This window comes from Thermus sp., from assembly GCF_040290245.1.
Lineage (GTDB): Bacteria > Deinococcota > Deinococci > Deinococcales > Thermaceae > Thermus_A.
In genome coordinates this window covers 1-49,059 of record NZ_PSMQ01000004.1, presented here as the reverse complement: position 1 = coordinate 49,059, position 49,059 = coordinate 1, and the positions used below count along the sequence as shown (strand labels likewise).

Below are 49,059 nucleotides of genomic sequence, written 5' to 3'. Positions count from 1 at the left end.
CAAAACCCCCCCCAGGACTAAAGCCAAAAGCCCCAGGACGACCCCGTCCACTGCACCGCCTTTGGTCCGGCTTAAGGCCGAGGCCATGCTGAGGCCGATGAATAGGGTGATGAGCCCGACCCCCTGGACCAGGATCCGGCCCATCTTTTCCGGAAGCCTTCCTCTTAAAGCCAGACCGAGGAGGGTGCCAAGAAGCACGGTGAGGGTGTTGATCAGGGTTCCGGAAAGTTTATTCAAGAGCCCGGGCTCCATGCGCCCTATTCTAAAGGGGTGGAGTGGCGCCAGACGGAGGACGGTAGCCCCACCCTCTACCACCCCTTCTACCGGGAGGCCTACCATCCCCGGGAGGGGGCGGTGCGCCAGGCCAGGCTTTTGTACCTGGAGGGCACCTGGACCCACCTTCACCCCTTTCCCCAAGTCCTGGAGGTGGGCTTTGGCCTAGGGGTGAACTTCCGCGTGACGCTGGAAAACGTCCTTTTAAGGGGGGTTCGGCTTGTCTACGTGGCGGTGGAGAAGGAGCCTTTGCCCATAGAGGCCCTGGCCTTCCCTTTGGGCCTGGCCTCGGATGAGGCCTTTTTGGAGCTGCTTAAGAGGCTGCCGGGTCCGGTGGAGGCCCCCTGGGGACAGTTTTTTCTTTTGATTGGGGACATACGGGAGGTGGATCTTCCCGAGGCCTTTGCCACCGCGATCTACCTGGACCCCTTTAGCCCCCGCGTCAACCCCGGGGCCTGGGGCCTCGAGGTGATGCAAAAGCTCAGGCGGGCCGCCCTTCCGGGTGCGAGGCTCGCCACCTACTCCGCGGCGGGCTGGGTCAGGCGGAACCTGGAGGCGGCGGGGTTTCGGGTGGAGCGACTCCCTTCCCCCTGGAAGCGGGAGTGGACGGTGGGAACCGCCTTAGAAACTCCTCCCGGCTGATGTAGCCCACCTGGGCAAGAGGGCGTCTGGGCAACTCACCCCGGTAAAGCCAGGCGAACCAGGCCCCGGCCAGGCTGGCAAGGAGGGCCTCCTTGGGGGGAAGGGAATGGGTGTGGAAGCCGAAAAGACGGCCGCCTTCCGCCAGGTAGCTTGCGCCGAAGACCACCCTCACTTCTGGGTCTTGCTCGAGGTACTGCGCCACCTTTTGAAAGCTTTCCCGAGTGTACCGGATGGCCTCGAGGGGGGAAAGCTCCATGGCCCGGTGGCTTTCCAGGTGGAGCTCAACCGCCACGCTCCCCTTGGGAAAGCCGGGAAGGTCCCAGGGAAGAGGCCTTTTCTCCAGGCGGAAGAGGTCGAAGGGTCCAAGCCCTGCCCGGACGACCCCGTGGGCCCGGTTGTACCGCTCCTCAAACCCCTGGAGCCCCCTGAGGAGGGCGAGCCTGGGGGAGAGAGGCCTGGGCCCTAGCTCGTCCAGGGTCACGGGCTGGTAGCCGAGGCGGAGGAGGTCAGGGAGGACCCGGTTTAAAAGCTCGAGCGTCCTTTCCGGCCCGTCATGCAAAAGGACTACGCTTCCGGGCCTTAGGTAGTAGAGGAGCCGCTCGGAAAGCGCCTCCACGGGAAGGTCCAGCCAGTCCTTGCTCTCCGTATCCCAAAGCGCCACCCTTTTCCCCGACAAGCGGGCAAAAAGCCGAGTGAACGGGGTGTGGAGGCCGTGGGGAGGGCGGTAGTAGGTCCCCGGGCTTTTTTGGATATGGAGCCACTCGTGGTAGGGGGAGAGGAGGAGCCAGGGGGTGTGCCAGAACCCATGGGCCTCCACCTGATGCCCCTCCTCCCGGATTCGCTGGACCAGGGCGGGGTGGGCTTCAGCCCTTTGACCGGTGAGAAAAAAGGTCCCCCGGACCCCGTGCGCCTTCAAGAGCTCGAGGATCGCCACCGTTTTTTCCGACGGGCCATCGTCAAAGGTAAGGGCGATCTTGGGGCTTTTCCGGCTCCCTTGGGCGTACGCGCCTAGGCCCAAGAAGCGGAAAAGGAGGTCCGAAAGCAGGTAGAGGAGGAGGACGCCGCCCATCACCTCCATATCGGCCTCCGCGCCAGGCTGAGGTAAAACAGGGCCAGGGCCATAAAGACCAGGCTGCCCGCGTAGAAGGGGGCCTGGATGCCGAAGGCCTCCCACAGGAGGCCGCCCGCCATGGGCCCCAAAGCCGTGCCCAGGCCCTCGAGGCTCATCAGGCTTCCCCAGATGGCCGCCCGGTTTTCCTGGGGCAGGGTGCGGGCCAGAAGGCCGTTCCATCCGGGGAGGAAGAGGGCGAACCCAAGCCCTCCTAAGGCGGCCAGACCCAGCAAAGCCCAGAAGGGGGGATGCTGAACCAAGGCCGCCATAACGAGGCTGAGGACAAGAAGGCCTGCTGTCAAGGGGTAGAAAGCCCCCTTTCGATCCGCCCACCGGCCGGTGAGGGGAAGGCTCAGAAACGCCACCCCACCCCCCAGGGCCAGCACCAGGCCCAAGGCGATGGGCTCGAGGCCCAGCTCCTCCTTGGCGAAGCGGAGGATGAAGAGGGAGATCAAACCGGGTGCGAAGGTCTGGCCGAAGGCCGCGGGGAGGAAGAGGAGGAGGTCCTTCCAAGGGTAGGAGGCCCCCTTGGCCCGGGGGGGTAAGGGGATGCGGTACTTAAAAAGGGAGAGGCCAAGGAGAAAGGCCAGTCCTTGGGCCAGTAGGAGGAGGTGCAAGGCGGTTTCTGGGGCCTTCTGGGCCGCCTGTCCTACCCCGATCAGGCCAACACCCACCCAGGGCATGACCAGGGTGAGGGTGAAGGAAAGGGCCCGCGCCTCCCGTCCGGGGCGGGCCAGGCGGCTACTGGTGGTCATAACCCCTGGGTAGAGGCTGGCAAACCCTAGGCCCCAGAGGCCGCTCAAAGCCCAAAGCAGAAGGCCCGACTTGGACCAAGGGGTGAGGAGGAGGGCCAAAAGCCCTAGACCCCCCGCCAGGGCCACCATACGGCCGAAGCCCAGCCGTTCCGCCAGAAGCCCCCCGGGGGTTTTGAAGAAGATGTCCGCCATCTGGTTCAGGGTGAAGGCCAGCGTAAAGGTGGCCGGGCCCAGCCCTAGGTGCTCGGGGGCGTAAAAGGGGAGGAGGCCCGCGTAAAACCCGCTCCGCACCCCTTCCATCAACCCCATGGCCAAAAGAAGGCGGGATAGGACGGAAAGGTCGCCGGGTTTCCAGGGAAGGAGTTTGGCGAAACGGGCGCCCAAGAAGCGAGACACGGTAGAGTATATCCCGTGCGGCTAAGTGTGGTGATTCCTGCCTACAACGAGGAAACCCATCTCCCTAAAGCCCTGGGTGCCTTGGCCCGCCAGACCCTCCTTCCCGATGAGGTGGTGGTGGTGGACAACGCCTCCACCGACCGGACCGCCGAGGTGGCCAGGGCGTTTGGGGCCCGGGTGGTCTACTGTGCCCGGAAGGGTGTGGCCTTTGCCCGGCAGGCGGGGCTTTTGGCTGCCCGGGGGGAGTGGGTGGCCATGACGGACGCGGATAGCCTTCCCACCCCCGTCTGGCTCGAGCGCCTCATGGCGAAAAGGGAGGGGGCAGTGGCTCTGTATGGCCCCTTGCGCTTTTACGGGGTAAGCCCCCTCGAGGCCGCCTTTTCCGAGTGGGGCTACCGGGCCTTTCTGCATTTGATGGTCCTTCTTGGCCGGCCCAATCTCGCGGGGGCCAATATGGCCTTTGTGCGGGAGGCCGCCCTCCGGGCAGGGGGGTTCCCGGAGGTGGAGGCCCGGGAGGATGTCCTCTTGGGATACGCCCTGGCCCGGCTTGGCCCGGTGCGGTACGTTCCGGATGCCCTCGTCCTCACCTCCGCCCGCAGGGTAAAGGGGGGCTGGGCCCCCTTTCTCCTCCGGCAGGTCAGGAACCTTCTCGGTCGCCCAGAGGGGTATTTTGAAGACGGGGAAAGGGGAAGATGAGCCTTCGGGGTTCCACCCGCAGGATCTCGCTTGCCTCGTCGTAGGTCTCCGCCACCCGCTCGGCGATCCGCTCCGCGGAGCGCTCCATGGCCCAGGCGCGGGCGTTTTGGGAGAAGCGGCAACGCCTTTCCTCGTCCTTAAGGAGCTCTAAGGCTCGCTCAGCTAAGGCCTTTGCGTCCTTGGGGGGAACAAGAAAACCCGTCTTCCCTTCCTCCACCCCCTCGAGGGTTCCCTCTGCCCCTACCGCCACCACGGGCACCCCCATGGCCTGGGCCTCCCAGATGACCAGCCCCTGGGTCTCCGTTTCCGAAGCGAAGAGAAAGAGCTCGGCCAGCCGGTAATATCCCCCGATCAACCGGTAGGGCACCGGGCCTACCCAGGTGATCTGGTCCGCGATGCCCAGCTTCTTCGCTAGCTCCTTCAGCCGGGGCGCGTCTGGCCCCTCGGGGCCGATATGCACCAGGTGGGCTTCCACCTCGTTCTGGAGGAGGTGGAAAGCCTTGAGGACCACGTCAAAACTCTTCTCCGGTCCTAACCGGCCCACGGTGATGAGCCGCTGCTTGCCCTCGGGCCAGGGAGAGGGGTTGGGTAGGGGGGCTTCTTCTAAAAGCCGGGTGTCGATCCCGGTGGGGATGACCCGGATGGGCCGCTCTATCCCGTAGCCTTCCGCCAGCCTTCTCACCGGCTCGGTGGGGGTTATGACCACCTCCACCCGGTTGTAGAAGGCCTTGGCGAGCCGGGGAATAATGCCCGTGTACCGGTCTAAAAACGCCAGGCCCGGCACGTAGTGGGCGTATTTCTCATAGTGGGTGTGGAAGGTGGAGACATGGGGAAGGCCCTCGTTTCGGGCGATCCGCAGACCCCAGACCCCAAGGGTGAGGGGGGTATGGGTGTGGATGAGTTCGAACTCCGTAGGGAGATGCCGTCGGCTTGGAAGGGCCACCTGGTATCCCTCGAAAAAGGGGTATGGGAGGCTGGGAACCCGGACCACGCCTTCCTCGTTCTCAGGGGCCTCCGGATGACGGGGGGCGATGACCCAGGCTTCGTGCCCCATCCGCCGGAGCTCCCGCAGAAGGAGGTAAACGCTGGTGGAAACCCCGTTGGGATCGGGAAGGTAAACGTCGGTAAACAGGCCTACACGGTAGAGGCGCATGCGCGTTCTTCCCCCTTAAGCGCAGCTGACAAGCAAAGGGCACTCCGGTCCAAGGTATGAGCTGAAAGAATCTTAGCACGTGCAGCCTGACCAAGCCGCTGGGCAAGGGTAGGGTGGTGGAATAGGCACCGAAGGGCTTTTGCTAGGCGAAGGGGTTGGGGAGGTACCAGGAGGCCCTCTACTCTGTCTTGGATGAGTTCCGCTTGGGCGGGAATGGGCGTAGTGATTACAGGGAGTCCTGAAGCCATCGCTTCTAGGGTCACAAGGCTCTGATTTTCCGCAAGGGTGGGCTGCAAGACTGCATCGGAGGCTCTATACAATTCGGGCATATCTGAGCGAGGCCCCATAAAGCGGATGTTGGTTAAATTGTATATTTTCGCGATTGTGCGAGCAGTCCAGCCGATGGAGGAGTCGTCGTCACCTACAAAAACAAAATCTATCTCTGGAACTTCCTTGGCCACGAGCACACTAGTGATTTGGTTCTTTTCCATGGCAAACCGGCCCGGCACCAGCACAGTAAAGCGATGGAAGTTGAAGCGCGACCGCAACTCCCGTCGCTCGCCTTCCTTTGCCGGGTAAAAGCGGTTTACATCGACCCCGTTGGGGGCCCCAACCACATTGCGAAGCCCTAGTTTTTTTAAGTGCTTGGCACCCCACTTGGAAACTGTGATGAGTAGATCAGCTTTATGAAGAGGAAGTGCTTTTTCCAGCATATATAATACTTGATACAATCGCTTCAAACCCATAGGGTAATGATACTCCAGCTGGTCGTGTATAAGAGCAATACGAGGACGAGATAGCCGCGGTAGTAAAGTGTAATAAGTCCACCCTTTCCATGCCTGAACCACCCAAAGGTCAAAAGTTTGATGAAAAACTGCGTCAGTAAAGCGCCGATATGGGATGACTTCGATGCCTTTTTCCGATAAGTCATGGGCTAGAGACAATAGGGATGGACGGTTTGGTACGAGAAGCGTGGGTTGAATCCCATAGGGGATCAGAAGGGGTAGTATTTGCTTAAGCCAATGTTCGCTTCCGGCAATCCGAGGAGCATCGGTAACAAAAGCAGCTTTAAGCATAGAGCACCTCTTTCAGAATATCGCGGAGCTTTCTGGAAGCCTCCTCGAGGGTGTGGTGAGCCAGCACATGCTCTCTAGCCCGAAGCCCCATCTCCGGGTTCAGCGTTGCAAGCGCCCTCGCCAGCAGGCGGGGTTTAGGGGGGAGAAGGCGACCGGACCACTGGTCTTGGATGAGTTCCCGCTGGGCAGGAATGTCCGTGGTGACCACGGGAAGCCCCGAGGCCATGGCCTCTAAGGTGGCCAAGGACTGGTTTTCGCCCAAGGTGGGAAGGAGCACAGCGTCGGCCACCCGGTAAAGCTCGGGCATATCCTCCCTGCGACCCAAGAAGCGGACGTTTTTGAGCCCAAGAAGCTTTGTAGACTTCTTCCATATTCCCCAGAGCTCTCCTGTCCCTACTAAGAGAAAGGTGATTTCAGGAAGGAGGCGTGCGGTGAGGAGAACGGCCAGATGGTTTTTCTCTGGGCTCATCCGAGCGGGGACGAGGACCACAAAACCCTCCAGGCCGTAGTGAGACCTCAAGGCCTCCTTTTCCCCGGGGAGGGGTGGACGGAAGCGTTCCACGTCTACTCCATTGGGAATGGAAAAGACCCGGGGCACCAGGTGGACCTTTTGAAGCCAACTGGCTGCCCAGCGGGAAACGGTTATTACTGCGCGTGCCCTTCGAAGATTGGGGGCCTGGAGGAGGCGGTAGCCTAAACGGTATACGTACCTTCCCCCTAGAGGATAGAAGACCTCGATCTGGTCGTGCACCAAGGGAACAAGGTTGGGAAAGTATCGGTAAAAGGTTCGGAAGCTTTGGGGATACCAGGCGGAGGCCACCGCTAGGTCGAATCCCCGAGGTAGGTCCTCGAGGTGGCGATAGGCGTGGACGGTGACCCCCTGCTCCTCTAGGCTTTGCCTCACGGGAAGGTTGCCCGGGTCCTCGGGAAGGGCGGCTGCAGGATAGATGCCCAGGGCCTTCAGACGGGGAAGCACCTCCTTAAGGTAGACCTCGCTTCCCCCTATGGCCCTTGCGTCGCTTAAGAAGAGCACCTTCATAGCATCTCCAAAAGAACCCTGACCGCCCGGACCTGTTCCTTAAGGGGCACGTAGGGCCCCCCCCTCAGGGCCAGGGTCTCGTCCGGCGGAAGGTGAACGAAGGCCACCGGAACCTCCTGGGGAAGGTGGTAAAGGGAGAGGTAGAAGACCTGGTTACAGAGATAACTTCCAGCGGAGAGGCTCAGCCTTCCGGGAATCCCGGCCCTTTGCAGCCGGGCTAGGGCCTCCTTCACGGGGAAACGGGCGGGAAGGGCCAGGGGACCCCCTTCCACCACCGGCCGGTCGGTGATCCTTTGGCCCCGGTTGTCTGGCCTTTCGAAGTCCAAAAGGTTTAGGGCGATGCGCTCGAGGCTCAGGACCGGTCTTTGTTCCGCCAGGCCTAGGTGGAGGACAGCCTTGGGCCTCTCTGCCCAGAGCCGGGCCAGAAGGCGCGGAGCCTCCTCCACGTCCACGGGTAAGAGGGCGGTTCGCACCCCCTTTAGATGGCTGAGGACTGCTTGCGAGGGGTTATGCTCGAGTCCCCCAAAGGCTTCAAACCCGGTCACCAGCACCACCCGAGCATTATAGCGGAAACAGTTTAGACCCAGTAAAATACTAAGGTATGGATCTAGGTCTGGTTACGGACACCGCCAGCGACCTTTCGCCTCAGGTGGCCCAAGAGATGGGCGTTGGCCTCGTGCCCACCTATGTCAAGATGGCCGGAGGTCGCTATAAGGACTGGAAGGAGCTTGCCCCCGATGCCCTTTACCGGGCGATCCGCCAGGGCGCGGAGCCGGTCACCGAGCCCCCATCGGTGGAGGACTTTCTGGAGATCTATGAGCGGTACCTCCAGGTCTACGACCGCCTTCTTTCCATCCACGTTTCTGGGGAGCTTTCCAAGACGGTGGAGCGGGCCCGGGAGGCGGCCCAGCGTCTGGCTCCCAACCGCGTTCGGGTCTTGGACTCCCGCATGGTTTCCGCAGGCCTGGGGGCCATGGTGATTAGGGCGGCGGAGATGCTAAAGGAGGGTAGGGAAGAGGGGGAGATCGTGGCGGAACTGGATCGCCTGAGCCGGTCCAGCCTCTATTTCAGCGTGGCCGATCTTTCGCATCTGGCCCGAAACGGGCGCCTTCCCCGGTTTGGGGAGGTGGTGGGCAACCTCCTGGGTCTAAGGCCGCTTTTGCGCATTGAAAACGGGCATATCCGCTTTCTAAGGGTGGTGCGGGAGGGGAGTGTGCCCGAGGCGCTGGCGGCCCTTGTGGCCCGAGAGTTCGGGCGGAGAGCGGTGCGCATTACCATAGCGCATAGCGATGCCAGCCCTGACTGGGTAAACGGCCTTAAGGCGGCCTTGGAGCGGGAGGTGCGTCTAAACCGGGGTCGGATCACCCGCTCCGGCGCCACCATCACCGCCAACGTGGGCCTAGGGGCCTTAGCCGTTCACGCCTACGCAGTAGAATAGGGTTTTGGTGGCGGCGGTTGCGAAGACCCCTTATGGCCACCGAGTGGAGCTTCCCCAGGTGGCCCGTGCGCTTCTCTTCAGCCGAGAGGAGCCTCCGGCCCTGCTTTTGACCACGGAGGACCGGCTGGGGCTTTGGGACCTTTCTGCTTTTAAGAGGGGTGCGTACGTAAACCCCGGCCTCGAGGCCTTTGGAGAGCGGGCTCTTTTCGTCATGAGCTACGAGGAGGCCCTTTCCCCCTTCCCCGAGGACCCCGAGGCCTGGCGGCTGGTCCTCGAGGTGGGCCGCACATACCCCAGGGGGGGCCTCTTGGAACGGCTGTCTCGGATGGGTTACGCCCGGGACGAGGACTTCGTCGTCCGGGGGGAGGTTTTGGAATTTTCCGATCTGGGGCTTAGGTTGGAGTTTTTCGGGGAGGAACTGGAGCGTATCCGCTACAAAGAAGACCGAAGGCGGTATGTTCTCTTGCCCAAGGTGGGGAAGAAGGAGGCTTGGACTTCCAAAAAGCTCCTCCACTTCCCGGGCCCCGTCTACCTAGACCTCCCCGCCCTTGCGCCGAAGGAGGTTTGGCCCCTTCTGGAGGGCCGGGCAGTGGTGGCCTTCGGAGCGGGGGTGGAGCTTCCCCTTTTCCCTCTTCCCGTGGAGACCCTGCCCCCTTTTAGGGGCCGGCTTTCCGAGGCGGAAGGGTTCATCCGTAAGGCCCTTGAGGAGGGGAAGAGGGTTCACCTTTTCGTCCGCCACCCCCGGAGCCTGGAGTATTTCCGCCGCCGCTTCCAGGGCCTGCCCCTTTCCTTTCAGGGCTACCCTGGGCCGAAAGGGGCCCTGACCCTCCTTTTGGGCTCCCTTGAAGGGGGAGTGGTCCTGGGGGAGGAGGTCCTCCTCACCGAGGCCCACCTGTACAGCTTCTCGGGGGTGCGGCCCAGGCTCAGGCGGGGCCAGGGGGTGGAGGACGTGGGGGCGCTTCGCCCGGGGGACTACCTCATCCACCCGGAGCATGGCATCGGCCAGTACCTGGGCCTCGAGGCCCGGGAGGTGCTGGGGGCAAAGCGGGACTATCTGGTCTTAAAGTACCGGGGGGAAGGCCGGCTCTACCTTCCCGTGGAGGACCTGGCCCTTCTCAAGCGCCACCCCGGGACCACGGACGACCCTCCCGAGCTTTCCAGCCTGGGAAAGAACGAGTGGCAAAGGGCTAAGGAGAAGGCGAGGAGGGCGGCTGAGGAACTTGCGGGCAGGCTTTTGGTCCTCTACGCCAAGCGCAAGGCCGCCCAGGGGCGCGCTTTTCCCCCTCTGCCCGACTGGGACCCTCTGATTGAAAGCGGGTTTCCCTTTGAGCTCACCCCTGACCAGACGAAGGCCCTGGAGGAGGTGATGAGGGACCTCGAGGCCCCCCACCCCATGGACCGGCTGATCTCGGGGGATGTGGGGTTTGGCAAGACGGAGGTGGCCCTAAGGGCCGCCCACCGGGTGGTGGGGCATGGGGCGCAGGTGGCCCTCCTCGTCCCCACCACGCTTTTGGCCGAGCAGCACGGAAAGACCTTTCGGGAGCGGTTTTGTGGCCTTCCTGTACGGGTGGGGGTCCTTTCCCGCTTCACTTCGGAAAAGGAGGAGCGGGCCATTCTGGAGGGCCTGAGGACCGGGGCGGTAGACATCGTCATCGGCACCCACCGGATCCTTCAGCCGGACGTGGCGTTTAAGGACCTGGGCCTTCTTATTGTGGACGAGGAGCACCGCTTTGGCGTGGCGCAGAAGGAAAGGATCCGGGAGCTGAAGGAGGGGGTGGACACCCTTTACCTTTCCGCCACCCCAATTCCTCGGACCCTTTACAGCGCCTTTGTGGGGCTTAAGGACCTTTCCAGCATCCAGACCCCCCCGCCGGGTAGGAAGCCCATCCAGACCTTCCTCGCCCCCTTCGACCCCCTGGTCGTGCGGGAGGCCATCCTGGACGAGCTGGAGCGGGGAGGGAAGGTCTTTTACATCCACGACCGGGTGGCCTCCATCGAGGCCCGGCGGCGTTACCTCGAGCGCCTGGTCCCCGAGGCCCGCTTCGGCGTGGTGCACGGCCAGATGCCTGAGGCCGTGGTGGAGGAAACCATGCTGGCCTTCCAAGAGGGGGCCTTTGATGTCCTGGTGGGGACGACCATCTTGGAGTCGGGCTTGGACATCCCCGAGGCCAACACCATCCTGATTGAACGGGCCGACCGGTTGGGCCTGGCCACCCTTTACCAGCTCAGGGGCCGGGTGGGGCGGCGGGACCGGGAGGCGTACGCCTACCTCTTCCACCCCCCCAGGCTGACCGAGGCGGCCGAGAAGCGGCTTACGGCCATCGCCGACCTTTCCGACCTGGGCTCTGGGCATCTTCTGGCCCAGAAGGACATGGAGATCCGGGGCATCGGGAACCTCCTGGGTCCGGAACAGCACGGCCACATCCGCGCGGTGAGCCTCGAGGTCTACACGGAGCTTCTAGAGGAGGCGATCCTTAGGCTCAAAGGCCAGGCGGTTCCGGAAACGCGGCGGGTGGTGGTGGACCTGGCCGTCTCCGCCCGCATTCCCGAGACGTATATCCCCAGCCTGGAGAAGCGGAGCCTCTGGTACGGGCGCATTTCGGAGGCCAAGGGCCTGGGGGAGCTTTCCCGCTTGGAGCGCCGCCTTAGGGCGGAGTACGGCCCCTTGCCCGAGGAGGCCCAGCGGTTTTTCGCTCTAGAAAGGCTGAAGCGCCTGGCCCAGGCCAAGGGGGTCTTGTCCATCACGGAGGAGCTCCTCTACATCCAGCTGGTCTTTTCCCACTGGCCGCTGGACTACGACGCCCAGGCGTTCAAGGCCTTTCCTCACCGCCTGGAGCTTACCCAGTACCCGCCGGGCCTTCGCCTGGTGAAAAAAGGGCTTTCCCCGGACCAGTATCCGGAGGTTCTGGCTGAGCTCCTCTACCTGTTCAAGGACCGGTGAGGGCAGTGCTAGACAGGAGGGAGGGTTTGGGTATAAACTTTGACTCAGTATAAGGAGGGTCAGATGAAGAAAGTCGGAGTGGTGGGTGCAGGGACGATGGGGAGCGGGATTGCGGCCCTTCTGGTGAGCGCCGGGGTTCCGGTGGTCCTTTTGGACATCCCTGGGCAGGAGGATCGGAACGGGCCCGCCAAAAGGGGGCTGGAGCGGGCGCTCAAAGCCCGGCCCGCCGCCTTCATGGACAAGGACCTGGCCCGGTACGTGGAGATCGGAAACACGGAGGACGACCTAGAGAAGCTGAAGGACTGCGACTGGGTGGTGGAGGCCATCATTGAGAGGCCCGAGCCCAAGCGGGCCCTCTACGCTCGTCTCGAGGCCCTCCTGAAGCCCGAGGCCATCGTGAGCTCCAACACCTCCGGGATCCCCATGAAGATCCTTTTGGAGGGGCGCTCCGAGTCCTTCCGGCGGCGCTTTCTGGGCACCCATTTCTTCAACCCGCCCCGCTACCTCCACCTCTTAGAGCTCATCCCCACCCCCGAGACCGATTCCCAGGTCCTGGCGAGGATGCGCCGCTTTGCCGAGCGCATCCTGGGCAAGGGGGTGGTCATCGCCAAGGACACCCCGGGCTTTATCGCCAACCGCCTGGGGGTCTACGGGATGGTCCAGGCCATCCGGCTCATGGAGAAGCACGGCCTCACCATAGACGAGGTGGACGCCCTCACCGGGCCCCTTCTGGGCCGGCCCAACTCGGCCACCTTCCGCACCGCGGACCTCACGGGGCTAGACGTTTTGAAGCTGGTCACCGAGGAGCTGGGCCAGGCCACGGGGGAGGACTTCGCCCTGCCCGACTGGGTCCTGCGCCTGGTGGCCGAAGGGCGGCTTGGGGAGAAGACGGGGGCGGGGTTTTACACCCGAAAGAACGGCGAGATCCTGACCCTGGACCCCTCCACCTTCGAGTACCGGCCCCGCAGGAAGCTGGACCTGCCGGAGGTGAGAGCCCTTATGGACAAGCCCCTTCCGGAGCGGCTTAAGGGGGCCTTGACCCTACCCGGAAAGTACGGGGCCTTCCTGAAGGAGCTCTTCCTATTGACTGCCCACTACACCCTGGAGAAGACCCCCCAGATCGCCTACGACCTCCTCTCCGTGGACCAGGCCCTGGAATGGGGCTTCGGCTGGGAGGAGGGGCCCTACAAAAACATGGACGCGGTGGGCTTGGGGGCCCTTAGGGCGGGCTTTTTGGAGCTCGGCCTTCCCGAGCCCGACCTCCTGGCCAAGGCCCGGGGGGGTTTCTACGGAGGCGGCACCTACCTGGCCTTCGATGGCACCTACCAGCCCCTTCCCGACCGGCCCGAGGTGGTGAGCCTCAAGAAGGTGCGCTCCGAGGGAAAGGTTCTTCTGGAGAACAAGGACGCGGCCCTTCTGGACCTGGGGGACGGGGTGGCCCTTTTGGAGTTCCGCACCAAGATGAACGCCATTGGGGAGGGGATCCTGAGCCTTCTCCAGAAATCCTTGGACTTCATTGAGAAAAACGGGTACGCGGGCCTGGTCATCGGGAACGAGGAGCCTCGAGCCTTCTCCGCCGGGGCCAACCTGGCCCTTATCCTCTCCCAGGCCCAGGAGGGGGACTGGGATGAGCTCGCGTTCGCGGTGCGGGCCTTCCAGAAGGCCACCATGAGCCTCCGCTATAGCCCCTTTCCCGTGGTGGTGGCCCCCTTTGGCCTCACCCTGGGGGGCGGGGCGGAGATGGTTTTGCACGCGGACCGGGTCCAGGCCCACGCGGAGCTTTACATGGGGCTGGTAGAGGTGGGGGTGGGGCTGATCCCGGCCGGGGGTGGGACCAAGGAGATGCTCTTTCGCTTCACCCAAGCCCTCGCCCCCTATGAGGAGGCGGACCCCTTTGAGGGGGTCAAGCGCGCCTTCCAGCTCATCGCCCTGGCCCAGACCTCCACGAGCGCCCTCGAGGCCCGAAGGATGGGCTTCCTCCGGGATGGGGATGGCATCAGCATGAACCGGGACTTCCTGATCGCCGACGCTAAGCGAAAGGTCCTGGAGCTGGCCCCCGACTACCGTCCACCCCTTCCGCCCCGCATCCGGACCCTGGGGGACGAGGCCTTAGGCAACCTTCGCTATGCGGTCTGGAGCTTCCGCGAGGCAGGCCAGATCTCGGACCACGATGTCCGGATCGGCCTCGAGCTGGCCTACATCCTGGCCGGGGGCGAGGGGCCGGGCCGGGAGGTCTCGGAATGGGAGATCCTGGACCTGGAGCGGGAGGCCTTCTTGAAGCTTTTGGGCACCCGGAAGACCCAGGAACGGATCGCCCACATGCTGAAAACGGGCAAACCCTTGAGGAACTAAGGGGCTTTACAGGAGGGAGTCATGCGGGAAGCGGTCATCGTAAGCGCGGTGCGCACCCCGGTGGGCCGGGGGAAGAAGGACGGGGCTTTGGCCTCCCTTCATCCGGTGGACCTTTCGGCCTTGGTCATGCGGGAGGCCTTGCGCCGGGCTGGGGTGGAGGGAAAGGAGCTGGAGGATGTGCTTTGGGGCTGCGCCATGCCCGAGGCCTCCCAGGGGCTTAACATCGCCCGGCTGGCCCTCCTGAGGGCGGGGCTTCCGGTGGAGGTGGCGGGGGCCACGGTCAACCGGTTCTGCTCCAGTGGGCTACAGACGGTGGCTATGGCGGCCCAGGCCGTCATGACCGGTATGGCGGATGCGGTGCTGGCGGGCGGGGTGGAGATGATGAGCCAGGTGCCCATGTCGGGCTACCACACCCGCCTGCACAAGGACCTCACCCCGGAGTGGTCCCCTGAGGCCTACTCCGCCTACATCGGTATGGGCTTTACTGCCGAGCGGGTGGCGGAGCGCTACGGCATCAGCCGGGAGGAGCAGGACCGCTGGGCCTTTAGAAGCCACCAGCGGGCCGCCCAGGCCTGGGCCGAGGGGCGGTTTACCGAGGTGGTTCCGGTCCCTGTCCGGAAGGTGGTCTGGAAGGACGGGAAAAAGACCACGGAGGAATACCTCTTTGAGCGGGACGAGACCGTCCGGCCCGACACCAGCCTCGAGAAGCTCGCCCAGCTCAAGCCCGCCTTCAAGCAGGGCGGGACGGTCACCGCAGGAAACAGCAGCCCTTACTCCGACGGGGCGGCGGCGGTTTTGGTGATGGACAAGGAGAAGGCCCTGGCCCTGGGGCTCAAGCCCCTGGCCCGGCTCATGGCCTTCGCCGTGGCGGGGGTGGAGCCGGACATCATGGGGGTGGGGCCGGCCAAGGCCATTCCCAAGGCGCTTAAGCGGGCGGGCCTGAGCCTGGACCAGATCGACCTCATCGAGTTCAACGAGGCCTTCGCCGCCCAGGTCCTGGCGGTGATGAAGGAGGTGGGCCTGCCCGAGGAGCGGACCAACGTCAACGGCGGGGCCATCGCCTTGGGCCACCCCTTAGGGGCCACGGGGGCCAAGCTCACCGCACAGCTCATCGCCGAGCTCTCCAGGCGAGGCGGTGGGATTGGAATGGTGACCATGTGCATCGGTGGGGGTATGGGGGCCGCAGGGATTTTTGAGGTGTACGCGTAAAGGAGGAGGCCATGACGGAGGAGAAAAAGCTTTGGAAAAAGGGCGGCGGCTGGCTTTTGGAGGCGCCCGAGACGGTTTACGCCCCGGAGGACTTTGATGAGACGGTCCGGGAGATCGCCCGCACCACCCGCACCTTCGCGGAAAGGGAGGTCCTGCCCCTTCTGGACAGGATGGAGCACGGGGAGCTCGAGCTCAACCTGGACCTGATGAGAAAGGCCGGGGCGCTGGGGCTTTTGGCGGTGGAGATCCCGGAGGAGTACGGGGGGCTGGACCTGCCCAAGGTGGTTTCTACGGTGATCGCGGAGGAGCTCGCCGGCACCGGGGGCTTTTCCGTGACGTACGGGGCCCACTCCTCCATCGGCACCTTGCCCCTGGTGTACTTCGGCACCGAGGAACAGAAGCGGAAATACCTCCCTAGGCTCGCGAGCGGGGAGTGGGTGGCCGCCTACTGCCTTACCGAGCCGGGCTCGGGTTCGGATGCCCTTGCCGCTAGGACACGGGCCACCCTTTCTGAGGACGGGAAGCATTACGTCCTGAACGGGGTCAAGCAGTGGATCTCCAACGCGGGCTTCGCCCAGCTCTTTACCGTCTTCGCCAAGGTGGACGGGGAACACTTCACCGCCTTCTTGGTGGAGCGGAACACGCCCGGGCTTTCCTTCGGCCCGGAGGAAAAGAAGATGGGCATCAAGGCGAGCTCCACCCGGCAGGTGATCCTCCAAGACGTCCGGGTTCCGGTGGAGAACGTCCTAGGGGAGATCGGCAAGGGGCACAAGATCGCCTTCAACGTCCTCAACGTGGGCCGGTACAAGCTGGGGGCGGGGGCCATTGGCGGGAGCAAGCGGGCTTTGGAACTCTCCGCCAAGTACGCCAAGGAGCGCCATCAGTTTGGCCGCCCCATCGCCAGCTTTGGCCTGATTCAGGAGAAGCTCGCGGAGATGGCTACCCGCATCTACGCAGGGGAGAGCGCCGTCTACCGCACCGTGGGCCTGATCGATGAGGCTTTGGAGGGGAAGAAGGGCGCCGAGGCGGTCCTTGCGGGGATCGAGGAGTACGCGGTGGAGGCCAGCATCATCAAGGTGCTGGGCTCCGAGGTCCTAGACTACGCGGTGGACGAGGGGGTGCAGATCCACGGGGGCTACGGGTACTCCCAGGAGTACCCCATAGAGCGCGCCTACCGGGATGCCCGGATCAACCGCATCTTTGAGGGGACGAACGAGATCAACCGCCTCCTCATCCCCGGAATGCTCCTAAGGCGGGCGATGAAGGGACACCTGCCCTTGTTCCAGGCGGCCCAAAGGCTTCAGAAGGAGCTTCTCGAGCCCTCCTTCGAGGAGCCCGAGGACCGGGAGGCCGCTTACGTCCAAAACCTCAAGAAGCTGGCCCTCATGGTGATGGGGCTTGCCGCTTTAAGGTTTGGGGAGAAGGTGGAAGAGGAGCAGGAGGTCCTGGCCGCGGCCGCGGACATCCTCATCGAGACCTACGCGGCAGAAAGCGGCCTCCTCCGGGCGCGCCGCCTGGGCGGGGTGGCCCAGGCCATGGCCCGGTTCTACCTCCTCCAGGCCCTGGACCGGGCCCAGGTGCGGGCGCTTGGGGTCCTGCCCCGGCTTGCCGAAGGGGATGAGCTCCGCCTGGCCCTCTCCGCGGCCCGTCGCCTGACCAAGCGGGAGGCCTTGGACCTGGTGGCCATAAGGCGGGAGGTGGCCCAGGCGGTTTTGGAAAGGGAGGGGTATCCCCTTGCTGTGCTAAAATAAGGCTTAGCCCCAGGTCAGGGGGGTGGTCGCGCCTGGAAGGCCGAACCCTTCCGGGTGAGGAAAGTCCGGGCACCGTAGGGCAGGGTGCCAGCTAACGGCTGGGCGGGGTAACCCGACGGAAAGTGCCACAGAGAAGAGACCGCCAGCGGCCCTTGGGGGTGCGGGCAAGGGTGAAACGGTGGGGTAAGAGCCCACCGCCTGGCCTGGCAACAGGCTGGGGCACGGCAAACCCCACCCGGTGCAAGGTCCGGTAGGCAGGGAGGGCTTGCCCGGCCCGTCAGAACCTGCGGGATGGACCGCTCGAGGCCAGGGGCGACCCTGGTCCTAGAGAGATGACCACCGAAACAGAACCCGGCTTACGCCCTGGCCTGGGGCCTTATATCAGCCGCCACTTAGGCCCCTCCTTGGTGTCCTCCACCGCGACGCCCAGCTCCAAGAGCTGGGCCCGGATCTGGTCGCTTTTTTGGTAATCCCGGGCCCGGCGCGCCTCTTCTCTAAGTTCCAGAAGCAGGCGGATAAGGCCTTCCAGAAGGGGGCCAGAGACCCTTTCTTCCAGCGCCGCTTTCGGGAAAAGGCCCAGGATACCCTCGCCCAGGCGGTGAAAGGTCTGGGCGGTCCTTTCCAGGCTTTCCCTTTTGGCCTCGGGGAGAAGCTTGTTAAGCTCAGGCAGGAAGTCAAAGAAAGCGGCCAGGGCCTGAGGGGTAGAGAGGTCGTCCTCTAGGGACGAGAGGACCCGGGCCTCCAGATCGTCCAGGGCCTCTTCCAAAGGGTGGGTGGTGCCCGAAGGGGCCTCCTGGGCCCTTCTTTGCACCTCCCGGTAGGCCTGGAGGAGACGGGTGTAGCCCTTTTTCGCCGCCTCGAGGCCCTCCCAGGTGAAGTCCAAGACGCTCCGGTAATGGGTTTGGAGAAGGTAAAAGCGGAGGGCCATGGGCTCATGGGCGGTGAGGAGGTCGTGGAGGAGGATCAGGTTGCCCGTGCTTTTGGCCATCTTTTCCCCTTCTAGAAGCACGTGGTTATGATGCATCCAGTACCGGGCAAACCGGTACCCCGCGGCCTCCGCCTGGGCGATCTCGCACTCGTGGTGGGGGAACTGCAGGTCTATGCCCCCCGCGTGGAGGTCAAACCCCTCCCCCAGGTACTTAAGGCTCATGGCTGTGCACTCGATGTGCCAGCCCGGATACCCCTCCCCCCAGGGGCTTTTCCAGCGCATGATGTGCCCGGGTTCGGCCCGCTTCCATAGGGCGAAGTCCAGGGGGTCTTCCTTCTCCTCCCGTACCTCCACCCTGGCCCCAGCCCGGAGCTCCTCTGGTTTTTTTCCGGACAGCTTCCCGTACTCCGGGAAGCTTCTTACCCGGAAGTAGACGCTGCCGTTTCGTTCGTAGGCGTACCCTTTTTGCAGGAGAATCTCGGTCAACTCGAGCTGCTCCGGGATATGGCCGCTGGCCCGGGGGGTGATGGAGGGTCTGAGGACGTTGAGGGCGGTGATGGCGTCAAAGTAGCTCCACATGTACTTGTCCGCCACTTCCATGGGCTCTAGGCGCTCCAGCTTGGCCCTTTTCTCAACCTTGTCCTCCCCCTCGTCCGCGTCGTCCGTGAGGTGGCCCACGTCGGTGATGTTGGATACGAAGCGGACCTTGTACCCCTGGTCCAACAGATACCGCCTCAGGACGTCGTAAACGATCGGCCCACGGGCATGGCCCAGGTGGGGGTCGGAGTAGACCGTGGGCCCACAGACGTAGATTCCTACGTGACCGGGGGTGGAGGGGAGGAAAGCCTCCTTTTTCCGGGTCAGGGTGTTGTAGAGGACGAGCGGCATATGAGGCATTATAGAGGGCATGGGCCGGATCATCCGAGGGCTTGCGGCAGGAGGAGGTCTGCGCGTCATTGCGGCGGAAACCACGGACGTGGTGGAGGAGGCCCGGCTTCGCCACGGGCTTTCCCCCACGGCCACCGCCGCCTTGGGCCGGGCGCTTACGGGGGCGCTCCTTTTGGCTCAGCTATTGCTCAAGACACCCAGGGAGCGCATCGCCCTAAGGTTTGAGGGGGATGGCCCCTTGGGGGGGATGATCGTGGAGGCCGCTTTGGACGGGACGGTCCGGGGGTATGCGAAGAACCCCCGGGTGGACCTGCCCCTCCGGGGGGATGGGAAGCTGGACGTGGGGGCTTTGGTGGGCCGGGGGACGCTCCAGGTGGATCGGACGCTGCCCAACGGCGAGGTGTACACGAGCCGGGTGGAGCTCCGCTCGGGGGAGGTGGCGGAGGACCTGGCCTACTACCTGTTCCAGTCCGAACAGACGCCGGCGGCCGTCCTCCTGGGGGTGCGCTTACAGGCCAGCGGGGCGGTGGACCGGGCGGGGGGGATGGCCATCCAGGTGCTGCCCGGGGCAAAAGAGGATGAGATTGCCCGTCTGGAGCGCAACCTGGCCGGTGTGAGTTTTTCCGCACTCCTTAAAGAGAAGGGGTTGGAGGGAGCGGTGGGCACCCTTTTGGAGGGCCTGGGGTTTGAGCGGACCGACCTCAGGGCGCTGGGGTATTCGGGCAACGAGATCCCCGCCCGGTTCCAGTGCCGCTGCAACCGGGAGAAAGCCCTCGAGGCCCTGGTTTTTTTCACCCCGGGGGAGAGGGAAGAGATGATCGTAAAAGACGGGGGTGCGGAGGTGGTCTGCCACTGGTGCAACGAGCACTACCGCTTTAGTCCGGAGGAGATCCGTTCTTTGGTCTCGGAGGTGCGCTGTCCGGACTGTGGGGCGCTTTGGCTTTACCCCAAGGAAGACGGAACGGTCGTGCGGATGGAAGGGGAGACCTGCCGGTGTGGCCGAAAGGTCGAACTGAAGGGGGCGGACGGAGCTTGAAGGCACGCCCCCCAAAGGAGGGTGGCCCGGGGCTTCAGAACAGGCGGGTCACCCTTTTTGCCAGCGGAGGAGAGAGGCCTCGAGGCGACCAAAAAAGGCGAAGAGAAAGAGGACAAAGCCCACGATCAAGGTGAGGATGGCCAGGCTTAACGCGGCGTTAAAGGTGCTCTGCGCAAAGGAGAGGAGGTACCCAAGCCCCCGGCTTGCCGCCACGAACTCCCCTTCCCCCACCTCGAGGTCCACCCCTTCCAAGACCCGGATGGGGCCATAGGAGAGGCTTAGACCCTGGACCCTAAGCACCCACACCTCCAAGTCGAGAAGGGATTCCGCCTTAAAGCCCGGGGGAAGGAGGCCCGCTTCCACCTGGCTTTCCGCCACCCGGCGGGCGGCCTCCAGGTCGATCTGGACGCTTTTGGGGTAAAGTTCCTTTCGGTAGGCCTCGATCACTTCCTCCAGTTCCTTCCGGTCCCCTCCCGCGATGAGCTCTTTGGGTAGGGTGTCGGCGATGAGCCGGCTCGAGGCGGCGTGGATGAAGCGGAGCGCCTTTTCCAAGGCCCGGGCCATGCGGCGCATCTCCTCCAACCGGGCCTGCCTCTCCTCCAGCCGGATCGCCACCCCCATGAACTCATAGGGGCCCCCCAGATACGTCTGGGTGTCCTTGAGGCGCATAAAGTTTACCAGCTCCCTCCCTCCCGCCGCTTTAAGGAGGGAGAGGGCGGGTTCCTGGACCATGCCCGCATCCACCTGCCCTGTCCGAAGGGCTTCGTACAGATTCGGGCCCAGGGTGGCGTACTGGACCCTTTTGGGGTCCACCCCGGCCTTTTTAAGAAGGTAGACCAAAAGGACGTGGTCGGCGTTGGCCAGGGCCGAGACCCCCACGGTCTTTCCCTCCAGGTCCTGGACGGTTTTGATGGCTCGGGCGGTCTTGGGGGCGGTGGCCAAGGCGAACAGGGGGAGGCGGCCCGTGGAGGCGAAGCGGAGGATTCGCGCCCCCCGGGCATAGGCCTAGAGGGCGGCATCCAGGCTGGTGGCCGCATACTCCACCGCACCCCCCACCAACGCCTGCAGGGCTTGGCTGCCCCCACGGGTGTAGACCAGTTCCACCTCGAGGCCTCCTCGCGGAAATACTCCCTTCGCTGGGCTATCTCATCGGGGATGATGCAGAGAAGCTGGGAGCAGAAGGCCAGTCTGATCCGCTTCCGCTGGCCTAGGGCCAGCCCCCCAGGGCGGCCATCCCTGTGAGCCGGAGCACCTCCCGGCGGCTTGTGCAGCAGTCCAACCGCGCCCTCATACCCGGTAGTATACCGGTATCCTGGCCCCGGGGCGTGCCAGAATGAAACCAGGCGGCCCGACCCGGGGGCTGCCCGTACAGGAGGGGGGAGATGGAGTACGAGACCTTAGCCGTCCTGGCCGGCCTTCCCGAGGAGGACCCCTACCGGGCGGTGGGGCTTCCCATCTACGGGGTGGCGGCCTATGGATTCAGGGGCCTCGAGGAGGGCAAGCGGCGGTTTGAGGAGGGGGACTACACCTATAGCCGTCTGAAAAACCCCACGAACCGCGCCCTGGAAGAGCGGATCGCCGCTTTGGAGGGGGCCTTGGATGCGGCGGTCTTCGCCTCGGGCCAGGCGGCCACCCTCGCTGCCCTTTTGGCCCTGGTCCGCTCGGGGGACGAGGTGGTGGCCTCCGAGGGGCTTTTCGGCCAGACGGTGGGGCTATTCAACCAGGTCTTCGGCCTCATGGGGGTGAGGGTGCGCTACGCCCCGCCCGAACGGGGGGCTTTTGAGGCCCTCCTTTCCGAGAGGACCCGGGCCCTTTTCGTGGAGACGGTGGCCAACCCTGCCCTGACCGTTCCGGACTTTGCGGGGCTTGCGGCCCTGGCCGAGGAGCGCAAGGTGGCCCTGGTCGTGGACAACACCTTTGGGGCGGCGGGCGCCTACGCCCAGCCCCTGGCCCTGGGGGCGCATGTGGTGGTGGAGAGCCTCACCAAATGGGCTTCCGGGCACGGATCCGTTCTAGGGGGGGCGGTGCTTGCCCGGGGAGCAGGGCTTTGGAAGGCCTATCCCCAGTTCACTGAACCGGACGCCCAGGGCCGGGTGCCCTGGGCGGTTTTTGGGGAAGGGTGTTATCTGGAAAGGGTCCGCCAGCTTGGGCTCTCCCTCATGGGGATGACCCTTTCCCCCTTCCACGCCTACCTCCTCTTCCAAGGCCTGGAGACCGTGGCCCTGAGGGCCAAGGCCATGGAGAGGACGGCCCTCGAGCTCGCCCGGTTCCTAAGGGCCCATCCTAAGGTGAAGGGGGTGCGTTACCCCGGCCTTCCGGAGGACCCCGCCCACGAGCGGGCGGTGCGCTACCTGAAGGGGTTTGGCTCCATCCTGACCTTGGAGCTGGGAAGCCTCGAGGCGGCAAGCCGCTTCCTTTCCCGAGTCCCCTTGCTCCAGGCCCCCAATGTGGGCGATGCCCGGACCCTCCTCGTTCACCCCTGGACCACCACGCACGGCCGCTTGCCGGAGGAGGCGCGCCTAAAGGCCGGGGTAACCCCGGGGCTTATCCGGGTCTCCGTGGGGCTTGAGCACCCCAAGGACCTCCTAGAAGCCTTCCAAAAGGGCCTCGAGGCCCTCTAGACCACCCACTCCCCCTGCCGCATCAGGGCCACCCGCGTTTCGTCCTCGTACAGGCCGTCCACGTCCATCCCCGGGCCTCCGATCATCCAGTCGATGTGGATCTTGCTCTGGTTCCCGCCCTTTTTGAGCCGTTCCTCCGCCTCGCCCGGTACGTTTTCCGCGTAGCTCTGGCCGAAGGCCAGGTGGCTGGCTGCATTTTCATCCAGGAGAGTTTCCAGGAAAAGCAGGCCCGTTTTGGCCACGGGGCTGCTCGCGGCCACCAAGGCCACCTCGCCAAGTCGCCTCGCCCCCTCATCGGTTTCTAGAGCTTTCAAAAAGGCCTCGCCGTTTTTGGCCCGGACCTCCACCGCCACACCCCCCTCAAACCGGGCGAAGATCTCCTCCACCACCTGCCCACCGTAGGCGAGGGGCCTAGAGGAGGTCACATACCCCTCCACCCGGGCCCGATGGGGGGCGGTGAAGACCTCTTCCGTGGGCAGGTTGGGGGTGCAGACCACGCCGTTTTGGGCCTGAGCGGCCCCACCCTGCCAGAGGTGGCCCTCGGCCAGCCCCACGGTGAGATCGGTCCCGGGGCCGCGGAAGTGAAGGGCGTGGAAGCGGCGGGTGTTCAGGTAGTCCACGAGCTGTGCAAGCCTCTGGTTGTGGGCCCGCCAGGCGGCGATGGGGTCTTCCTGGTCCACCCGAGTCACCTGGAAAAGCACCTCCCATAGCCGGTTCACACCCTCCTCCTCGGGCAGGTCGGGGAACAGCCTTCTAGCCCAGGCGGGATGAGCGAAGGGGACCAGGCTCCAGTTGGTGGCGAACTGGCTGATGGCCTCGAGGGCGGGCCGGTAAGCCTCCGCCTGGGCCCGCTGGGCGGCGGCCACCTTCTCGGGAGGAATCCCCTCGAGAAGCCTCGGGTCTCCGCCCAGAATCCCGAGCCGGGCCCATCCTTCCCGGTAGGCCCGGGCCAGGCCCTCGTAGAGCCAGGCGGGGGCCCGTTTCAGGCCCTCGAGGTCCACCATCTGGTAGCGCAAAAGGGTCAGCGCGTCATCCGAAAACAGCGGCAGGACCAGGCTTCCTCCCCTTCGGTACGCGGCCTCGGCGATTTTGCGCACCAAGGGGAGGGCCTCTATGGGGGCGGTGAGGACCAGTTCCTGGCCGGGCTGGAGGTTAAGCCCCACCTGGACCACCACCTCGGCCAGAAGGGTTAGGCGTTCGTCCAGCGTCTTCACAGCCCAAGTCTACCCCCGAAGGCGGCGTGTAGAATAGCCGAACGGTGTACCACTCTTTGAAATACACGATTTCCATGCTTCCATTCCGACCTTAAGCTTGGAGCATGAACCGGTTCGTATACCTACTGGAGGAGGCCCAGGGCCTAGACCGGGATACCCTGGGGGGGAAAGGGTTCGGCCTGGTGGAGATGCGGCGGGCGGGCCTGCCCGTCCCCCCAGCCCTGGTCGTCACCACCGAGGCCTGCCGGGCTTACCTTAGGGAGGGCCACCTTCCCGAGGGGCTCTGGGAGGAGGTAAAGACCAAGGTACGCGCCCTAGAGGCGCTCTCGGGCAAGGCCTTTGGTGGGGGGGCGGGTGGAAGGCCCCCCCTTCTGGTCTCCGTTCGGTCGGGTGCACCGGTCTCCATGCCGGGGATGATGGACACGATCCTGAACCTCGGCCTGAACCTGGAGGGGGTGGAGGCCTTGGCCCGGGCCACCGGCAACCCCCGGTTTGCCTGGGACACCTTTCGCCGCCTGATCCAGATGTATGGCGAGGTGGTCCTGGGGGTGGAGGGCCAGGCCTTTGAGGCCCTCTTGGAGGAGGTCAAGGCCAGAAGGGGGGTCTCGGACGCGGGGCTTGCCCCAGAGGAGCTGGAGGAGGTGGCCTTCCGGTCTTTGCGGCTTTTGGAGGAGAGGGGCCTGGTCTTCCCCATGGACCCTTGGGCCCAGCTCAGGGGGGCGGTGGAGGCGGTCTTCAGGAGCTGGAACAATCCCCGCGCCCGGGTTTACCGTCGGATCTACGGTATCCCGGAGGACCTGGGTACGGCGGTGGTGATCCAGGCCATGGTCTTCGGGAACCTGGGAGAGGATTCGGGCACCGGCGTGGGCTTCACCCGCAATCCAGCCACGGGGGAGAAGGGGCTATACGGGGAGTACCTGCAAAACGCCCAGGGGGAGGACGTGGTGGCAGGCCTGCGTACCCCCGAGCCTTTGGAGCGGCTTCGGGGGTTTGCCCCCAGGCTGTACCAGGAGCTCGAGGCCACCGCCGCGCTTTTAGAACGCCATTTCCGGGAGATGCAGGACTTTGAGTTCACCGTGGAGAGGGGGAGGCTTTACCTCCTCCAGACCCGTTCGGGAAAGCGCACCGCCCAAGCCGCGGTCCGCATCGCGGTGGAGATGGCGGAGGAGGGGCTGATCACCAAGGAGGAAGCGGTGCTCCGGGTGGACCCTAATGCCCTTCCCGCCCTCCTCAGGCCCGCCGTGAACCCTGATGCGGCTCCCAGGCCCCTCATCCGAGGGCTTCCCGCAAGCCCGGGTGCGGCGGTGGGCCGGGCGGTCTTCTCCAACGAAATGGCGGAGCGCTACGCCTCCCAAGGGGTTCCGGTCATCCTGGTCCGGCCCGAGACCACGCCCGAGGACATCACGGGGATGTACCTTTCCCAAGGCATCCTCACCGCCCGGGGCGGCCTTACCTCGCATGCGGCGGTGGTGGCCCGGGGCCTGGGGGTGCCGGCGGTGGTGGGGGCGGAAGGCCTTAGGGTGGAGAAGGACCGCGCCTGGATAGGGGAAAAGGAGATCCAGGAGGGGGAGCTCCTCACGATAGATGGAAGCACCGGGGCGGTCTACCTGGGGGAGGTGCCCCTTTTAGAGGGGGCGGGGATGGAGATTCTGGACCGCCTTTTGGCCTGGGCTGAACCCTACCGCACGCTTGGTGTAAGGGCCAATGCGGACACGCCCGAGGAGGCCCAAAGAGCACGGGCCTTCGGGGCAGAAGGAATCGGCCTTTGCCGTACGGAGCATATGTTCTTCAAGGAGGAGCGCCTTCCTTGGGTGCGCAAGCTCCTTTTCGGTACCCCCGAGGAGGAGGATGAGGCCCTTGAGCGGCTTTTCCAATACCAGAAGGAGGACTTCAAGGGCATCCTTCGGGCCATGGACGGCCTGCCCGTGACGGTGAGGCTTCTGGATGCCCCCCTGCACGAGTTCCTCCCGCCGGTTGCTTCCCCGGCAGGGGAAGACCAGGAGGCCATGGCCGAGGAGGGAAGAGGCCGGGATCTGAAGGAGGTGAACCCAATGCTGGGCTTCCGGGGCATCCGGCTCCTTCTCCTGAGGCCAAAGGTTTTTCAGATGCAGCTTAGGGCCCTTCTCGAGGCGGCCCAGGCGCTTAAGGGGGAGGGGCTGGACCCCAGGCCTGAGGTCATGCTGCCCTTGGTCTCCGACCCCAAGGAGGTGGAGCGGGCCAAGGACATGGCCCAGGCCCTCTTTGCCGAGTTTTTTCCCATCCCCTTTGGCACGATGATCGAAACCCCCAGGGCAGCCCTTCTGGCGGAAAAGATCGCGCCCTTGGTGGACTTTTTCAGCTTTGGCACCAACGACCTCACCCAGATGACCTTCGGTCTCTCCCGGGACGATGCGGGGAAGTTCCTGCCCCGCTACTTGGAGGAGCGGCTTCTTTCCTCCGACCCCACGGAGACCCTGGACCTCGAGGGGGTGGGCCGGCTGGTCCGCCTGGCGGCGGAGGAGGGGAGGCGGGCCAACCCCGGCCTCAAGCTGGGCCTTTGCGGCGAGCACGGGGGGGAAGCGAGGAGCGTCCTATTCGGGTCGGCGTTTTTGGACTACACTTCCGCCTCCTTATACCGGCTCCTCACCGCCCGGTTGGCCGCAGCCCAGGCGGGGCTCAGGCGGGTTCGGGCTTAAGGGCCTTTGTGGGCACGGCGGGGTTGACCCGTGGAGGGTGGGAAAGCGTAAGGCCTTTCTAAGGGGCTTGGCTCGGGCTGTCCACCCACTTCCGGAGGCCGTAGAATCCCTTGCCCAGGTTGACCACCGGGCTGAGGTGCCAGCGGCTTAAGGCGGCGAGGCGGCTTAGGGCGATCCGCTCCGGGTTTTGGATATGCGCCCAGTGCCCCCGTTCCTTGAGGAGCCTCCCCACCTCTCGGTAGTGGAGGGGGCGGCCCTCCTCCTCGAGAAGGGCCAAAACGAGCTCCCTAAACCCCATGCATGGACTTTAATCCTTCCGGAAAGGGGCGCGCAAGGCGTAGCATGGGGGTGTGAAGAACCAGGAACTGGCCCGGATCTTTGAAGAGATTGGCCTCATGAGCGAATTCCTCGGGGACAATCCCTTTAGGGTGCGAGCCTACCACCAGGCGGCCCGGACGCTTTACGACCTGGATACCCCCATCGAGGACCTGGCCGAAGGGGGGAAGGAGGCCTTGATGGCCCTACCGGGCATCGGCCCGGACCTCGCGGACAAGATCCTGGAGTATCTGAACACGGGACGCATCGCTAAGCACGAGGAGCTCTCCCAAAAGGTCCCCCCGGGGGTCATCCAGGTGATGGAGGTGCCTGGGGTGGGTCCGAAGACGGCCAGGCAGCTCTTCGAGGCCCTGGGGATAGACTCTTTGGAAAAGCTAAGAAGGGCCCTGGAGGAGGGGAGGCTTCTTTCCCTGCGGGGGTTTGGGGCAAAGAAGGTGGAGCGCATCCGGGAGGGGCTGGCTTTGATGGAAGGGGCCTCTAAGCGGCGGCCGCTTGGGGCAGTCCTTTCCTTGGCTCGAAGCCTTCTGGAGGCCATCCGGGCCTTGCCGGGCGTAAAGGAGGCGGAGCTTTGCGGCTCGGCCCGGCGCTACAAGGAGACGGTGGGTGACCTGGACTTTCTGGTGGCGAGCCGGGAAGGGGAGAGGGTGGTGGAGGGGTTTGTGCGCCTTCCCAAAGTCCAGGAGGTCTACGCCAAGGGGGAGAACCGGGCCACGGTTTTTTTGAAGGATGGCCTCCAGGTGGACCTGAAGATCGTCCTTCCAGAAAGCTTCGGGGCCGGGCTTCAGTACCTCACCGGGAGCAAGGAGCACTCCATCCGCTTAAGGGCCTTGGCCCAGGAAAAGGGGCTCAAGCTCAACGAGTACGGGGTCTGGCGGGGGGAGGAGCGCATCGCAGGCCTCACGGAGGAGGAGGTCTACGCCGCCTTGGGCCTGCCCTTCATCCCCCCTCCTTTGCGGGAGAACCGGGGGGAGATCGAGGCCGCCTTGAAGGGGCGGCTTCCCAGGCTGGTCCAGCTTTCTGAGGTGCGGGGGGACCTCCAGGTCCACTCCACCTGGTCGGATGGGAAGAATACCGTGGAGGAGCTCTACCAGGCGGCCAGGGCTTTGGGGTACGAGTACCTGGCGGTGACGGACCATTCCCCCGCGGTCCGGGTGGCGGGGGGTGTGGGACCGGAGGAGGCCTTGGAGCGCATCCGGGCCATCCGGGCTTGGAATGAGCAAACGGGGGGAAAGCCGTACCTGCTTGTGGGGGCGGAGGTGGACATTCACCCCGACGGGAGTCTGGACTACCCGGACTGGGTTTTGAAGGAACTGGACCTCGTCCTGGTCTCGATCCACTCCCAGTTCCGCCTGGACAAGGAGGCGCAGACCAGGAGGATCCTCAGGGCTTTGCAAAACCCCTACGTCCACATCCTGGCCCATCCCACCGCCCGCCTTCTCGGGCGTCGGGCCCCGGTGGCCGCAGACTGGGAAGAGGTCTTCGCCGCTGCCAAGGACCTCGGGGTGTATGTGGAAATCGACGGTTACTACGACCGCATGGACCTGCCCGATGACCTGGCCCGGATGGCCCTGGAGATGGGGCTTTCCTTCTCCCTCTCGACCGATGCCCACCAGGTGGACCACCTCCGCTTTATGGAGCTGGCGGTGGGAAACGCCCAGCGGGCCTGGATCCCCCCGGAAAGGGTGCTCAACACCCTGCCCCTCGAGGACCTCCTTTCCGCTTTGAAAAGCCGCTCTAGGCCCCAACGCTGATATACTGGCCCCGTGTACGGCGTCTTGGTCTGGCCGCCGGGGCCCCTCCGGAGCTTTTTAGAAGAACTACAAAGACTCCATGGGGTCAGGGGGTTTGGCCCCCCCCACCTTAACCTCCGCCAGCCCTTTGACTGGCCGTATGAAGAGGAGGCGCTCTACAGGGGCCTCGAGGGCATCCTCCGGGGGCATCCCCCTTTCCGCCTCCGCCTGGGCCGATGGGGGGTTTTCCCGCACGGGGTGGTCTACTTGAGGGCCTACGGAGGGGGTGCGTTTCGCCGGCTCCACCATGCCCTTGAGCCTCTCGCCCCCCCCTTGAAGGAGCTCGAGGGCCCGAGCTTCATTCCCCACTTCACCCTGGCTTTGGGCCTTCCCGAGGAAGAAGCCCAGGCCCTGGCAGACCGCCTCCCTCCTCCTCCGGTTGCCTCCTTCACGGTGCGGGAGGTGGCCTTGGTGAAGGACGATGGGGAGGGGCTTTGGGAGGTGGCCCGGTTCAGTCTAGGAAATCCCTGAGCTTCCGGGTGCGGCTCTCGTGGTACTTGAGCTTGCGCAGGGCTTTGTTTTCAATCTGCCGGATGCGCTCCCGGGTGACGCCGAAGAAGGCCCCCACCTCCTCCAGGGTGTGCTCCCGACCATCGATGAGTCCCTTGCGCAGCTTGAGCACCATGGCCTCCCGTTCCGAGAGCTTGGAGAGGGCCTTTTCCAATTCCTCGGAAAGGAGGCTTTGCGCCGCGGCGTCCACGGGGGAGGGTAGGTGCTCGTCGGGGATGAAATCCCCGTAGAAGCTGTCCTTCTCGTCCCCGATGGGGGTTTCTAAGGAGACGGGTTCCTGGGCGATCTTGAACGTCTCCTCCACCCGCTTGGCGTCCCACCCTGGCCCCATGGCCTCGGCGATCTCCTCGTAGCTGGGCTCCCGGCCCAGTTCCTGCTGGAGCTGCCTTGCGGTCCGGGAAAGCTTGTTGATGGTCTCCACCATGTGGACGGGGATGCGGATGGTCCGGGCCTGGTCGGCGATGGCCCGGTTGATGGCCTGCCGGATCCACCAGGTGGCGTAGGTGGAGAACTTGTACCGCCTTTTGTACTCAAACTTCTCCACCGCCCGGATGAGGCCTTGGTTACCTTCCTGGATAAGGTCTAGGAAAGATAGGCCTCTCCCGGTGAATTTTTTGGCGATGGAGACCACCAGCCGCAGGTTGGCCTCGATAAGGTGCTGGCGGGCGGCCTCGCCCTCCCGGGCGATGTGGAGGTAGCGTTTGAGCTCCTTGGGGAGGGCCTTAAGCCTCTGGTCGATCTCCTCCACCTTCTCGGGGGAGAGGGTTTCCTTGAGGCCAGGGATCTGGCTCACCCGGGCCGAGCCCAGGATCTTGGCCCGCACCACCTCCCGGATGAGGTCTGCCTCCAGGCCGGTGGCCTCGGAGAGCTTTTTGATCGCCTCCATCCCCTCCTCTACCTTCCGGGCCAGATCGATCTCCTCCTCCAGGGTGAGGAGGGGAACCTGGCCGATCTCATGGAGGTACTGCCGCACCGGGTCGGAGGTGGAGACCCGTGGGGAAGCGAGTTCTTCCTCCTCCACCTCCTCTTCAAAAAGCTCGGGCTCCAGAAGCAGGCTCTCCGGGTCCTGGAGCACCTCGGGGTCCAGGGCCTCGGGGTCGTCCAAGACCTCAGGGAGGTCCGTAGGCTCGAGGTCGGGGGGGGTCTCCTCCTGCTCGACCTCGGCCGCCTCTAAGGGGGTCAGCGGCTCATTCCCCTCGAGGGGGACCTCCTGTTGCTTCCCGAAGGGAACACTGAGAGGCTGGCCGTAGGCCTGGACTTCCTTCTCCTTGGTCTTGTTCTTCTTTTTGCTCAAGCCTTACCTCCTTACCGCGAAGAGGACCTTGTATCTATCCTGACGCAGGACTTCCCAGTGGCCGAAAAGGGCTTCCAGAAGGGGTTCGTACTTGAGAAAGGGGTTGGCCACCAAGTAAAACCGCCCCCCCGGCCTTAACCGGGCGTGGGCTGCATGGACAAACGCTTGGGCCACATCCAAAAGGACGCTTCCCCCCACGTGAAAGGGGGGGTTCGTCACCACGATATCATACCGGGCTTCCTTTGGCAAGCCCTCGTCCACGTCGGAGTGGAACACCTCTGCCACGAGGCCGTTTTCCTCCAGGCTTCGCTGTAGGGAGAGCAGGCTGGCCCAGTCGTCCTCCACCGCCGCCACCCGGGCCCCTCTGTGGGCGAGGGGGAGGGTGAGGCCCCCATAGCCGGCCCCTAGGTCCAAAACCTCGAGGCCCCGGACTTCTTCCAGGGACTCTAGAAGGAGAAGGGTTGCGGGGTCCAGGTGCCCCGCGGAGAAGACCCCGGGCAGGTGGTGGAAGCGGAAGGCCGTGCCCTGGACCCCTTCGGTGAAGACCGACCAGACCTCGCCGAGGGGCGGGGCCTTCTTTTCCTTCTCCAAAAGGGCCACCCGCACCGGCCCCTCCCGCTTCAGAAGAAGGCCGTATCCCAAAAGCGCCTGGGCCTCTTTGAAGTAGCGTTCAAACCCCTTGTTCTTATCCCCGGCCAGGTACAACCGGCCCCCCATCCGGAGGGCCCGGGCCGCCGCCAGGAGGGAGAGGTGGGTGTACCGGCTTCCCCGGCCCGCGGGAAGGGCTAAAAGGGCCAGGTCGTAGGCCTCCTCCTCCGCTTCCCAGGGCAGGGCCCTCCTGGCCTTGAGGCCGCTTTTTTTAAGGGCGAGGAGGGCGGCTTTTGAGGTCTCGAGCCGCTCCACCTCCATCCGCCCTTCCAGCGGAAGGCTGCCCCAGCCCACCCCGGGGTTGAGGTCCAAAGCCCTTCGCCCAAAGGGCTCCACCGCGCGGGCCAGAAGGTCGTACACGGGGTCCGGATACCCCCGGGCTCCCGGCTTGACGTAGACCACCCCTTGAGGATGGGGGAGGGGGGTCAGGCGGTGGTACTCCTCAAGTGTCACAAGGAAAAAGTATACCGCCCACCTTGCCCAAAAAAGCCTGGGTGGATTACCATGCGCAAAACCCCTCTCTGGGGGGAGGAGGCGGGAATGGCCCTGGTCGTACAGAAATACGGCGGAACCAGCGTGGGGGACCTGGAGCGCATCCACAAGGTGGCCCAGCGCATCGCCCACTATCGGGAGAAGGGGCATACGCTTGCGGTGGTGGTCTCGGCCATGGGGCACACCACCGACGAGCTCATCGCCTTGGCCAAGCGGGTGAACCCCAGACCGCCCTTTAGGGAACTGGACCTTTTGACCACCACGGGGGAGCAGGTTTCGGTGGCGCTTCTTTCCCTGCAGCTTCAGGCCATGGGGATCCCGGCCAAGGGGTTTGTCCAGCACCAGATCGGCATCGTGACCGATGGCCGCTACGGCAATGCCCGCATCCTAAAAGTGGAGCCGGCCCGGGTGCAAAGGGCCCTGGAGGAGGGGTACGTGGCGGTTATCGCGGGCTTCATGGGCACCACGGAGGAGGGGGAGATCACCACCTTGGGCCGGGGAGGGTCCGATACCACCGCGGTGGCCATCGCCGCGGCCCTTGGGGCCAAGGAGTGCGAGATCTATACCGACACCGAGGGGGTTTACACCACCGATCCCCACCTCATCCCGGAGGCCCGCAGGCTTTCCGTGATCGGCTACGACCAGATGCTGGAGATGGCCGCCCTGGGGGCCAGGGTTCTCCACCCCCGGGCGGTGTACTACGCCAAGCAGTACGGGGTGGTTTTACACGTGCGAAGCAGCTTCTCCTACAATCCAGGCACGATGGTCAAGGAGGTGGATGCGATGGAGATGGGTAGGGTGGTCACCGGGGTGGCCCTGGATCTGGACCATGCCCAGATCGGCCTGATTGGCATACCGGACCAACCGGGGATTGCGGCCAAGGTCTTCCAGGCCCTGGCCGAGAAGGGCATTGCCGTGGACATGATCATCCAGGGGGTGCCGGGGCACGATCCCTCGAGGCAGCAGATGGCCTTTACGGTGAACAAGGACTTCGCCCAGGAGGCCCTCGAGGCTTTGGAGCCCGTTCTGGCCGAGATAGGCGGGGAGGCCATTCTGCGCCCCGATATCGCCAAGGTCTCCATCGTGGGGGTGGCCCTGGCCTCCACCCCGGGCATCCCGGCCCGGATGTTCCAGGCGGTGGCCAGTGTGGGGGCGAACATCGAGATGATCTCCACCAGCGAGGTCCGCATCTCGGTCATCATCCCGGCGGAGTATGCGGAGGCCGCGGTCCGGGCCGTCCACCGGGCGTTTGAGCTGGATCAGTAGGCCCAGGGCCCAGGGCGGGCCCTGGGGGTGCCTGGACCCGGCTTTTAGAGAAGGCCCAGGGCCCTTACCTCATCGCGCTCTTCCAAAAGCTCCCGGGCGGTGATCTCCATCCGCTTTTGGGCGAACTCGTTGATCTCGAGGCCCTGGACGATCTCGTACGCCCCGTCTTTCGTCCTGACCGGGAAGGAATAGACCAGGCCCTCCGGGACCCCGTAGGAGCCCTCCGAGACCACGGCCATGCTCACCCAGTCCCCCTCCGGGGTGCCCAGGGCCCAGTCCCGGATGTGCTCGATGGCCGCATTCGCCGCGCTGGCTGCGCTCGAGGCCCCCCGGGCCTGGATGATGGCCGCTCCCCGTTGGGCGACGGTGGGGATGAACTCCTTCTCGTACCAGTCCATATCCACAAGCTCAAGCGCGGGCCTCCCGTCCACCAGGGCATGGAAGAGGTCCGGGAACATGGTGCTGGAGTGGTTGCCCCAGACGGTCATCCGGGTGATCCGGTCCACCGCCACGCCCGTCTTCTTGGCCAGTTGGGCTTTAGCCCGGTTGTGGTCCAGCCGGGTCATGGCGGTGAAGTTCCTGGGGTCCAGGCCCTTGGCGTGGTGGTAGGCGATGAGGGCGTTGGTGTTGGCGGGGTTCCCCACCACCAGGACCTTGACCGTTTTTCGGGCGGCTTCCGCCAGGGCCCGGCCTTGTTCGGCGAAGATCTTCGCGTTGGCGGAAAGGAGGTCCCGCCTTTCCATCCCCGCCTTTCTGGGCATCGCTCCCACCAAAAGGGCGTAGTCGGCGTCGGCAAAGGCCACCCGCGGGTCTTGGGTGGTGACGATGCCCTTTAGAAGGGGAAAGGCGCAGTCCTCCAGCTCCATGACCACGCCTTCCAGGGCGGGTAAGGCCTGGGGTATCTCCAGAAGCTGAAGGATGACGGGCTGATCCTTCCCCAGCATCTCTCCTGCGGCGATGCGGAAGACCAGGCTGTACCCGATCTGGCCTGCAGCTCCTGTAACCGCTACACGAACGGGGTTTTTCATGCTTTCCTCCTGCCCATAAGCCTTCGGGGGTCTGGCCCCCTTCCATCTTAAGCGGGGTCCGGGGGTAGCATAGGGGTATGGCGGTGAGCCGGTACTACGATGTCAAGCGGGATGAGAGGGGTAAACGGTATATCGAGCCCTACGTCACAGGCTTTCTTTTGCTGCGCTTCCCCCTTTTGAACAAGGGGACGGCCTTCACCGAGGAGGAGCGAAGGCTTCTGGGCCTCGAGGGCCTCTTACCACCCCATGTAAACACCCTAAGGGAACAAAAGGAACGCGTATACCGCCGCTACCGCCTGCAGGCCTCTCCTTTGGAAAAGCATATCTACCTCCGCAACCTCCAAGACCGGAACGAGGTGCTGTTTTACGCCTTGGTGGTGGAGCATCTGGAGGAGATGCTGCCCATCCTCTACACCCCTACGGTGGGGGAGGCGGTGCGGGAGTTTTCCCACATCTACCGGTATCCCCGGGGGTTCACCGCCAGCACCAAGAACATCGAGGAGGTGGAAAAGGCCCTGCAGAACGTGCCCCTGGAGGATGTCCGGCTCATCGTGGCCACGGACTCCTCGGCCATCTTGGGCCTCGGGGACCAGGGGTACGGGGGAATGGCCATCTCCATCGGCAAGCTCACCCTTTACACCGCAGCAGGGGGTGTGGGGCCGGACAAGACCCTGCCGGTGGAGCTGGACGTGGGGACGGACCGGGAGGACCTGCTAAACGATCCCCTCTACCTAGGGGTGCGGCACAGGCGGCTTCGGGGCGAGGCTTACTTCCAGTTCTTGGACCGGTTTGTGGAAGCGGTCAAGAGGCGATACCCCAAGGCCCTTATCCAGTGGGAGGACTTTTCCAAGGATACGGCCTTCGCGGTTTTAGAGCGGTACCGTAAGGCGGTTCCCTCGTTTAACGACGATATCCAGGGCACCGGGGCGGTGGCCTTGGCCGGGGTGCTTTCCGCCTGCCGCCTCAAGGGGGAGGCCCTGAGGGACCAGGTGGTCGTGGTCTATGGGGCAGGGGCCGGGGGGATCGGGGTGGCCTGGGCCCTGCGGGAGGGGATGAAACGGGAGGGGCTTTCCGAGGAGGAGGCCCGGGCCAGGGTGCTGGTCTTGGACTCCAAGGGCCTTTTGGTCAAGGGGAGGGGAATGGAGGCCTACAAGGAGGCCTTCGCCCAGAGCCCAGAGCGCCTCCTGGGCTGGCGGTATGCGGGGGATTATCCGAATCTCCTGGAGACGATCCAAAACGCCCGGGCCACCGTGCTTTTGGGCCTTTCCGGCCAGGGAGGGGGGTTCACCGAGCCCGTGGTTCGGGCCATGCTGGAACACACCTCCCGGCCGGTCATCTTTCCTCTTTCCAACCCTACCTCGCTTTCCGAAGCCCTGCCCGACGACCTGATCTACTGGACGGAGGGACGGGCCCTGGTGGCGGCGGGAAGCCCCTTCCCCCCCGTAGGGTACATGGGCCGGACCCTTCCCGTGGGGCAGGGGAATAACGCCTTCGTCTTCCCAGGCCTTGGCCTCGGGGCGGTGCTCGCCCGGGCCCGGGAGGTGACGGACGGGATGGTCTTGGAGGCCGCCTATGCCCTTTCAGAGTTTACCCGGTTGCACTACCCTGGGCTTCTCTACCCCCCGGTGGGGGCTTTGCGGGCGGTGAGCCCCTATATCGCCGCCCGGGTGATGCAGAGGGCCCTGGAGGAGGGGGTGGCCGAGGAGGAACGGATCCAGGGCCTCTCCCTCGAGGCCCTGCTGGAGTACGTGAGGGCCCGGTTCTGGGAGCCCGACTACCTTCCTTACAAAGTATAATCCAAAAAGCGATGTGGCGCCTCGAGCCCTGGGACCCGGACTACGCCCTCTTTGGCCTCCCGCCCCTTTCGGAAGAGGTGGGGTCCAAAGGGGTTCCCCTGGAAGAGCCCTGGGCCCCGGTGGCCCGGAAAAAGCTGGTCTGGCCCTCCTTCTACCTGGTGGACGGGCGGGAGCGGGTGGACGGCCTCCTGTTTGATGGGGAGAGGCGGGTCCTGCTGGTGAGCCTGGCGGTGGGGGCGGTGCACCGGGACGGCCAGGGGATGCGGCTTAGTGAGGTGCGGCTTTGGCGGGTCGCGGTGGGGGCGGATAGGACCTTTTCCTTCGGAGAGGGCCTAGAGTACCAGCCTTTACAGGCGCCTCAGGCGGCGGACCCTTTGGGGCTTTGGCGGGAAGCCCAGAAGGAGCGGCGCCGCCTCGAGTCCGAGCTCGCCCAGGCGCTTTCCCAAAAGGCCTTGGTCCTCCTGGACGGACCCCTTTATCAGGTGGGCCAGCCCTACGGACAGGTCCTGGGGTACGTGAAGACCCTCTGGGCCCGGTACCTTCCGGACCCCTACCAGGGGCTTCTTTCCCAGCTCAGACCCGAGGAGCGGACCCCCCTCTTCCGGATCCCCGAGGCCCAGGCCTCGGGCCGGAGGCCGGCGCTTTTGAGCTGGTACCTCCGGCTTCCCCTTTCCCCGGAGGGGCTTTTCCCCCCGGAGGCTGCGCTTTTGCGGGTGGAGATGCCCCTCGCCGAGCTCGAGGAGGCACGGGGGCTGGCCGATCTTTCCCTGGACCTTTTCTGCGCCTTGGCCTCCTCCCCGGCCAAGGACCCCCGGGCCCCCCAGAACCCGGCCCCGGTGGGGGCGCTGGAGGCCCTTTTGGGCCGGTACCTGGGCCAGCGGGAGGTTATCCAGCGGCGGATTTTGCGCACCATAGGGGGTGGAGTGTGAAGGTGGGTGTGGTTTTGGGCAGCAAGGAGGCGACCCCTTTGGAGTTCTGGGTGGGCGTGGAAGAGGGAAAGGCGCTCCGGCTGGATGATCTCGTGGTGGTGGAGTACCAGCACCCCACCGTCGGGAGGCTTCGCTACTTCGGCGTGGTGGACCAGGTGATGAAGCTGTACGAAGGCCAGGAGTACCCCACGGACACCTTTTTGGCGGCGGAGAACCGGATTCCCGTTTCCTTGGCCTACGTGGCCCATGTGAGCGTGACCCGGCTCATTCCCGACGAGTACCTTCCCCCGGACCCCGGGGCCCCGGTTCTTCTGGCGAAGGGGGAGGACCTGGAGCTTGCCCTTTACTACGACGGGATGAAGAACCAAAGGGGACACACCAAGCTTCCCGTGGGAATGCTCAAAAACGGCGAGGTGGGGTATGTGAACCTGGAGTTCTTGAACGGGGTAAAGGGGGGGCACGTGAACATCTCCGGCATCTCGGGGGTAGCGGCTAAAACCAGCTATGCCACCTTTCTTTTGAAAAGTATTCTGGAAAGTGGGGTTCAGGAGGCGGCCCATCTGGCCAAGGCCCTCATCTTCAACGTCAAGGGAGAGGACCTGTTCTTTCTGGATAAGCCCAACGCCCGTCTGCGCCCCGAGGACCGCGGGCTTTACGAGAGGCTTGGCCTGTCCCCCACCCCCTTTTCCAGCGTGGCCTTCCTCGCCCCGGCCCGGAAGGGAGAAGGAGTCCTCCTGCCCGACCTGGACTCGAGAAAGGAAGGGGTAAAGGCATATTACTGGGATCTGGTCCAGTTTTGCCAGATGGGGCTTCTGCCCTTCCTCTTCACCGACCGCCAGGCCCTGACCAACCTGGGGTTTTTGATCCAGCACGTGACGGAGAAGCTGAGGCAGCTTGCAAAGGGGCAGAAAGGGCCCTACCTCAGGGTGGACGACTGGGGGGGGGATCTGGCCGAGCCCCAGTTTGAAGCCCTCGGCCAAGGTAAGCTGGACACCTTCGCCAAGCTCGTGGAGTACCTCGAAGAGAAGCTCCTCGGGCCTTCGGCGGCGGGGGAGGAGGACAAGGGGGACCGGGCCTGGACGGCCCGGCAGGCCAAGGCTACCCGGGAAGCCTTTATCCGCCGCTTGAAGGCCAGTGTGGAGAATGTGGGCCACCTCATCCGGGGGGACCGGCTGGGCCACCCACCGGATCCTTTGCAAGGGGAACAGATCCATGTGGTGGACCTGGCCAAGCTCCACCCTCAGGCCCAGATGTTCGTGGTGGGGGCCATTTTGAAGGAGGTGTTTGCCCGGAAGGAGCGGGGGCTTTATCTGGGACGGGTCTTTATCGTTCTGGACGAGCTGAACAAGTACGCCCCCAAGGATGAGGAAAGCCCCATCAAGGACGTTCTTCTGGATATTGCTGAGCGCGGACGCTCCTTGGGGGTTATCCTCATCGGGGCCCAGCAGACGGCGAGCGAGGTGGAGCGCCGGGTGGTGGCCAACGCAGCCATAAGGGTGGTGGGCCGGTTGGATGCCGCTGAGGCGGAGCGGCCCGAGTATGGGTATCTGCCCTTTACATTTAGGAAGCGGGCGGTCATTCTCCCTCAAGGGGCGGTGATCCTCCACCAGCCCGAGCTTCCCGTGCCCCTTTTCCTCTTCTTCCCCTTCCCCGCCTGGGCCACCAAGAAAGAAGAGGTACAGGAGGACCTCTCCGACGAGGCCTTAAGGGGCGAGCTCGGCCTATAAAGGGTTGGGGTTCAGCCGGGCGTGGAAAAGGTGGGTCAGGGCGATGGCCAAGGCATCCGTAGCGTGGTTTTCCAGAGCGGAGGTCCTCAGGCCCAAAAACCGGGCCACCATGAGGGCTACGCTTTCCTTGTCCGCGTGCCCGTGCCCCACCAGGGCCCGCTTGATCTGCATGGGGCCGTACCCGTAGACGGGAAGGCCGAACTCATGGGCCACCAAGAGCACCGCGCCCATGGCCCAGCCGACTTTGAAGGCCAGCTCGTTTTGCCGGTAAAAGAACTGTTCCTCCACTGCGATGACCTCTACGCCGTGAAGGTGCACGGCGGCCCGCACCCGCTCGTGAAGCCGTCCCACCCGGGAAGGAGCGGGTTCGTCCGACCGGGTCTGGACCACCTCCGCGTGAAGGAAGCGGAAGGCTTTACCCTCCTCCCGCACCACCCCTAGGCCCAGATGGGTGATGCCCGGGTCCACCCCGAGGACCGTCATCGGCTAGTTTCTGGGCGGGAAGTCCCCGTCCCCGTATCGGATGAAGGCGGGGATCTCAAAGTTGGCGGGATCTACCCCGCTTAAGGGAAAGTCCACAGGCCGGGCGGGTTTGGGCACGACGCTCCCCTCGTGAAAGCCTGCGGCGATGAGGATGACCCGAAGCTCATCCTGGGCCCGCTCGTCGTAGGTGACCCCATAGAGGATGTCCACCGCATCGTTCCCCGTGGCCTCCCGGATTTTTTCCACCACCTCCGCCGCCTCCATGAGGGAGAGGTTCTCCTCCGAACCCACCACGTTCAGAAGGAGCCGCTTTGCCCCTTCGATGGAGCGCTCGAGGAGGGGGCTGTGGACGGCGCTTTTGGCTGCCTCCTCCACCCGCTCCTCCCCACGGCCTGCCCCGATGCCCATCAGGACCTGGCCCGCCCCTTCCAAAAGGGTGCGGATGTCCGCGAAGTCCACGTTGATAAGCCCGGGAAGGGTGATGACGTCCGTGATCCCCTTGACCCCGTGGTACAGCACCCGGTCGGCGATCAAAAAGGCGTCCTTGAGGGTGACCTTCTTGTCCACCGCGGAGAGGAGGCGGTCGTTGGAGACGACCACCATGGCGTCCACCCGCTCTTTGAGTTTCCGGATTCCCTCCTCGGCCACCTTCATCCGCTTGGGCCCCTCGAAGGAGAAGGGCCGGGTGACCACCGCCACGGTCAGGGCCCCGAGCTTCTTGGCGATCTCCGCCACCACCGGGGCACTGCCGGTGCCCGTACCCCCCCCCATCCCGGCGGTGAGGAAGACCAGATCCGCCCCCTCGAGGTGCTCGGCAATCAAGTCCTGCGCTTCCACCGCTGCTTTTTCCCCCACCTCGGGGTTGGCCCCTGCTCCTAGGCCCCGGGTAAGACGGTCCCCCAGCTGGATACGGATGTCCGCAAGGCTTTTGGCCAGGACCTGGGCATCGGTGTTGGCGGCGATGAACTCCACCCCGGTGAGGCCCGATTCGATCATGCGGTTGACCGCGTTGTTTCCCGCCCCGCCCAGGCCGATGACTTTGATGACCGCGCCTTCCATCCTTCCCTCCTAAAAAAGGTTGCTCAATATTTCTTTAATGCGTTTCCAGAAGCCCTCGCCGCTCGCGGCCTCCCGCCTGGAGTAGCTCCTGGACTCTTTGGGTTGGGGGCCTTGGTGCACCGTTCCGTAGCGCACGAGCCCAACCGCCGCCGCGTGGGCGGGGGAGGCGACGACATCCAAAAGCCCCCCCACCCGGGTTGGTTTGCCGATGCGCACGGGGAGATTGTACTGGGTGCGGGCTAAGGTGTCCAGCCCCCGCATCATCGCCCCACCCCCGGTGAGGACCACCCGGTTCACGGTCACCTCCAAGGGCCCCAGCGCCTCGTCCACGCTGGAGCGGGCGAGGTAGAGGATCTCCCTTAGCCTGGGCCGGATGATGCGGGCGAGCTCCGGCGCGGGAACGGCGGCGAAGGCCCCTCCCTCCTGGTTGATCTCCAGAACCAGTTCGGGGTCGGCCATCTCGGGAAGGGCCGCCCCGTACTTCCGCTTCACCCTTTCCGCCTCTTCCGCAGGGATTTTGAGAAGCTGAGCGATGTCGTGGGTGACGTGTTCCCCCCCGATGGGGATGACTGCGGAATGGGCCAGCCGTCCCTGCCGGAAGACGGCCAGGCTGGTCGTCCCACCCCCCAGGTCCACGAGGAGGACGTTCATCGTCTCCTCCTCCGGGGTCAAGACGGAAAGCCCCGAGGCGTAGCCCTGGTAGGCCAGGCCTAGGATGGAAAGCCCTGCCCCTTCCACGGCTTTTCTCAGGTTGGCCAAGGGCCCCCGGCCCGCCGCCACCAGGTGGACCTGGACCTCGAGGCGCACCCCGGCCATGCCCAGGGGGTCTTTAATCCCCTCCTGGCCATCCACCTTGTACTCCAGAGGGAGGGTGTGGATGAGTTCCAGGTCCGCATCAAAAGGGTAGGCCCGGGCCTGCTCTATGGCCCGCTCCACGTCCTGAGGGGCGATGCTGTATCCCCGGCGGATGGCGGCCAGGCCCTGGCTGGTGACGCTTCTCAGGTGGCTTCCCCCCACCCCTACATAGACGCCTTCCACCTTCACCCCGGCCACCCGTTCCGCCTGGTGGAGGCTTTGGCGGACGGCCTCGGTGGTCTTTTCCAGGTTGACCACCACCCCTCGTTTGAGGCCTTGCGAGGGGACGGTCCCCTCTCCGATGATGTCCAGCTCGCCATCCGGGGCGACCTCCCCGATGACGGTGGTGACCTTGGTGGTTCCCACGTCCAATCCGGCGATAATCATGGGCTGTGGCTCACCCCCCATTCGTAAATCCAAACCGTGCCCTTCGGCGCGTTCACCTTAGCCCACTTTATCAGAAGGGCGGGATCGGGGGCGAAGATCCGCCCCCCATCTCCTTCCACCCAGAAGCCCGCGGGGGTGTAGAGGATGCGCCGGGCCTTGGGAAAGGCCTCCACCAGGGCGATGACCGAGCGGACGGGAAGGGGGCCCCTTCCCTCCACCAAAGGCCCCTGCCCCCCCCCAGGGAGGACGACCCCGTCCTGGGAAAGCCCGTCCCCGTTCTGCAAGCGGGCGATAGGGGTTCGCTCCGCTATCCGGATGAGGATCTCCTTGGGCCTGGGTTTTTCCAACCGGGCCTCCCGAACCCAGGGGTTGGCCAAGAGGCGGCTTACCCGGCTTGGGAAGACCCAAAGCCAGGGTTCCCCCGGGGCGAGGTCCAGGGTCCGGACCACCTCCTGGGGGCTCAGGCGGTGGGTCCCCACCACCTGGATGCGTTCTAGAGGAAAGAGGACCAGGCTGCCCACATAGAGGGTGGCGAAGAGGAGGCCAAGGAGGAGAAGCCTCATGCCCAGACCTCCCATTCCAGCTCCAAAGGCAGTTCTTCCTGGATGCGCTGCACCAAGGCCATGACCTCCTCAAACCGGGCGTTCCCCAGGTTAACGATAAAGTTTCCGTGCTCGAGGCTTACCATCGCCCCGCCCACCCTAAGCCCCTTCAGGCCCCGCTGGTCTATCAGGCGGCCCGCGGACTGGCCCGGAGGGTTTTTAAACGCGCATCCGGCGCTTTTCCTCTTAGGCTGGCCCTTGCGCGCCCGGTCCACCTCCATAAGGCGCCTTCTGATCTTCTCTTGGGGGCGCTCCTGGAGCCTGAGCCGGACCCGGGTGACGATCCCCCCTGGGGGGAGGTGGGAGGTGCGGTAGGCAAAGCCCAGCTCCTCCGGCCGGAAGACCTCGAACCGGCCCTGGTGGAAGATCTCCACCGCCTCCAGGGCATCCGCCATCTCCCCGAACCGGGTGCCCGCGTTCATCCTCACCGCCCCCCCCACCTGGGCGGGGATGCCGAGGAGGCCCTCGAGGCCGGAAAGGCCTGCCTCAGAGGCCTCCTTGACCAAAAGGGGCAAAAGCACCCCCGCCCCCACCCAGCCCTTCAGATCATAGGTCTGGAAGACCCCGCCCAGGCGGATGACCCGCTCCTTCACCCCCTGGTCTGAGACGAGTAGATTGGATCCATTTCCTAAAACCCGGTAAGGGGCCTCGGTGGCCCTTTTCAACTCCTCCGGCGTCTCCACCGTCCAAAGCTCCGCGGGGCCGCCCACCCCCAGGGTGGTGTAGTCCTTCAGGAGGACGGTTTCCACCTTCATCTCTCACCCCCTAAAAGGGCCTTCAGGATGCGGTTCACGTCCCCCGCCCCTAGGCTCACCCAGAGTTCGCCGGGGCCGGCTTGGGCCTCGAGGTAGGCCTGGGCTTCCTTAGGCCTGAGGAAGTGGGCCTTGCCCCCCCGGTTTTGGATCTCCGCGGCGATGCGTTTGGCCAGGGCTTCTGGGTCGCCCTCCTCCCCGGCGGTGTAGACGGGAAGGACCACCACCTCCTCCGCCAGGAGGAGGCTTTCCGCAAAGGCCTTCCAGAGGCTTTGGGTGCGGCCGAAGCGGTGGGGCTGGAAGAGGGCCTTGACCCTAAGGCCAGTGCTTTGGGCCGCCTGGAGCGTGGCCCGGACCTCCGTGGGATGGTGGGCGTAATCGTCCACCAAGAGCGCCCCCCGGTAGACCCCCAGGGGTTCAAATCGGCGTTTTGCCCCTTTATACCGGGCCAAAGCGGCCTGGACCTTGGGGAAGGGCACGCCGAAGAGCAAGGCGGCCAGGCCTGCGGCCAGGGCGTTTTGCACATTGTGTGCCCCCGGCACGCCAAGCCTCACCTCCCCCAGGGGGTTTCCCTTGTAGACCATCTGAAACCGGCTTCCAAAGGGCAAAAGCTCCAGGTTTTCCGCCCAGAGAACCCCCCCTGGGCCAAAGGGGTAGGCCTCGAGGCCCCTGAAAAGGGTGGAAAGGCCGGGGTCGAAGGCGGGGAAGACCAAGGCGCCCGCCCGTTTCCCAAAGGCCAGCACCGCCTCCAAAAGCGCCTCGTACGAGGGGTAATAGTTGGGGCGGGGTTGGCCGTCGGGGGAGACGTGGTCGGCCTCGAGGTTGGTGACCACCGCCACCTCCACCCGCACCTCCTGGAAACGAGGGTCGGACTCGTCCACCTCGGCCAGGCGGGGTCCTGGGCCGTACCGGGCATTTCCGAAGGGTTCCACCTCCCCCCCCAGCAGGACCCAGGGGTCAAGCCCCGCCTCGAGGAGGATGGCCGCCAGCATCCCGGTGGTGGTGGTCTTTCCATGGGTCCCGGTGACGCCCAGGGAGGGGGTTTGGGAAAGGAGCTCCTTCAGAAGGGCCATCCGGTGGAGGACCCGCATCCCCCGCCTCCTGGCCTCCTTGACCTCGGGGTGGTCCTCCGGGATGGGGGTGGGAAGGAGGAGGATCTCCTCGTCCTCCAGGTGCCGGGGGTCATGCCCCTGGTGGATGGGCCCAGCCCCCAGGTGGAGGAGGCTTCGGCACCGGTCTCCCGGAGCCAGGTCGCACCCGGAGACCCGGTGCCCCTCGGCCAGAAGGAGCCGGGCTAAGCCGCTCATCCCCACGCCTTCCAGCCCCATCACGTGCACCTTCATATCGCCTCCAGGATCCAGTCCACAAGCCGGCCGGTCGCCCCTTCCGGGGAGAGCCGGGCCATCCCTTCTTTGAGCTTAGCGAGACCCCCTTCCAAAACGGTTTGCACGAGCCTGGGAAGCCCCTCATACCTCCCTAAGAGGGCCGCGCCTTTTTCCGCGTACAGCCGGGCGTTGGCAAGCTGCGCCCCTCCGTCGAGGTTGGGCGGGAGAGGGAAGAGGATGGCTGGAAGATGGTGGTAGGCCGCCTCGGCCAAAGTGCCCGCCCCGGCCCGGCTGATCAGGAGATCCGCAGCGCTCATGGCCAAGGGGGCATCCACAAAGGCGGCGATGCGGTAGTCCTCGTCCTGCCAAGGCTGCATCCTTTCCACGAAAGCCGCCCCCACCTGGTGGAGCACCGCGTAGGGAAGAGGCTTAAGGAGAGGGGGGAGGCGGGTGTTGAGCTCCAGGCTGCCCTGGCTTCCCCCCAGGACCAGGAGGAGGGGCTTCCCGGGGGGAAGGCCGAGCCGGGCCTTGGCTTCTTGTTTTTCGTAGCGCACCTCCCGGACGGGGTAGCCCACCACCCGGGCCTTTTTGGCCAGGCCGGGGGGGAGGGGGAGGGGCAAGGAAAGGGCGAGGCCCGAGGCCTTGGGGGCCAGGAGACGGGCCGCCAGGCCCAGCTTGGCGTTTTGCTCGTGGACCAGGACCTTTGCCCCCCGGATCTCCGCCACGAAGGCCATGGGGAAGCCCGCGTACCCCCCGGTGGAGAGGACGAGCCGGGGCCTGAGCTGCTGGAAAAGACGGTGGGCCGCTCGCAACCCCCTTAGCGCTTCCAGCCCCTGCTTAGGCCGGAAGGCGGAGCGGTCCAGCTTGCCCGCCGGGATAAGGAAGTGGGGAAGCCCGGTCTGGGGAAGGAGCCGGGCCTCGAGGCCTCCTAGGCTGCCCACGTAGGCCACCTCCACGCCTCTGGCCCTTAGGGCCTGGGCCACCGCAAGGCCTGGGAAGAAATGCCCCCCGGTCCCGCCCCCGGTGATCAAGACCATGCCCGCCTCCCTTCCCCCCGCCTGGCCAAGGCGGAGAGCAGGCCTAAGGCCATTCCCGAGACCAAAAGAGAGCTCCCTCCGTAGGAGAGAAGGGGCAAGGGGACACCCGTGACCGGCAAAAACCCCAGGGTGACCCCGATGTTGATGGCGGCCTGTGCCGAAAGGTAAAGGGTGAGCCCTGTGGCCAGTACGCTTTCCGCCCCCTTGAGCCTTAAGGCGATCTGGAGGCCGCGGAAGAAGAGGAGGCCGTAGAGGAAAAGAACCATCACCCCCCCCAGCCAGCCCGTCGCATACACCACGCTGGCGAAAACCATGTCGCTGTGAGCCTCGGGCAGGTGGAGGAGGCCCGCCCCCGGTCCGTGCCCGAAGGGCCCCGCCGTCAGGATGGCCTTCTGGGCCTGGATCACCTGGTAGGCCTCCTCCTTGGCGTCGGCCGTGCCTTGCCAGAAGCCTAAAAAGGCCATAAAGCGCTCCGCTACGTACCGGAACCTCCCCAGGTAACTTCCCCCTAGGGCTAAAGCGAGGAGGGCAGCGGAAAAGAGGATGGAGAGGAAGCGCCGCCAGGGGAGGCCGATGACCAAGAGGACCCCCAAGGACAAGGTGAAAAGGAAGAGGGCCGTGGAAAAGTCCGGCTCGAGGAGGACCAGGCCGGCCGTGGCCCCAATGAGGATAAAGGGGCCTAGGACCGGGTAGTCCATCCCTTTCCGGCCCACGAAGGAGGCCAGGTAAAGGACCAAGGTCACCTTGGCCAGCTCGGAGGGCTGGAGCTGGAAGGGGCCGAGGTCCAGCCACCGCCTAACCCCTCCGGGGCCCTGGCCCACGAGGAGGACGAGGAGCAGGAGGGCCATGACCGTGAGGTGGAGCCCCAGGGCGTGCCGCAGAAGAGGTCCTGGGGGGATCAGAAAGGCAAAGGCCAAGGTGGCGGCCAGCCCCAGGGTGATCTTCAACAGGTGGGCCGTAAGGAGGCTGGGATCCGCTGCCGTGACCCCCACCAACGAGAAGCCCAAAAGGGCGAGCTGGGCCAGGATCAGAAGGGGGTCCAAGGCTCACCTCCTAGGGCGAAGACGGCCTCCCGGAAGGCCCGGGCCCGGTCCCGGTAGTCCTTGAACTGGTCGAAGGAGGCGGCCAAGGGGGCAAGGAGGACGCTTCCCTCCTCGAGACGGTTCAAGGCCTCCTCCACCGCGCGAAGAAGGGCCTTTTTTCCGTCTTTTTCCGGAATGACCACCACCTCCACGCCCTTGAAGGCCCGGGCCATCCTCGGGCCATCCTGTCCGATGGCCAGAACCACCCGCACGCCCTTGAGGTGGGGGTTCAGGCCCTCCAAAGGGGCTCCTTTGTCCAACCCCCCGAGGATCCAGGCGATGGGCTTGGGGGCGGCCTCCAAGGCGGCGGCCACCGCATCGGCCCGGGTGGCGATGGAGTCGTCTATGAAGACCACCCGGCCCTTGCGGGCAAAGGCCTCGAACCGGCTTGGGGCCTGGGGGAGGGTCTTGATCGCCTCCGAAAGCGCCCTTTCGTCCGGGGTGCGGCCCAGGAGGGCCAGGTAGGCCTGGGTGGCCTTCAAGGCGGCCTCGAGGTTGGTCTTCTTGGGGGTGGCCTGGGGGCAGAAGGGGTAAAGGCGCGCGAGGCTCTTTTGTACGGCCTCCCTCACCTTAGGGTCCTGGGCGTTGTAGACCAAAGCGTCCTCTGGGGTGAGATTCCTAAGGAGGTTCAGCTTGGCCTGGTGGTAGGCCTCCACCGTGCCGTGCCGGTCCAGGTGGTCCACTCCCAGGTTTAAAAGGACTGCCACCCGGGGTCGGAAGAGGTGGATGCGCTCGAGCTGGAAGCTGGAAAGCTCCACCACCGCCACCTCCGCTTCCTCAACGATCTCTGCCAAAGGGGGGTCCAGGTTGCCCCCGGGTAGGGCCTTGAGCCCTTGGCTTTGCAAAAGGTGGGCGGTGAAGAGGGTGGTGGAGGTCTTCCCCGCGGTGCCGGTGATGCCGATGAGGGGGGTTTGGGAGTGGCGGAAGACAAGCTCTGCCTCACCCATCACCAAGGCCCCCGCTTCCCTTAGGGCCCTTAGCCGGGGGTGGTCCAGGGGAACCCCCGGGGCGGCGATGACCTCGGCGTAGGCGCCCGGCCTGGGGTCCGGGTCAAAAGGGAAGCCTTCTCCTTCCGCCCAGGCCACCTCCTTAGGGTCCGGCCGGTCGTCGTACACGGCGGCAAAGAGCCCCTTGCGCTTTAAGTAGCGCACCGCCCCTAGCCCGCTTCGCCCCAGCCCGAAGACCAGCCTCATCCCTTGCCTCCAAAGGCCAAGGCCACCGCCAAGGCGGTGATGATCACGAACCGGAAGACCACCTTGCCCTCCTCCCAGCCCAAGAGCTCAAAGTGGTGGTGGATGGGGGCCATGCGAAAGAGGCGCCGGCCGGTCCTTCTGAAGTAGGCCACCTGCAAAACCACGGAGAGGACCTCCAAAACCGGGATGATCGCGGCGAGGGGCAGAAGCCAGAGGGCCTTCTCCATGACGTAAAGCCCCGCCACCATGGCTCCCAAGGCCTGGCTTCCCACATCCCCCATGAAGACCCTGGCCCGGGGAGCGTTGTGCCACAAGAAGCCCAAGACCCCTCCCATAAGGGCCTGGGTTACCGGGAGGGGGTAGAAGGGCAGGAGGATGAGGGCGCTCACCGAGGCGAGGAGGCCGTCTACTCCGTCGGTGAAGTTGAAGGCGTTGGCCGCCCCCACCACGGCCAGGGCGATGAGGAGAAGATCCAGGATGGGGTAGGGGGTGTAGGCCACCTGCCGCATTGCGAAAAGGGCGAAAACCAGGGCCATGAGGCTTTGGAGGGCGATCTTTTCCCTCGCCCTCAGGGGTCTGCCCTTGAGCCCTCCCAGGTCGTCCAGGAGGCCTAGAAGGCCGAACCCAAGCCCCAGGAGCCAGAGAAAGGCCAGGCCGTCCTTGGCCGTCAAGTAGTAGGCGAGCCCTCCCGCCAGGAGGAAGCCCACCCCGCCCATGCTGGGCGTCCCCTCCTTGGCCAGGTGGGTTTTTGGCCCGTCCTTGCGCACCTTCTTGCCCAGGCCGAGCCCCTTCATCAGCCCGGCCCAAAGGCCGACGAAAAGCCAGGAGAGGATAAGGCCTGTGACGAAGGTCATCGTTCCTCCAAAAGAAGGGTAAACCGCCTGACCCGGTTGTCCTCCACCGCGTAGACCGCATCGCTTACGGCCAGGTCGTTAAACCGGCCTGGTTTTTGGGCCAGGATCCGGCCCTCTTCATCCAGCCGGTAAAGCCCCTCGCTCCCTAGGAGGAAGAGGGCGTCTTCGCCAGCCTCGGCCTTCTTAAGGCCCGGCGGCAAAGGAGCGGTATGGCCGTCCGGATAGCGGTAAAGCAGACTTCCCAGAGCGTACACCCGACCTTTAAAGGCCACCACCTGTTGGAACGCCTCCCCCTTGAGGAGGGTGCCTTCACGGTAAAGCCCAGCCTCGTTCACGTAGTAAAGCGCCTCGAGGAAAACGCCGTCCTTGGCCCGGTAGGGGAAAAGGCCCTCCTCCGTGTAGATCCCGTTTTCCAGCCCCACCACCAGCCGGGGCCTGGCCCGTAGGAAAAGGGGTTTGCCGGGAAGGGGAAGGGTTTGCACCCCCCCGTCCAGCCTCAGAAGCTGGAAGGGGTAGGCGGCGTAGAGCACCGCCTCGCCTGCGTCCAGAAAAAGAGGCGTGCCCGGCAACACCGCCTTGAACCGCCCTTCTACGTAAGGCCCCTCCGCGTACCCTCCGGGGTAGACCCTCAAGGGGAGGCCCGTCTGGACGGCACAGGCGGGAAGGATCAGGAGGGCTAGAAGGCGTCCCATAGCTCCAGAATCCGCTCCAGACCCACGGCCCTCGAGGCCTTCAGATAGACCAGGTCCCCAGGCCTTACCCGGGCCTTCAGCCAGGCCACAGCCTCCTCGAGGCTTTCCGCATACGCGCCGCCCAGACGGGCCTGGACCCGGGCAAAAGGGCCTAGGAACAAGGGGGAAAGGCCGAGCTTCAAGGCCTCCTCTGCCACCTCCAGGTGGAGCCTTTCGGCCGCCGGGCCCAGCTCCCGCATCTCCCCTAAAACCGCCCACTTCCGCCCAGGCTGCTGGGAAAGCCACCTCAGGCCAGCCCGTACGGAGAGGGGGTTGGCGTTGTAGGCGTCGTTCAGAAAGACCACCCCAGCGAGCTCCTTCCGCTCCATCCGACCGGGGGGAAGGCGGAGCCCAGCGAGCCGCGCGGAAACTTCTTCCAGGTCAAAGCCGAGGAGCTCGCCCACCGCCAAGGCGGCAAGCCCGGCCAGGGCAGGCCCCAGGCCGGGGTAGGGGATCTCCACCCGGAGGCCAAGGTAGCGGAAGCGGCTTTGTTCCGGGAGGAGCTCCAGTTCCTTTCCCAAAAACGTGGCCTCCTGAAACCCGTAGGTGGGGAAGGCTTTGGGGGTATCCAAAAGCCGGGCCGCCTCTTCGTGGACGAGGCTTAAAGGGGCCTCGAGGAGGCGGGCCTCCTCCCGGATCACCGTCTTTAGGTCTCCAAAGGCCTCGAGGTGTTCCTCCCCTAAGGCGGT

At 65.0% G+C, this 49,059-nt stretch carries 42 protein-coding genes and 1 other RNA gene; 17 read left to right on the top strand and 26 right to left on the bottom strand.

The window, feature by feature from the left end; all coding sequences use genetic code 11:
• Positions 1-339 (bottom strand): DUF554 family protein (locus tag C4301_RS01325; RefSeq protein ID WP_352413320.1); only part of this gene is annotated, 339 nt, incomplete at its 3' end.
• Between C4301_RS01325 and mnmC2 the strand changes: the two genes are divergently transcribed.
• Positions 271-915: a tRNA (5-methylaminomethyl-2-thiouridine)(34)-methyltransferase MnmC2 gene (gene mnmC2, locus C4301_RS01320; protein ID WP_352413319.1), complete on the top strand. Its 645-nt coding sequence runs from the start codon at positions 271-273 to the stop codon at positions 913-915. The genes C4301_RS01325 and mnmC2 overlap by 69 nt on opposite strands.
• Here mnmC2 and C4301_RS01315 read toward each other — a convergent pair.
• Both C4301_RS01315 and C4301_RS01310 read right to left on the bottom strand, forming a co-directional pair.
• Entirely contained in the window at positions 812-1,993 is a 1,182-nt protein-coding gene (locus tag C4301_RS01315; protein WP_352413318.1) for a polysaccharide deacetylase family protein, read from the bottom strand. The two genes, mnmC2 and C4301_RS01315, sit on opposite strands and share 104 nt — an antisense overlap.
• On the bottom strand, positions 1,984-3,177 hold the full coding sequence (locus C4301_RS01310; protein WP_352413317.1) for an MFS transporter: 1,194 nt from the start codon (positions 3,175-3,177) through the stop codon (positions 1,984-1,986). Before C4301_RS01310 ends, C4301_RS01315 begins: the two co-directional genes overlap by 10 nt.
• Positions 3,178-3,192: 15 nt before the next feature.
• Between C4301_RS01310 and C4301_RS01305 the strand changes: the two genes are divergently transcribed.
• Positions 3,193-3,873 (top strand): glycosyltransferase family 2 protein, encoded by a 681-nt coding sequence (locus C4301_RS01305; protein ID WP_352413316.1) that lies wholly within the window; start codon positions 3,193-3,195, stop codon positions 3,871-3,873.
• Here the strand turns inward: C4301_RS01305 and C4301_RS01300 are convergent.
• The 4 genes from C4301_RS01300 to C4301_RS01285 are packed head-to-tail and all read right to left on the bottom strand — an operon-like array spanning position 3,815 to position 7,695.
• Positions 3,815-5,026, bottom strand: a complete 1,212-nt coding sequence (locus C4301_RS01300) for a glycosyltransferase family 4 protein (protein WP_352413315.1) — start codon at positions 5,024-5,026, stop codon at positions 3,815-3,817. The two genes, C4301_RS01305 and C4301_RS01300, sit on opposite strands and share 59 nt — an antisense overlap.
• The gene (locus C4301_RS01295; RefSeq protein ID WP_352413314.1) at positions 5,008-6,102 is read right to left on the bottom strand and encodes a glycosyltransferase family 4 protein; all 1,095 of its coding nucleotides are present in this window, start codon (positions 6,100-6,102) and stop codon (positions 5,008-5,010) included. The genes C4301_RS01300 and C4301_RS01295 overlap by 19 nt, the downstream gene beginning before the upstream one ends.
• Positions 6,095-7,141 carry a glycosyltransferase family 4 protein gene (locus C4301_RS01290; protein ID WP_352413313.1) on the bottom strand — a complete coding sequence of 349 codons (1,047 nt, stop codon included), beginning with the start codon at positions 7,139-7,141 and terminating at the stop codon, positions 6,095-6,097. Before C4301_RS01290 ends, C4301_RS01295 begins: the two co-directional genes overlap by 8 nt.
• Positions 7,138-7,695: a pyroglutamyl-peptidase I gene (locus C4301_RS01285; protein ID WP_352413312.1), complete on the bottom strand. Its 558-nt coding sequence runs from the start codon at positions 7,693-7,695 to the stop codon at positions 7,138-7,140. The genes C4301_RS01290 and C4301_RS01285 overlap by 4 nt, the downstream gene beginning before the upstream one ends.
• A 47-nt stretch (positions 7,696-7,742) precedes the next feature.
• On the opposite strand from C4301_RS01285, the gene C4301_RS01280 reads away from it, so the two are divergent.
• The 6 genes from C4301_RS01280 to rnpB all read left to right on the top strand — a co-directional run bounded on the left by C4301_RS01280 (position 7,743) and on the right by rnpB (position 17,207).
• Positions 7,743-8,579, top strand: a complete 837-nt coding sequence (locus C4301_RS01280) for a DegV family protein (RefSeq protein ID WP_352413311.1) — start codon at positions 7,743-7,745, stop codon at positions 8,577-8,579.
• Between the two features lie 7 nt (positions 8,580-8,586).
• On the top strand, positions 8,587-11,520 hold the full coding sequence (gene mfd, locus C4301_RS01275) for a transcription-repair coupling factor (RefSeq protein WP_352413322.1): 2,934 nt from the start codon (positions 8,587-8,589) through the stop codon (positions 11,518-11,520).
• Between the two features lie 63 nt (positions 11,521-11,583).
• Positions 11,584-13,872 (top strand): 3-hydroxyacyl-CoA dehydrogenase/enoyl-CoA hydratase family protein, encoded by a 2,289-nt coding sequence (locus C4301_RS01270; protein WP_352413310.1) that lies wholly within the window; start codon positions 11,584-11,586, stop codon positions 13,870-13,872.
• A 21-nt stretch (positions 13,873-13,893) separates the two neighbouring features.
• Positions 13,894-15,081 carry a thiolase family protein gene (locus C4301_RS01265; RefSeq protein ID WP_352413309.1) on the top strand — a complete coding sequence of 396 codons (1,188 nt, stop codon included), beginning with the start codon at positions 13,894-13,896 and terminating at the stop codon, positions 15,079-15,081.
• Positions 15,082-15,092: 11 nt separating this feature from the next.
• The gene (locus tag C4301_RS01260) at positions 15,093-16,832 is read left to right on the top strand and encodes an acyl-CoA dehydrogenase FadE (protein ID WP_352413308.1); all 1,740 of its coding nucleotides are present in this window, start codon (positions 15,093-15,095) and stop codon (positions 16,830-16,832) included.
• Positions 16,833-16,842: 10 nt separating this feature from the next.
• An RNA gene (gene rnpB, locus C4301_RS01255) (RNase P RNA component class A) lies at positions 16,843-17,207 on the top strand.
• Position 17,208: 1 nt separating this feature from the next.
• On the opposite strand, the gene cysS is transcribed toward rnpB, so the two are convergent.
• Positions 17,209-18,648: a cysteine--tRNA ligase gene (gene cysS / locus C4301_RS01250; RefSeq protein WP_352413307.1), complete on the bottom strand. Its 1,440-nt coding sequence runs from the start codon at positions 18,646-18,648 to the stop codon at positions 17,209-17,211.
• 19 nt (positions 18,649-18,667) lie between these two features.
• On the opposite strand from cysS, the gene hslO reads away from it, so the two are divergent.
• On the top strand, positions 18,668-19,684 hold the full coding sequence (hslO, locus tag C4301_RS01245; RefSeq protein ID WP_352413306.1) for an Hsp33 family molecular chaperone HslO: 1,017 nt from the start codon (positions 18,668-18,670) through the stop codon (positions 19,682-19,684).
• Between the two features lie 48 nt (positions 19,685-19,732).
• Here hslO and C4301_RS01240 read toward each other — a convergent pair whose 3' ends face one another.
• Positions 19,733-20,626: an ABC transporter substrate-binding protein gene (locus C4301_RS01240; RefSeq protein WP_352413305.1), complete on the bottom strand. Its 894-nt coding sequence runs from the start codon at positions 20,624-20,626 to the stop codon at positions 19,733-19,735.
• A gap of 440 nt (positions 20,627-21,066) precedes the next feature.
• Between C4301_RS01240 and C4301_RS01235 the strand changes: the two genes are divergently transcribed.
• Positions 21,067-22,305 carry an aminotransferase class I/II-fold pyridoxal phosphate-dependent enzyme gene (locus C4301_RS01235; RefSeq protein ID WP_352413304.1) on the top strand — a complete coding sequence of 413 codons (1,239 nt, stop codon included), beginning with the start codon at positions 21,067-21,069 and terminating at the stop codon, positions 22,303-22,305.
• Here the strand turns inward: C4301_RS01235 and C4301_RS01230 are convergent.
• Entirely contained in the window at positions 22,302-23,519 is a 1,218-nt protein-coding gene (locus tag C4301_RS01230; RefSeq protein ID WP_352413303.1) for an aminopeptidase, read from the bottom strand. The genes C4301_RS01235 and C4301_RS01230 overlap by 4 nt on opposite strands.
• Before the next feature lie 104 nt (positions 23,520-23,623).
• Here C4301_RS01230 and ppdK point away from each other — a divergent pair, with 104 nt between their 5' ends.
• A complete protein-coding gene (gene ppdK, locus C4301_RS01225; protein WP_352413302.1) occupies positions 23,624-26,194 on the top strand; it encodes a pyruvate, phosphate dikinase in 2,571 nt (856 codons plus the stop codon).
• Positions 26,195-26,252: 58 nt separating this feature from the next.
• On the opposite strand, the gene C4301_RS01220 is transcribed toward ppdK, so the two are convergent.
• On the bottom strand, positions 26,253-26,492 hold the full coding sequence (locus C4301_RS01220) for a hypothetical protein (protein WP_352413301.1): 240 nt from the start codon (positions 26,490-26,492) through the stop codon (positions 26,253-26,255).
• 52 nt (positions 26,493-26,544) lie between these two features.
• Here C4301_RS01220 and polX point away from each other — a divergent pair, with 52 nt between their 5' ends.
• Both polX and C4301_RS01210 read left to right on the top strand, forming a co-directional pair.
• On the top strand, positions 26,545-28,281 hold the full coding sequence (gene polX, locus C4301_RS01215; protein ID WP_352413300.1) for a DNA polymerase/3'-5' exonuclease PolX: 1,737 nt from the start codon (positions 26,545-26,547) through the stop codon (positions 28,279-28,281).
• Positions 28,282-28,293: 12 nt separating this feature from the next.
• Complete coding sequence (locus C4301_RS01210) at positions 28,294-28,791, top strand: 2'-5' RNA ligase family protein (protein WP_352413299.1); 498 nt, start codon at positions 28,294-28,296, stop codon at positions 28,789-28,791.
• Here the strand turns inward: C4301_RS01210 and rpoD are convergent.
• Both rpoD and C4301_RS01200 read right to left on the bottom strand, forming a co-directional pair.
• A complete protein-coding gene (gene rpoD / locus C4301_RS01205; RefSeq protein WP_352413298.1) occupies positions 28,772-30,124 on the bottom strand; it encodes an RNA polymerase sigma factor RpoD in 1,353 nt (450 codons plus the stop codon). The two genes, C4301_RS01210 and rpoD, sit on opposite strands and share 20 nt — an antisense overlap.
• A 3-nt stretch (positions 30,125-30,127) precedes the next feature.
• Positions 30,128-31,225 (bottom strand): class I SAM-dependent methyltransferase, encoded by a 1,098-nt coding sequence (locus C4301_RS01200; RefSeq protein WP_352413297.1) that lies wholly within the window; start codon positions 31,223-31,225, stop codon positions 30,128-30,130.
• 87 nt (positions 31,226-31,312) lie between these two features.
• On the opposite strand from C4301_RS01200, the gene C4301_RS01195 reads away from it, so the two are divergent.
• A complete protein-coding gene (locus C4301_RS01195; protein ID WP_352413321.1) occupies positions 31,313-32,530 on the top strand; it encodes an aspartate kinase in 1,218 nt (405 codons plus the stop codon).
• Between the two features lie 44 nt (positions 32,531-32,574).
• On the opposite strand, the gene C4301_RS01190 is transcribed toward C4301_RS01195, so the two are convergent.
• On the bottom strand, positions 32,575-33,558 hold the full coding sequence (locus C4301_RS01190; protein WP_352413296.1) for a malate dehydrogenase: 984 nt from the start codon (positions 33,556-33,558) through the stop codon (positions 32,575-32,577).
• Positions 33,559-33,635: 77 nt separating this feature from the next.
• Here C4301_RS01190 and C4301_RS01185 point away from each other — a divergent pair, with 77 nt between their 5' ends.
• From C4301_RS01185 to C4301_RS01175, 3 genes are read left to right on the top strand one after another with little or no spacing between them, the layout of a single operon-like run.
• The gene (locus tag C4301_RS01185; RefSeq protein WP_352413295.1) at positions 33,636-35,354 is read left to right on the top strand and encodes an NAD-dependent malic enzyme; all 1,719 of its coding nucleotides are present in this window, start codon (positions 33,636-33,638) and stop codon (positions 35,352-35,354) included.
• An 11-nt stretch (positions 35,355-35,365) separates the two neighbouring features.
• Entirely contained in the window at positions 35,366-36,283 is a 918-nt protein-coding gene (locus tag C4301_RS01180) for a DNA double-strand break repair nuclease NurA (protein WP_352413294.1), read from the top strand.
• Positions 36,280-38,010, top strand: a complete 1,731-nt coding sequence (locus C4301_RS01175; RefSeq protein WP_352413293.1) for an ATP-binding protein — start codon at positions 36,280-36,282, stop codon at positions 38,008-38,010. The genes C4301_RS01180 and C4301_RS01175 overlap by 4 nt, the downstream gene beginning before the upstream one ends.
• On the opposite strand, the gene C4301_RS01170 is transcribed toward C4301_RS01175, so the two are convergent.
• The 12 genes from C4301_RS01170 to C4301_RS01115 form a co-directional block, all read right to left on the bottom strand.
• The gene (locus C4301_RS01170) at positions 38,005-38,493 is read right to left on the bottom strand and encodes a crossover junction endodeoxyribonuclease RuvC (protein ID WP_352413292.1); all 489 of its coding nucleotides are present in this window, start codon (positions 38,491-38,493) and stop codon (positions 38,005-38,007) included. The two genes, C4301_RS01175 and C4301_RS01170, sit on opposite strands and share 6 nt — an antisense overlap.
• A 3-nt stretch (positions 38,494-38,496) precedes the next feature.
• Complete coding sequence (ftsZ, locus tag C4301_RS01165) at positions 38,497-39,552, bottom strand: cell division protein FtsZ (protein ID WP_352413291.1); 1,056 nt, start codon at positions 39,550-39,552, stop codon at positions 38,497-38,499.
• 9 nt (positions 39,553-39,561) lie between these two features.
• On the bottom strand, positions 39,562-40,794 hold the full coding sequence (gene ftsA / locus C4301_RS01160) for a cell division protein FtsA (protein ID WP_352413290.1): 1,233 nt from the start codon (positions 40,792-40,794) through the stop codon (positions 39,562-39,564).
• Positions 40,791-41,357, bottom strand: coding sequence for a cell division protein FtsQ/DivIB (locus tag C4301_RS01155; protein WP_352413289.1), 567 nt, complete (start codon positions 41,355-41,357; stop codon positions 40,791-40,793). The genes ftsA and C4301_RS01155 overlap by 4 nt, the downstream gene beginning before the upstream one ends.
• Positions 41,354-42,151 carry a UDP-N-acetylmuramate dehydrogenase gene (locus C4301_RS01150; RefSeq protein WP_352413288.1) on the bottom strand — a complete coding sequence of 266 codons (798 nt, stop codon included), beginning with the start codon at positions 42,149-42,151 and terminating at the stop codon, positions 41,354-41,356. Before C4301_RS01150 ends, C4301_RS01155 begins: the two co-directional genes overlap by 4 nt.
• Entirely contained in the window at positions 42,148-43,491 is a 1,344-nt protein-coding gene (gene murC / locus C4301_RS01145; RefSeq protein WP_352413287.1) for a UDP-N-acetylmuramate--L-alanine ligase, read from the bottom strand. The genes C4301_RS01150 and murC overlap by 4 nt, the downstream gene beginning before the upstream one ends.
• A complete protein-coding gene (locus tag C4301_RS01140) occupies positions 43,488-44,510 on the bottom strand; it encodes a UDP-N-acetylglucosamine--N-acetylmuramyl-(pentapeptide) pyrophosphoryl-undecaprenol N-acetylglucosamine transferase (protein ID WP_352413286.1) in 1,023 nt (340 codons plus the stop codon). The genes murC and C4301_RS01140 overlap by 4 nt, the downstream gene beginning before the upstream one ends.
• On the bottom strand, positions 44,501-45,553 hold the full coding sequence (locus C4301_RS01135; RefSeq protein ID WP_352413285.1) for an FtsW/RodA/SpoVE family cell cycle protein: 1,053 nt from the start codon (positions 45,551-45,553) through the stop codon (positions 44,501-44,503). The genes C4301_RS01140 and C4301_RS01135 overlap by 10 nt, the downstream gene beginning before the upstream one ends.
• Positions 45,538-46,785 carry a UDP-N-acetylmuramoyl-L-alanine--D-glutamate ligase gene (gene murD, locus C4301_RS01130; RefSeq protein WP_352413284.1) on the bottom strand — a complete coding sequence of 416 codons (1,248 nt, stop codon included), beginning with the start codon at positions 46,783-46,785 and terminating at the stop codon, positions 45,538-45,540. Before murD ends, C4301_RS01135 begins: the two co-directional genes overlap by 16 nt.
• Positions 46,782-47,639 (bottom strand): phospho-N-acetylmuramoyl-pentapeptide-transferase, encoded by an 858-nt coding sequence (locus tag C4301_RS01125; RefSeq protein ID WP_352413283.1) that lies wholly within the window; start codon positions 47,637-47,639, stop codon positions 46,782-46,784. The genes murD and C4301_RS01125 overlap by 4 nt, the downstream gene beginning before the upstream one ends.
• Positions 47,636-48,331, bottom strand: a complete 696-nt coding sequence (locus tag C4301_RS01120; RefSeq protein WP_352413282.1) for a hypothetical protein — start codon at positions 48,329-48,331, stop codon at positions 47,636-47,638. The genes C4301_RS01125 and C4301_RS01120 overlap by 4 nt, the downstream gene beginning before the upstream one ends.
• The coding region (locus tag C4301_RS01115) for a glutamate ligase domain-containing protein (RefSeq protein ID WP_352413281.1) at positions 48,316-49,059 on the bottom strand (744 nt) is incomplete at its 5' end. The genes C4301_RS01115 and C4301_RS01120, both read right to left, overlap by 16 nt.

Coding starts and splice junctions, on each gene's coding strand:
- C4301_RS01315 (WP_352413318.1), bottom strand. CDS start 1,993: ATGGAGGTGATGGGCGGCGTCCTCCTCCTCTACCTGCTTTCGGACCTC.
- C4301_RS01300 (WP_352413315.1), bottom strand. CDS start 5,026: ATGCGCCTCTACCGTGTAGGCCTGTTTACCGACGTTTACCTTCCCGAT.
- C4301_RS01295 (WP_352413314.1), bottom strand. CDS start 6,102: ATGCTTAAAGCTGCTTTTGTTACCGATGCTCCTCGGATTGCCGGAAGC.
- C4301_RS01290 (WP_352413313.1), bottom strand. CDS start 7,141: ATGAAGGTGCTCTTCTTAAGCGACGCAAGGGCCATAGGGGGAAGCGAG.
- C4301_RS01280 (WP_352413311.1), top strand. CDS start 7,743: ATGGATCTAGGTCTGGTTACGGACACCGCCAGCGACCTTTCGCCTCAG.
- C4301_RS01270 (WP_352413310.1), top strand. CDS start 11,584: ATGAAGAAAGTCGGAGTGGTGGGTGCAGGGACGATGGGGAGCGGGATT.
- C4301_RS01265 (WP_352413309.1), top strand. CDS start 13,894: ATGCGGGAAGCGGTCATCGTAAGCGCGGTGCGCACCCCGGTGGGCCGG.
- C4301_RS01260 (WP_352413308.1), top strand. CDS start 15,093: ATGACGGAGGAGAAAAAGCTTTGGAAAAAGGGCGGCGGCTGGCTTTTG.
- cysS (WP_352413307.1), bottom strand. CDS start 18,648: ATGCCGCTCGTCCTCTACAACACCCTGACCCGGAAAAAGGAGGCTTTC.
- hslO (WP_352413306.1), top strand. CDS start 18,668: ATGGGCCGGATCATCCGAGGGCTTGCGGCAGGAGGAGGTCTGCGCGTC.
- C4301_RS01235 (WP_352413304.1), top strand. CDS start 21,067: ATGGAGTACGAGACCTTAGCCGTCCTGGCCGGCCTTCCCGAGGAGGAC.
- ppdK (WP_352413302.1), top strand. CDS start 23,624: ATGAACCGGTTCGTATACCTACTGGAGGAGGCCCAGGGCCTAGACCGG.
- C4301_RS01220 (WP_352413301.1), bottom strand. CDS start 26,492: ATGGGGTTTAGGGAGCTCGTTTTGGCCCTTCTCGAGGAGGAGGGCCGC.
- C4301_RS01195 (WP_352413321.1), top strand. CDS start 31,313: ATGGCCCTGGTCGTACAGAAATACGGCGGAACCAGCGTGGGGGACCTG.
- C4301_RS01190 (WP_352413296.1), bottom strand. CDS start 33,558: ATGAAAAACCCCGTTCGTGTAGCGGTTACAGGAGCTGCAGGCCAGATC.
- C4301_RS01185 (WP_352413295.1), top strand. CDS start 33,636: ATGGCGGTGAGCCGGTACTACGATGTCAAGCGGGATGAGAGGGGTAAA.
- C4301_RS01180 (WP_352413294.1), top strand. CDS start 35,366: ATGTGGCGCCTCGAGCCCTGGGACCCGGACTACGCCCTCTTTGGCCTC.
- C4301_RS01170 (WP_352413292.1), bottom strand. CDS start 38,493: ATGACGGTCCTCGGGGTGGACCCGGGCATCACCCATCTGGGCCTAGGG.
- ftsZ (WP_352413291.1), bottom strand. CDS start 39,552: ATGGAAGGCGCGGTCATCAAAGTCATCGGCCTGGGCGGGGCGGGAAAC.
- ftsA (WP_352413290.1), bottom strand. CDS start 40,794: ATGATTATCGCCGGATTGGACGTGGGAACCACCAAGGTCACCACCGTC.
- C4301_RS01155 (WP_352413289.1), bottom strand. CDS start 41,357: ATGAGGCTTCTCCTCCTTGGCCTCCTCTTCGCCACCCTCTATGTGGGC.
- C4301_RS01150 (WP_352413288.1), bottom strand. CDS start 42,151: ATGAAGGTGGAAACCGTCCTCCTGAAGGACTACACCACCCTGGGGGTG.
- murC (WP_352413287.1), bottom strand. CDS start 43,491: ATGAAGGTGCACGTGATGGGGCTGGAAGGCGTGGGGATGAGCGGCTTA.
- C4301_RS01140 (WP_352413286.1), bottom strand. CDS start 44,510: ATGGTCTTGATCACCGGGGGCGGGACCGGGGGGCATTTCTTCCCAGGC.
- murD (WP_352413284.1), bottom strand. CDS start 46,785: ATGAGGCTGGTCTTCGGGCTGGGGCGAAGCGGGCTAGGGGCGGTGCGC.
- C4301_RS01125 (WP_352413283.1), bottom strand. CDS start 47,639: ATGACCTTCGTCACAGGCCTTATCCTCTCCTGGCTTTTCGTCGGCCTT.
- C4301_RS01120 (WP_352413282.1), bottom strand. CDS start 48,331: ATGGGACGCCTTCTAGCCCTCCTGATCCTTCCCGCCTGTGCCGTCCAG.